This is a genomic window from Yoonia litorea, assembly GCF_900114675.1.
GTDB lineage: Bacteria > Pseudomonadota > Alphaproteobacteria > Rhodobacterales > Rhodobacteraceae > Yoonia > Yoonia litorea.
Map to the genome: position 1 here is coordinate 1 of NZ_FOZM01000006.1, position 54994 is coordinate 54994.

Consider the following 54994-nt stretch of genomic DNA (forward strand, 5'->3'; position numbering starts at 1 on the left):
GATCGGATCGCCTGGATTGCTGACTTTGCCGCGATCCGAGTAGACCGTCTCATTCGTCGTGGTGTCTGTGAATGACCAGCTCTGATAGACAAAGCCGTATTCAACATTGGTGATGGAAGCGTCGAGGTTGGACAGCCAGATCTGATATTGCCCGGCTGTCTCCGTCTCGATTGCGCCAATGGATGTATTCAGCGTCGCGGTTGTGTTCAGCAGGACGATTTCTGCTTCCAGATCGGTGATGGACGCGGTGTTCAGGGTGCCAAGCGCTTCGCTGAAGTCGACGATGATGTAGCCGACGTTGTTGAAGCTGCCGACGCCGTAAACCGTGCCTTGGGTAATCCCGCTGAGCGCCTGATACGGTTTATCGAGACTGTCGTAAGTGACCGCAAACTGGGTCTCTTCGCCAAGAATATCGCGGAAGCCGAATTGCAGACTGCCTTTGACGGTCAACAGATCAAGTTGATCAGGCACTTTCACAAGAAGCAGGATCGTCCCCTCGCCCTGAGCAATCTTGCTCAGGTTGGCATAGAGGCGCGCCGACAGTGACAGATTGTCTGCCGCAAAGTTCAGCTGACCGATGACAAGGATCTTGCCGTCCGTCGAAATCTTAATGGCGACCTGCCCGTTGAAGACCTTTTCGCTGGTGTAGATCGAGAAGACCTTGGCCGAACCGTAAATCGTCATTGGCGCGGTAAAGGCCGCAAGGAAGCCACCGAGCGATGGGTTCGCCTGAACGGCCTTGTATTGGGCGACGACCTGGCTCTCGACGCTTTCAAGCCATTGATCAACCGTGATCGTGCCAGGCAGGGCAAAGGCAGGTCCGGCAAGATCAGCCGCGTCGGTGATATCCGGCAGCGACTTGAAGAAGTCCACGCCGCCAGTGAAGTCATTGATGGCAAGGCCTGAATTCGGCTCAAGCAGAATACCACCTGGCACCGATCCCGACACAAGAACACCAAGCGGGCCTAGCTCGGAGAAGGCAAACCGGATCGTAAACCCGCTGACCCCTGCAACACCGAAGGAGGCTTCAACACCGACAAACAGAAGCCGGTCCGCCACAGGCGTAGTGAAGTCAAACGTGCTGATCTGGTTGCCATTGGCGTCAAGGCGGACAATGCCGCCTATCAATGCGCCGTCAATGGACCCGCCAAACAGCGTGCCAGAGACCGAAACACCCAGACTATCAATCCCGATGACGGGGAATTTGCCCTCAAGCAGCAGACCCACGTCAATGCGGATACCGTTCACGGCCCCTTCAAACTGCAGGCCGTCTGCGCCACTGATCCCGCGGATCGATGCAGACAGGATCAGGATGAAGTCCGTCGGATCTTCCTGAATATCAGGCCAGAGAATACCGATTTCGGTGATCTTGATCGGCAGCCAGCTTGGCCACTTGAAGGATGCACCATCCACACTGCCAACCGACAGGAAGACGCCAAAGCCCTGCTTGGTCACGAAGGTGCCGTCACCAAGGAAGGCGAACTGGCGCGCTTCGCCGCCGATGCGCAGCGATCCCACCTGCACTTCTGCCCCGATGGCCGCAAAGCTGATCAGCTCTTCGTCATCAGCAGCGGAGGTATCCAGACGCAGATCAACGCCCTTGATCGTCAGATAAGGACCGATGTTGATCACAAAGGTATCAAGCTCGAAGATAAAGCCGTCCACCTTGCCATCTGTGAAGGTCAGACCGGCCCGCAAGGCTTCTGTGTTCGGCACACCGGGTGCTTCGCCCGGCTCGGCGCTCAGACGGTCGATAACAGTGGCGTTGATTGCCTTGCCCGGGAAGAACTTCGCACCGCCGGATGCCACAAAGATCGTGCCGTCAAAGGTCACGCCGTTGCCAGAGATATAGCTGAAGTTCGACACACCGATCCGGAAGTCATCGAATTCCAGAATTGAGCCGAGGCGGATTTTGTCGCCACTTGTGCCGCTCGTCGGTGTGGCCGTGTTGCCGGATGCACCGGGTGTATAGATCAAGACGCCTTCGCCAATGCGGAAGCCGTTGTCATAAACCGTCAGGCCCGGGATCGTTTCGCCACCAGAGTTGTCTTGTGTCAGATAGCCGGAAATACCGAATGACGGGAAAGAAATCTCGACGGTGTTGATCCGTACCAATGTCTGCCCTGCCCCGGTCGGACGGTTTGCATCATAGGAGCTTTCATCGGCGTTCGGGTCGTATTGGATCGTGATCAGACGTGCATCGAGTTCAAAGGCATTCGGCACAATCGCCTGCAAACGGTCCGCGCTGATCGACCACTTGCCGGTCGGCGAAAGTTCAAAGCCTTCGCCGCTGATAACCCCCAGAATATCGACTGCAATATCGAATTTGATCAGCAGGTTGGTCAGGGTGATGCTGACGCCTGAATTGTCAGTCTGTGTGCCGGATCCGCCAGAACCGCTGGCACCTCCTCCAAAGCTGAAGGCCGCTGTGTCAGCACCAAGTGCCAGCGTCAAAACCAGCAGGCCATCCTTGAACGCCAGCTTATCCAGACCGAAGGTCGGCTTATCAATCGTGATCGGCCCGATCTTCAGCGCCGTGTCGGATGGCGACTGCGCCATTGGGGCGGCTGTCACGGTAAAGACGTTGGTAAAGACAACCTTCTGGTTTGTCAGACCCTGGAACGTCGTCGCCAGTGTTTCCGCGCCAAAGACGACCCGCTCGCTACCATCGGCCTTCTGGTTGCCCCATGTGCCGGCAATAAACTCGACGACAACCTCACCTGCAACAAAGGCCGGGTTCGCAGGTGCTATGGCCTGTGTCGTGGCAGCAGCCGTCGGGTTGGTGCCGGTTGTCGGTTTGGCCGCAACGAAGAAGCGATAGGTCGTCTTGCTGATCTGGACGACTGTGAACTTTTCACCGACACCATTCAGCGCCGGATCAAGATTGATTGCACCGCCCTGGCTCAGGATGCGGATTTCGTCACCGTCAATCCCGATCAGCTCTTTGCCCGCCTCAGCGAGGAAGGTGATGTCGATGTAGCCCTTGGCGTTGATCTGATCGACGCTGATGCCTGAGCCGTTAAACGGCGAGGCAACGTAGGCAATCGGCTGCGGGTTGCCCAGATCAAAGCTGCCGCCTGTTGGCGGTGTTGTCGCCAGAAGACGGAAGGATACAGTCTTGGCCGCACCTTGTGCACCACGGGCGTCTTCCCATGAATTGGCAAGGAACTGGACCTCTACGGTCACAGTCTGATCAAGCGTCAGCGGCTTTGAAAGAATCTCGTAGCGGAATGTCGGACGGGATGTGCCTTCGACCAACTCGCCTTCGCCTGAGACAAGCAATGTGATCGGTGTGCTTGGCGCTGTCAGTGACCGGACGGTCAGGACAAATTCCGCGCCAGCATCTGTGATCGACGACAGGTTCATGCCTGACGGGTTCGCCGCGGTGGCAGAGCGGTTGATGTCGTTGTAGATAACGTCGATGTAGTTGAGATCCGCCAGCGAAACGATCTGGTTCTGAAGCGGCGCTGCAATGTCAGCCGTCACAGGGCGGAAGCCTGTCGTGCGCAGCAACTCGACCGTCTCACCAAAGAGCGTGTAGCCGGTGACGCGCATATCCTGAAGCTGGAAGCCCAATGCGCCGCCAAAGCTGAAGCGCGCAGCACCTTCGATACCAAAGCTGTCGGCATCCGGTGGCGTCACGGTGATCGCTGCCTGTGGGATATCAACTTCGATGCTGCCACCCGGCATCCGCGTGAAGACAACATCGTCGATCGGGTTGCCAATTTCACCGCCTGCGGTGATTGCGACGATATTTGTGGTGCCGGTCCCGCCGAAGCCAAATGTCAGCGCATCGGCTGAAACCTGTTCAATCTGTCCGGCAACCGCAGCAACCTGCAAGTCTGGCAGCGCATCGTTGTTGTCCAGCCGGATATCCTGAATGGTGTGCGGCGCGATCAGCTGGCCCGACTTGTTGATCCGCACGGTGACAGTGCCTTCGATCGTCAGCCCTTCGATCCCGACAACAGTCACGGTGCCGGTGGCGTAGATCGCAAACGACCGCGTGGTGCCAGTGCCGAATTCCCATACGGCAAGCTGGGTGTTCGTGATCAACAGGCCGATATCGTCGCTGTCGTCATCCAGAACGCCACGATCACCGATAAAGATCGAGATGTTCCGACCGACAAAGCCGCTGGTTGCGCTGGCATTCGCCAACTGAAGCTGGCTGGCCGACAACTGCGCAACTGAACCTTCAATCGTGAAGTATGGATCAAAGCTCAGTTTGGCAGCAATCAAGGCAATCGTGCGGACGTTCGCCTCTGTGAATGTGATGGTGTAGGTCGCACCGGCAATTTCGACGGTTTCATTGATCGCAGTGCGCGACGTCGTGTTGATCCGGATCTGTGCGGTGGCGCCTGTCTCAAACGCTCCGGCGCGCAGACCAAGGGTCAGCTCCATCAGACCGGCAATACCGTTGGCGGTCGATGTCGGATTGGCGGTATCGCTATAGAAGATAAAGACGCCTGCGCCTTCGGTGATGTCAAAGATGACATTGCTCTCGTCAACGAATGTGCCGGTGACACCTGTAAAGGCGATGATTGTCTTCTTCGGTCCGGCGGCATTGTTCAGCGGGCTGACCTGCGTGACAGAGATAGACCCGCTGAAGCGAAGCTCTTCGCTGTCATCGTTGCCCAGATCAACACTCAGGAACAGGTCCTCGCCTGTCAGACGGACAAACTTACCGCGCGGCAGATCAAGGAAGGTGTCAGGATCACCGTCATTTGTGGTGTCAAAGCCGATGTTTGTAGCAGTGGGTCGTGTGCTGATCTCAAGGCGGATCGTTCCGCCAACCGAAATCGCGTTGCCACCTGCTGTGGTGCTCAGATCAACAGTCACCTCAAAGCTTCCGGCCAGCCCGGTTGCCGTCAGATACATCAACGCGTCACCGGTGACAGCAAAGTCACCGATCTGGACGGTCATCGTTGTGAGGGCAATCTTGGTAAAGACCTGACCATTGGCCGAAGTGGTCTTTTCGTAAAGCAGGTCGCCTTGAAGAACAAAGTCAGCGGCATCTGCTGTGGCGGGGGTCGTGCCATCCAGATTGATCCAGATCTGGGCTCCGTTGCCTGCGCCATTACCTGCACGCAGCTCAAGCAGCGTACCGGCGAAGCTTTCAACTACAAAGATTTGCAAACCGGGGTCGAGGCCCGTGACCGTGGTAAAGTCGAGACCCGTCGGCACAGGGGTCGTTGCAGGCGGAACAAGACCGCCGGAGGCCGTGTTGACCTTCAGTTCAAGATTGTTCGCGGCCAGCACAACACCATCGACACCGACAACCTCAACGCTGCTGATCGTGGCATAGAGAGCGGAGTATTTCAGGCCATTCGTCACTGCGACACGCTGCGCCGGTGTGGTGGCCGTCGCGGCGACGTCCCGCACTTCGCCAATCAACGCCAGAGTAAAGCTGAAGTTATCGACAATCACACCTGTTGCATTGCCCGCATCAGCACGTTCCACAACTTGCGGATCGGCGGGATCACCCAGATCGACATCCCAATATGGTCCGCCTGTTCCGACAAACGCCGAGATACCGCTGCCGGTCACTTTGGTCACATCGAACTTCTTGGTGCTCGTGCTGGTCGTCAGCGTGCCACCTTGGGCAAAGCTGATGTTCCCGGCCAGATACACATACTGCTCAATGCCTATCACCACAAAGCCGCTGGCCTGAATGAGGCCCGTGGTCATATCAAAGGTGATTTGCTCGGTGCCGGCTGTCAGGTTGAACGGGTTGGTGTCGAAATCGCCCTTGGTAAAGTCGATGGCCGCGGTCCCTGATCCTTTGTTGACCAGAACCTGAAGGTTGTATGCGGCGAGCGTCAGACCTTCCACGCCCACAAGCTCGACATCGCCGCTGGCGGTCAAAGCTGTGAACGACTGGCCATTGAGCTTCGCTGTCTTGTCAGTGGCCGATGTCACTTCCTTGAACAACGCCAGACCCACCAGACCGTTCGAAATCTTCAGACCGACCAGATCGTCCTGTGCAGCAAAGTCGAGGTCGAGATCGTAGCCGGTGCCGACAAAGATATTCACGTTGCTTGCACCAAGGGTCAGACCGTTGACGAAGATGCTTGTTGCGACTTGATCGGTGATCACCGTGTAGATTTCATCGCTCTGACGGAAGCTGAACTCACCAGAGATAAAGACATACTGGTCGATTCCGATCACGACAGAACCGGTGACAACAATCTCGGCCACGACGCTGTCAAAGACGATCGGATCGCTGTTGCCAACCTGAATGGTCCATCCGTCGTCACCACCGCCGAATGTGAAGTCGAGCGTTTTGTAAGCAACGTTGTTGATGGCGCCAGCCTGATTGACGACGAGATCAAGATCACCTTTCAGGATGACATCATCGACACCGATCAGTTCAGCCCCGCCGCTGGCCTTTAGCGAGGTCCACTTGCGCAGTTCGGTGACAGGCTTGGCGGCGTTGACCTCTTTGACGATAAAGAGACCCAGACTATCAACCGTCAGACCGATGCCTGTGCCCTCTGTCGTGGCCAGCGTGTCTCCGTCAGCCCATCCAACACCGGCAAATACAACCGCGTCAGAAATCCCGATGCTAAGCACCGACGTGGTAAAGGCGGCTGTCGATCCGACCTCACGGGCTGCAATGCCGTTCTGCTGCGAGATCGCGACTTTGCCGGTGATAAAGACAAATTCCGAAACAACGATTGTTGCATCGGCAAAGACCTTGAAGCCGTTGATGCTTGAATCAATCAGCGGACGCAGCGTGCCGTCGGGTGTGTCACCATCGGCGCTGATTGCGTCGAATGTATCCTGACCAGTGATCCCTGTATCACCGCTGGCCCATGCGGTCGGATCAAGGTTGATGCTATTGCCCCAATCCAGAACATCGACCGTGGCCGTCGGGACCAGCGCATTTTTCGCACTGTTGAGCTCAAGAACCAAAGCGTCCAGATCGACGGTAATCGGATCAATACCTGTCAGCGATGCGCCAGCAATCTCGGCCTTCAGCGTGCTGTAGCCGCGACCGTCCGTCAGCGGATCGGCTGCCTTCAGCGACGCAAAGACCACCTCGGCTGTCTCGACGGAAATCCCCGGCCCGTCCGGCAGACCGATAAACAGACCCGGCGTCGTGCCACTGTCAGGCGACGCCGCAGAGATCGAAAGACGTGTCAGGACCGCATTGTTCATGTCGCCCAGCGTGGTGTCGAACGTCCCATCGCTGTTGACGTCCACATCGACGGTATCCTTGGCGAAGGTAAAGCCACCGTTGACGATGACAAAGCCGAAAGCATTGAGCGCAAGCGACCCGGTCGCATTCAACCGGTCAGAGGTTGCATCAAAGACTGCGGTGATCTCGCTACCGGTTTCCCCAAAGGTGAAGCTCAACCCAGCATCTGCTGTCGGCACGAAATCAACTGGACCTTCGATGCTTGTCCAGTCGAATGGATTGGTCACGAACGCGCCCGTTCCGGCATCAACTGTGCTTGTCGCGGTCGTCTGATACAGGTTCACGGTCACGCTTGTGATCGTGAAATCAAGGCCTTCCGGCAGGCCGTTGATCGTCGCACCTGTCAGCGTGCCGAAGATCGCGGTCGCACCGGGGGTTGTCGTTGCCGCATAAGGTCCGACCGTTGCGGTTGGTCCGGTGCCAATGGTTGGCGGTGTCGTCTTCAGCAAGGCCAACGCCAGTGACCCGGAACTGACCGAAATGCCAACACCGTTGGGCTGCCCGATAAACAGGTCGGAAATCGTGAGGCCGATCAACAGCGCTGTCGCGTCTTCCTTACCTGCCAGGCTGCTATCAAGCTCTGCGGTCAAGGCGCTGACCGATACCAGATCAAAGGTGGCACTCAAGGAAACAAATCCAAAGGCATTCAGCGTCAGCGCGCCGGATACGATCAGGTCTGTACCGGCGATCAGAACCGAGACGGTCAGGTTCTGCGTCTCCGCAATATTGGCCCAATCCAGCTGCTCGCTGTTGCGTGCATCCTTGCCGTTAAACCCGATGGTCAGTCGTGTGACGGCAATCTCAAGCCCGGATGGCAAACCCACAGGCGCGATGGCGGAGGTTGTTGCATAAAGCGCCGTCCAGCTTCTGGCTGGAGTGAGCGCGTCGACACCGGCCGATGTGGCCGTCTCGCTGACCAACGCCAGATCAAGCGCAAGATTTTCGACTTTAAAGCCGGTGCCTTGATTGGCGATACCATTGACGGCGCCGTCACCGTCCCGTGTGAACGCACCACCGGTTCCCGCAAAGAGGTAAACATCGCGCAGGCTGAATGTGAGGATCGACACATCCGTCATGGCTGCCGTGTTTGCAGTGCCGCCGTCCAGAGCGGCCAGGTTCTTGACCGATCCTGCAAAGGCACCTGACAACAGCACCACAGTGTCAATCTGGATTTCCATCGCACCTGAGAACAGCACGCCAATGCTCGCGTCGATATCAGCAAGCATCGTGCCGCTGACCTGCGATACAGACGACCAGTCCAGTTTGATCTCAGGCCCGACCAGCGGTGTTGCTGCGACATTCAGTTTCACGGCCAGATCGTTGACCTCAATGACCAGCGCATCAGGGAAGTTCTGCAGCGTCACCTGCTCTACTTCGACAGCAACCGCAGTCCAGCGCAGCAACTCACGGGTCTCGACCGTCGTGGTCAGCACGTTGTCGACCGTTTGGGTGATGATCGCGAGGTCAAGGTTCGCACCAGTTGCACGGAAACCGGTGCCTGCATCCGGGTCAATCGCTGTCGCCTTATCGTCACCGTCCAGTGTGAATTGACCACCGACACCGGCAAAGAGGTTCACATCGCTGACAGAAACGGTCAGCACTTGCGCCCCTGCAATCGTGCGATTGCCGTCAGCCACGTTCTGAATGCTGGAGCTGATCGTGAACTGGCCATAAGCCAGCACTGACCCAAAGAGATCAAGCTGGATGAACCCGCCGATGGTAATGCCGACAAGAATATCGATCGCGCCGTCGCTTGTGGCATCGGTGAGATCAAGCGATGTGCCATCCAGCGCAATCAGCGTGTCGATGTTGCTGCCGGCATTGTCAGTGTCCCAGTCGAACTTTGCTTCTGTCGTGTCAGAGACAAAGTTGCCCTTCACCACAAAGTCGAAAACCTTGGCATCGAAATTCGGGATATCCAGACCCCGGACACCCAAGGCACCCACATAGACGTTGACGGCGGTGCGGGTGACGAGCGGCGTTGTTGTTGCGACAGCCGGAACAGGTTCAGAGACGGACACAATCTCGACGTTGACATCAGACCCGAAGAAGCCGGTTCCGACACCTGCCGTAATGCCTGTCACCTTGCCGTCTGCATCCTCATCAAATTGACCGCCGACACCGGCAAAGATGAAGGTGTCCGTCACCTTGAGGATAAAGATATCCGCATCTGTCACGGATGTGGTGCCGTCAGTGATAGTGCCGGATTTGATCGACCCACCAAGTGTGCCTGCAATCAGCACCCCTCCGGTGATTTCAAGGCGCAGGTTACCGCCAAACGCAATGCTGTCGCCTGACTCCAGCGCCGCAATGCTTGCTGGCAGAGGCAATGCCTCAGGCGTTGTACCGAACTTCACCGTGGCCCAGTTCAGACGTGTCTGCGAGTTTACAGCGACGTTCTGACCGGATTCAGGCAGGTTCATGTTGAAGCTGAAATCGGTGATGTCAAAGACCAGCGAGGATGGCAGCCCTTGCAAACCAACGCCGTCAGCCGTCACCGACACGGCAGTGTATGTCACGATATTTGCAATAGTCGCGTCGAGGTCTTTCAACAGCACGATATCGAGCGACGCGTTGTTCACGACAAAGCCGGTGCCATTGGTGCTGTTGACCGACAGCGCCCGGCCGGAGTCAGCGTCAAAGTTAAACGTCCCGCCCACACCGGCGAAAAGGCTGATCCCTGACAGGCTGATTGTCAGGACCTGCGCGTCTCCGATGACCAGCGTATCGTCCGTGACGTTGGTATAGTCGTTGATCTCAAGCGAGAACCGGCCAAGTCCCAGCACAAACCCTGAGATATCAACCTCAACCGCGCCGCCGATTTCAAAGACAACGGCATCCGTCAGGCCCTGCGCAGAGTCGGTGATCGCAAAGCCTGGCAATTCGGCCGACAGCAGCGTCCAGTCGATTTTGCTTGGCAGATCAACCGTAACCGCCGCATCCGTGACACTGTTGCCTGCAACCACGAAGTTGTAGGCCTTCAGCGTGATCCCGTCGATGCCCACAGGTGAGGCCTGATCCACAGTGATCCGGTAGGCCGTCCAGCTATCGCCCGTCGCACCACCCGCCGTGACCGTGCCGCCGCTGATGGTCAGCAACTCAAGCGAAACATTGGTCGCGGTAAAGCCGGTGCCACCGTCGGCAAATCCACTGGCCGTGCCAGCATCAAACGCGCCGCCGCTTCCCGCAAAGAGCGACGCGTTGGTGACGCTGAAGCTGAAGACATCAGCGCCCGTGATCTGAACATCACCGGCATCAATATCAGTGTTGAAGATCGCACCGGCCAGCGAGCCCTTCACCAAGACCTTGTCGGTATCAATGATCAGTTCCAGCGTGGCGGCAAATTCCAGCCCGTAGCCTGCATCGAAGGTTGCAATCGTAGATGGCAGGTCTGCGCCCAATTCATCGACCAGCTCTGTCCAGTCCAGCTTGACAGGATCAACGGCGGCATTGGCGTTGTTTGCGCCAAAGAACAGGTCGGTAATTTGGAATTGCAGGGCATCCGGCAAACCGATGAGGCTCACAGTCTGCACATCGAGCGCAACTGCGGAATAAGTCTGCAAAGCGGTCTTGTCGTTGACGATCACCAACTCAAGCGACGCACCAGAGGCATAAAATCCAGTGCCAGCCGCAGGGTCGATGCTGTCTTTAGTGCCGTTGGTCAGCGACCCTGATCCGGCAAATGCGCCACCAACACCGGCAAAGAACTCAACGTCGCTCAGTGTAAAGATAAGGATATCAGCGCCGGTGATCGGTGTGACTTCGTCATTCAGGTCCTTGGTCAGTGCCAGCAAGGTAAAGCGACCCGTCGCCAACACGCTGTCTGCCACGTTGAGGTCAATGCCACCGCCGATAGACAGCGACACCGCGGCATCCAGCAACTTGATGCGGGTGAGATCGCTGAAGGCCGCGTCTGTGACACCGGTCCAGTCAATGTTTGTGCCGTTGAGGATCGCAGTGCTGTTGCCGGACGCTTCAAAGTCGAAAAGCTCAATGCCCACGCCAGCAAGACTGCTCAGACCAGCGGCTGTGACTGTCGCTGCCTGAATATCAAAGGCGGACCACTTGTTCGTTGGAACCAGCGTTTCTGTGACTGTGACGATCTCGATCGCGACGCCTGTCGCGCTCAGTCCGGTTGCATTGGCAACATCTACCCCTGTGACCGCACCGTCAGCATCACGGGTAAAGTCACCACCAACGCCTGCAAAAAGGAACCCGCCCGAGACGGTGAAGGTAAAGACCGAAATCGCACGGTCATCGGTGTAGGCCGCGCCATCGTTCAGAACCCCGTCACTGATCCGGCCCGACAGCGTCCCTGCCACCAGCACGGAGCCGGATACAGCAATCTCGACACTGCCGCCAAAGGCAATGCCGTAGAGGTTGTCGAATGTCGCGATGTTGGTGGGAAGATCGGTGATCTGGCCAGCGGCGGCGCCATCGAGGGCTGTCCAGTCGATCTTGGTTCCGTCAGCAGCGGCATTGTTCATGCCGAAGGTCACATTTTTCAGGGTAAACGTCAGGTCGGATGGAAGGCCGACAGGTGTCACGGTGCCCAGTTCACCATAGACAGCCGACCAGCTTCTTGGGGCTGGTGGGCCTGTGGTCATTTCGTTGACAACGACAAACTCGATTGTCGCAAGCTGGACGGTAAAGCCTGTGGCATTCGCCTCATTGACAGAGCGGTCGCCAGTTGTGCCTTCCAGCACAAAGCCGGTTCCGGCCCAGACAGAGGCTTCGGTCAATTCGAAGATCAGGACAGAGGCACCGGTCAGCGCGATGCTGGTGTCATTCACATCTTGCGTTTTGGAAATCAGCGAGAAGTCGGCGGTCGCGATGAAGTTGGTTTCAATCGCCAGCAACAGCGAACCGGTCACCGCGATTGTTGTCTGATCGGTGATCGTGGATAAGGCAGGGGCATCTGTTGCCGCAGCCCAGCTGATCTTATCGGTGCCGGTTGTGGCGTTGTAGTCAAACGCAAACCCTGTCAGCTCAACCGTGACAGCCGAAAGCCCTTTTACCGTCACCGTATCCAGCGCCCCTTTGATACCTGTATACTGAACAGGTGCCGCAGGGTTGGTGATGTCTGTCAGAATGCCAATCGCAAAGCTGCCGCCCGCCGCAAGGAAGCCTTGCCCGTCATCAGCATTCAGAACGCCACCGGTTATCGTGGCCCCCTGCCCTGCAAAGACCGAAAGGTTCGACAGGCTCAGATACAACAGATCGCCTGTCACACCATCAATCAGGACGCCCTTGGCCGTGGTCAGTGTAATTGTGCCGGTGAGCAACAGCGCATCGTCGATGTTCAGTTCATCAATCGTGACCTGCACATCAAGACGTTCTGTTGCATCATATGCAGCGATATTGGCAACAGACGTCAAAGTGAGCGTTGAGGCTGCCCAGTCAAATGCGCCAGCGCCATTGTCAAAGTTTGCCCGCACCAGCAGATCGCTCAGATTTAGCGTCAGACCGTCGATGCCTTCAGGGCTGACGGTTGCAGCACTCAGGTAGATGGCCGCATAGCCAGCCGTCGCAGTGGAGTAGCTGGCGAATTCGAATGTCACGCCGGTCGCGACAAAGCCCTGCGCACCGTCACCGACTGTCAGCGCTGTCACATCGCCGTTGGCGTTGCGCGTTGCAGTGACTGTGCCGTTCCCGGCAAAGGCAAACGCATTGAGCACCGAAATTGTCAGCAGGCTTTCTCCGGCGGCCGGGGTCGTGATCGACAGCGCGAAGGTGGCCGCAAGCAGAACGTTGTTGTTGACCGTCAGTGTGGCCTGTGTCTCGATCTCGAAGACCGTGCCGCTGAGCGTCAGGCCCGCAGCAGCGAGCGGTGTCTGGGTCCAGTCCACACCGTCGTTATAAATGACAGCAAAATTGCCGACACTCGCGGTCGTATCAGGGATGCCGACGATCTCGCCGCTGCCGACGCTCAGCGTCAAACCTGTGAATGTGCCATTGGCAGTGCTCAGAACAGCCAGTGTCGCGCCGATGTTTTCAGCATAGAAGCCGGTGGCATTCGTTGTCGTAACGGTAGGTGTCGCTGGAACGCTGGCATCAATAACCGCGTCCACACCGCCAAAGATCTTGGCGCTTGTGATTGTGAAGGCAAAGAGGCTGCCGTTGACGGTGGCTGTTCCATCATCAACGCCAGTCACATCTGTCAGCACCAAGCGCACGGTGCCGGCAATCAGAACGTTGTTGTTGACGGTCAGTGTGGCAGAGGCCGCAACCTCGACCAGCGCGGCGGTGCCACCGATCACAAAGCCTGCAGCTTCGGAGATGATCTTGACGGCGGCGTTGTAGATCGTCGCGGTGACATCGCTGACGCCGATCAGTGATGCATTGCCAAGCGTCGCATCGAGGTTGGTCCAGGTGCCTGTCGCGTCGGCATAGATATTGAGTGTGAATGCCGCGCCGCTGATCTCGACACCGACGGACCCCGTGCCATCAGCAAAGTAGCCATTCGCTCCGGTACCGACAAAGACGCTCGCACCCTCAAGCGTGATCGCCAGAAGATCGAGCGCCGCATTGGCAACATCCGCACCACCTGTCGTCGAAACCTTGGTGGCCGTCGTTTCGGTCACAGAGATGCTGAGCGTTGCTGTCGGGACAGTGCCTTCATCAAAGAGGATCGAGATCACGTCAGCGACGGAAATCTCGAAAGTCCCGTCGCCCTGATCAATCTCGCCAGTGATGAAACCGGCATCATCAATCACAAGACGGTCGTCCGTGTTTCCGAACTGGATCGACTCTATGCTGGTGAAGGTGATGGTGTTGGCACCGAATGTAACGGAACCGGCATTGACGTCATCAAGGTTCACCACCGCCGCGACATCAGGCAGAACCAGTGTGTCGACCTCGGTCAGCGCCGCGCTCGGGTCGGAGGCGTTGATCGCTGTCACCACCGATGTCGTGACGACCACCTCGGACCCGTTGTTGAAGTTCGCACTATTGTAGACGGCTACTGTGCCGTCAGCGCGCACCACGTAGAAGTATGCGTTCGTGCCGACTGTGTCGGTCAACGTGCCATCATTCGGGGTGCTGAGGTTGCCGCTGACCGGATCACCGGCTGCTGGCAGAACGGCCGGGATACCACGGCGCTCACCCTGCCCCAGTGTTTCGTTCATCAGCGCAAAGCCCGCGTCGTGATCAAAGCCAGCGGCGTGGCCGACCTCGTGGCGGATGACGGTCAGAAGATCGACGCCTGCGATGTCACCGACAAGTGTCGCGCCGCACAGTGTTGTGAATTCCTCGTCAGACTCTGGCGTCGTATCAAGGAACCATCCCTGCCCTGCTGCGTTCACATCAAGTATGATCTGTGCGCCGGTGATATTGCCAAGCACGCCATCTGACAGATCGGCAATGGCGATCGTCAGATCGGAAAAGAGCGTGTCATCACCCAAGGCCGTGCGCCATTCGGAGATGACAAAACCAAGCATCGCTTGGGCGTCAGACTGGCGGATTTCGGTGCCGATCGCGGCGCCTAACGGACCGCTATAGACAAGAGCGTCACCTGCAGCACCAAAAACCCCGTTGGGGGTGTTTTCAGTTTCAGCGTTGTTTTGTTGGGTTTCCGAGATTTGCACAGGGGGTGCCTGGGCGTCATGGCCCTTTGCATCGGCCTGACCAACCAGTGAATTCACGGATGATGCAAAGACCGGTTCAGGGTCTGCCTCTGGTGTCTGTTGCAGGCTGACGAAGGGCTCATCGGTCGCCGCCTCATCACCTGTTTGCGATGCTGCCGGGATTGCAACTTCGGTTGCATCAACCAGCGCATCAGATGTGTCTGCCTCGCCCTCACCGTCCAGCCATTCCTCAGGCCAGACGATCTCGTCGTCGGCTGTCAGCCCGGCGTCCTCTGCCTCGGGCGCGGCTTCCGGCGCTGCCTCGATTGCGTCAAGCTGCTGGACCAGAGCGGCCACCTCGGCTGCAGGATCATAGCGTCCGCTGTCCTCGACCAACCGCGCAAGCTCGCCTGTCAGCGGGTCTGCAGACAGCAGGATACGCGGCTCCAGCGCCTCGACCTTGAAGCTTTCCTCGCGGTGCAACTCGTGCTCTGTGGGATCGGTATCAAAGCCGGACTGCAGGCGAAGCTGATCATCCGCCGAAGCATTGCTGCCTCGGGCGAAGAGATTCCGGAGCTTCGTCAGCGTTGACATTGAGTGGATCGCGGCGCGGTCCCTGCGCCCTCCAAAAGGAAACGAGTGGTGTCCCTTCAAGCTAGCGAATCGGATTCGCTGCGTAAACGGAAATCTGTTTCGAAAAAGTAAATACCAAATATGGTGTTTTGGCGCTACACCACCACTATATGCAGGGTTGCGAAACTGACGTGCGAAACACTGTTGTTTGGCCCTGAAAATCTAACACATTGATTTTTCACATTTTTTTCAATGCGTTTCGCGCGCGAAACTCTAATCCCGCACTATGACAGAATATCGGCGATTGCCTCCATCACACTGTCCATCGCGGCATCATCAAGCTCTGCCCCGCTGAAATGGATCGCGTATCCGCGTTCATCGAGATGGCGGCGCAAGACGATCCCGTTGCGCAGTTTGACGGTCTTGGTCATGCCGGTGCGATGCGGGTTTTCGGCTTTGGGTCGGCCACGCTTGGCGATTTTCTGAGGCCCCTGCTCTACCGCTGCGATGGCTGGTTCAAGCGCTTCCCACTCGGCCTCGGCGGTCAATCCGCGTGATGCTGCCAGCGCCTCGCGCAAGGCGCGCTGACCGCCCTGCCGCAATGCTTGTGCGAGCCGCAGACCGCGCCGCTCTGACAGGGCTTCGGGGAAATGCATCAGATCGCCGAGTTCCTCAAAAACCTCGGCAAAGGATTTGACCTTGGACCGCTTCGATTTCGAGCCCGACCCGAAGAGCGTGTTGACCGCCTCCTCTGTGCTGCCAAAGGCCCCCTGCTGTGCTGCGATGACCGCAATGCGGCCCCGCTCGTAATGGCTAAGGTTGCTGCGGATTTCGTTTTCTTCGACCATCGCAACGAAACTCGCCGCCGTGTCATGGGCCGGTCTGACCAGCGCTTTGACCGTCTCGAACGCGCCGGGGTTATCGGCGTTGAGTTTGCGCAGCGCCAGCAGTCGCCGGTAGCCCGACAACAGCGCATAGTGCTCGCCGTCCTTGTAGACCTCGATCGGCAGACGCTGACCGTTTGCCTTGATCGAGGTTTTCAGCTCCTCAAGTTCGTCAGGATCAATGTTGGTCCGGTCCCTGACCATCTGGTCGGTCTGCACAAATTTGGTGGGTAGCTCCACAACCACCAGCCCCGCAGCAAGTGCGTTGCGCATCCTTTCTGCATCCAGTTTATCGAGCCGCGTTTGCGCGTCGTCCACGCGGCTGACTTGCGCCGCCTCGGCCGCAATCTGGCTGATGGGTGCTGTCGCCGGATTGGGCCGCGCAGGCGTTTCGCTGCGAAACTGTGCATCGAGTGCGCTGAGATCTTCGGCAGATGGTGCTGTGAGTTTACGTCGCTTGGCCATGGTTTAAGCCTCCTCTGCGTTCTGTTCCATCTGGACATCCCGCCACCAGGTGCCCAGCAGAACCGATTTCACTTCCGCCCACGTGCGATCAAATGTTTCGCGGCCACGGATGTAGGTTTCACGGTTGAATTCACGGTAATCGGATTCGTAGATCCCGTTGAGATGTTCGCCGGCCTGTCCGACCATCGCGGTCATTTCCTGCCGATGCGCGGTCATGAAGTCGCCGAAATATGCCTGAATGACATTGGCCAGATCGGTCTGCTGGTTAGCGTCAAACCTGGTCAGGATTGCGCGGACAGCATCCCATTCGAACTTCATCTCCGGCAAGCCTGCCTGACGGCGCACCGCGTTCTCACCATCCTCAATCGAGGCAAATGTGCTGTAGAGCATGTCAAAGAACCGTCCCGTGCTGTCGAACTCCAGATAGGATGCGCCGAGCGGCACCAGCAGGATATCTGCTGCCGCCAATGCGTTGATGGTCAGATAACCAAGCGCAGGTGGCGTATCGAGCACCACAATATCGTAGTCGTCTAATATATCCTCACCGGCCAGAGCGTTGCTCAGCGCGTCCCATAGCGGCCAGCTGCGCAACTGCATCCGCCAGACCGGGACCTGAAATTCCGCCCAATAGAGGTTCAGCTGCGCACCGATCAGGTCGATATTGGGCCAGTGGGTCGACTGGATCAGATCGCGCGCTTTCATGCTGCGCGCTTCGGCAAGGGTTTCATCAAAGGGCAGGGGTGCCGCACCCGCTGCCTCGCGTTCGCGGTTCTCGACCTCAACGTTCAGAGCGTAATCCTTCGCCAGAAGCGGGAAGGCGGTTTGCCATTCGTCCTGCACGGTGCCGCCCATGATGGAGGTCATTGACCCCTGGCTGTCGAGGTCGATGACAAGCACCTTGTAGCCGTCGAGTGCGGCCGACATCGCCAGATGCGCCGCGGTCGAGGTTTTGCCAACGCCGCCTTTGAAATTCGCCACAGAGATGATCTTTGCGGGCTGACCTTTGGGGCGCCAGGGCAGGTATTCACGATCAGCGGCACCTTCCGCAGCGAAATGCGCGCGCAGGGTCATGATTTCATCCAGGGAAAACCATTTGGAACCACCTTCGCCGTAGCCTTGCGGCAGATCGGGGTTGGCTTTCAGCACGCGCCGGAAGTGCGAGGCTGCCACAGGGATCAGATAGCGGCAGACCTCCCAAGTGGAGAACCGGCGCAACCGCTTGTCGCCGTCCGGGGCGTGACCACGCTTGGCAAGGTCTTCGCGGCCTTTCGCAGCGAAAGCCGCCGCTTTCGCGAATCGTGTGGTGTCGATAGGGTCGGAGAGAGCCGCCGCAGCCTTTTCCCGGTCGATGCCCATATAAGGCGGCTGGGGCGCTTTATTCGCAGATGACATGATGAAACCTCAATGTGCGCTATTTTTGGTGATTTGCGTCTGACTTTCGCACATGAACCCGAAAATGAGAATCACTAATCGTGGTTTTCAGCATTTCGCAGCGAAATTCCAAAAGGAACGACACGAAAAGACGTTTAATATATTTAGACTCTTTATAGACTTTAGGCTTGATTATATAAACGATTACAGTTGCTTACGTGTCCTACGGTATACGTCTGCGGGATGAAGGGTATCCGGATACAGGATGATACGTGCCAGTCTGCGGTGAATAGGGGCCCGATTCGCAGGGATTGAGGCTCCTGGACTCAGGAACACAAGAAATAGAGTCTGTTTTGGGTCAAGCCCCCAAAATCACGGAGTCTCGAACCCGTAAACGGATACCTCAAGCAACGCGCGGTGCGGGTACCTTTCGTTAAGGAACCTATCTACAGGATGGGGGAGCGCCGTTCAAAGGTGCCTAAGCTTGTCTTGTTGCAAGGTGCCTTTTGCGGTAGGATGAAGGTGAAACCTCGGTAGAAGGTGAGCAGATGAACCCACAGGATCAGACCGACCGGGCGCTGACCGGTCCATTGCGGCGCGAGGCCGTCAAAAAGAATGTGGCCGCGATCCACGTTAGCGGCAAGCTGACATTGCTGCAGCGCAAACTGTCGAATGTCTTATTGCTCAACGCCTATGACACGCTGATCTACCAAAGCTCCCACGCGATTGATGCGCGGACCCTCTGTACGATGATCGGGTATAACTCCAACGATATGGAGACACTCAAGCAGTCCTTGCGCGGGCTGGTGGAGACCTCTGCCGAATGGGATATGCTGGATGAGAAAGGCCAGCAGGAATGGGGCGTGTCGAGCCTGCTGTCCTATGCCAAGCTGAAGGGCGGGGTCTGTGAATACGCTTATTCGCCAGCCTTGGCTGAAAAACTGCATGATCCCAAGGTCTTCGCCCTGATCAATCTCGATATTCAGCGCCGTTTTACCAGCGGTCATGCCTTGGCGCTTTACGAGAATTGCTACCGTTTCGTGCGCACCGGCAGCACAGGGTGGTGGCCGCTTGAGTTGTTCCGTCGCCTGATGGGGGTAGATGACAGCGCCTATTACGAGACGTTCAAACATCTGAACGCCAAGATCATCAAACCGGCGGTGGCCGAGGTCAACAAGACCTCCAACATCATTGTCACGCCTGAGACGCGCAAGATGGGGCGGGCGGTCTCGGATATTCGCTTTATCATCAAGAAGAACCCGCAGCTGTCTGTGCTGGAACTCGATGACGGGGCAGGGGTCCGCAACGAACCGATCTATGAAAAGCTTCGCGCCCAAGGTGTCAGTGACCGTCTGGCGCGCCAGTGGATCAACCAGCACGGTGCGGCCCATGTGGCTGAAAAGATGGCCTATGTGGACGGGCGTGAGGACGTGCGCAACCGTGTCAGCTATCTGACGGCGGCGCTGCGCGAGGACTACAAACCGGCCGATGGGGCAGGGCAGGGGGCTCCGACCTCTGACCGTGCCAAACAGCTGGCCCGTCTGCGCGATCTGGTGGCCTCGCGGTCGCCCACGCAACGGGATGCGGACAAAAGGCTGTTCATGGCGCGGATCGACACGCCGGCGGCGCGTCTTGATTTCGAAAACCACGGTTGGATGTCGGCGCTGAACGCCGAAGCGATCGTGGCCTTCTGGGAAGATCTGATGCCTGGCGCGTTGACAGGGCAGGGGGATACGCCCTGATTTAACCTTGCAAATCTTCCATAGTATGGAATAAATGCAAGGTATGTTGCAAAGATTACACGAAAAGCAGGTCATAGATGCGCTTACGCGGCAAGCGGGCGTTGTCTTGCTTGGGCCGCGTCAGGTCGGCAAGACAACACTGGCGCTTGATCTGGCTGAAACCCGCGATGCGGTCTATCTCGATATGGAACGCCGTGCGGATCGCCAGATTCTGCAGGAACCCGACCTTTATCTTGATGAGCAGATGGGTCGTCTTGTGATCATCGACGAAGTGCAACTGATGCCGGATCTGTTCGGCGCGCTGCGTGGCCAGATCGACCGCCGCCGCAGGGCAGGGCACCGGACAGGGCAGTTTCTGCTACTGGGGTCCGCTGCAACGACACTTTTGCAACAGACCGCCGAGAGCCTTGCCGGTCGGGTGAGCTATCAGGAACTGACGCCATTTATGGTGCCGGAGATTGACGCGGGCGACATGACATCGCTTTGGCTGCGCGGCGGCTTTCCGGACAGCTTTCTGGCGGCAAGTGATGCCGACAGCCTGCGCTGGCGCGAGGACTTCATCCGCACCTATCTGGAACGCGACATTCCGGCCTTTGGCCTGCGCATCCCGGCAGAGGCGCTTCGCAGGTTCTGGACCATGCTTGCGCACGGGCAGGGGGGTCTTTTGAACGCGGCCAAACTTGCGGGCAATCTTGGCGTCTCCGGCCAGACCGTGGCGCGGTATCTCGATTTGCTGGTGGATCTGCTTTTGGTGCGCCGCCTTCAGCCGTGGCACGCCAACGCGGGCAAGCGCCTCGTCAAATCACCCAAGGTCTATATCCGCGATGCAGGGCTGACCCATGCATTGCTTGGGATCGAAACCACAGAGAACCTTCTGGGGCATCCTGTTGTCGGTGGCAGTTGGGAAGGCTTCTGCATTGAGAACCTGATCACCGCGGCCCCGCAGGGCACAGAAGCGAGCTTTTACCGGTCATCCGCTGGCGCAGAAATTGATCTTTTGCTCAAGCTGCCTGACGGGACGCTTTGGGCCATTGAGGTCAAACGCACGACCACGCCCAAGGTGACGCGCGGTTTCCACATCGCCGCCGATGATCTGGCAGCGGACCGGCGTATCCTTGTCTATGCCGGTCCACGCGAGGTGCCGGGGCAGGGGGGTGTGCGGGCGATGCCACTGGCGGCGGCGATTGCCGCGCTCTCTGGCTGAAATTCCGCGCGCGCGATCCGCAAATCAGTTTCTTTTCCGCCCTCAAACCGCCAGTTTGTCAGTGAAAGACGACAGGAGGCAGCGATGACACTTGAGACAAGACAATGGGTGCCGGAAACCAGCGAAACGCTGGTGCAGCGGATCGCTACGGAAACGCGTCAGGCGGCATCTGCAGAGCTGCTGGCGCGGGTCGAGGCCCTTGCAGAGCGCAACCGTGATATCCACGAAAGAGAGTGTTTCAACCTCAACCCTGCAACCAATGTGATGAACCCGCGCGCCGAGGCGCTTCTGGCTTCCGGGATCGGGTCGCGGCCTTCGCTGGGGTATCCGGGCGATAAATACGAAATGGGCCTTGAGGCGATCGAAGAAATCGAAGTCATCACTGCCGCGTTGGCGGCTGAGGTCTTTGATGCGAAATTCGCTGAAATCCGTGTGCCATCCGGGGCGATTGCGAACCTTTATGGCTTTATGGCGGTCTGCAAGCCCGGTGATACGATCATCGCGCCGCCGGCATCGATTGGCGGGCATGTCACGCACCATCTGGCGGGCTGTGCCGGTCTTTACGGATTGCGCACGCTGGATGCGCCCACAAATCCTGACGGCTATACTGTCGATCTGGACCAGTTGCGCGCGCTGGCGTTACGCGAACGTCCAAAGCTGATCACAGTGGGAGGGAGCCTCAACCTTTTTGCCCATCCTGTTGCTGCTGTCCGCGCGATTGCTGATGAGGTCGGCGCAAAGGTGATGTTCGACGCCGCTCATCAGTGCGGTATCATCGCAGGCAAGGCCTGGAATAACCCGCTGGCTGACGGGGCACATTTCATGACGATGAGCACCTACAAAAGCCTCGGTGGTCCTGCGGGTGGTCTGATCGTCACCAATGATGCGGAGATCGCAAAAGCGCTGGATGCCATTGCTTTTCCGGGCATGACCGCGAATTTCGATGCGGCGAAATCGGCAGCGCTGGCCGTGACCTTGCTGGACTGGCGTGATTTTGGTCCCGATTATGCTGAACAGATGGTGGCCTTGTCGGTGGCGCTGGCAGAACAGCTCGACGCCCAAGGGGTGCCTGTCTTCAAGGGGGCAGGGGGCTTTACCACGTCACACCAGTTCGCCGTTCTGGCCGAGGCCTATGGCGGCGGGCAGGCAGCGTCGAAGGTGCTGCGAAAGGCCGGGTTTCTGGCCTGCGGCATCGGCTTACCCGTGCCGGATGTGCCAGGCGATATGAACGGGCTGCGGATCGGTACGCCAGAGCTTGTCAGATGGGGGATGACCGCAAGTGACAGTGCGCGTCTGGCCGGCCTGATCGCGCGCGGATTGGCAGGTGAGGATACTGCCGCCGAAGTCGCAGACTGGCGTCAGACCTTTGACACGCTGCATTTTGTCCACGGCTGATGCGAAAGCGGCGCCCGAATGGGCGCCGCATAACCTTGATTATGTAAAATTTATGTCGATGCTCGGTGTGATCAGAACTTGAAATTCACACCAAAGCGAAACTGCGTCACGCTGGAATCGAAAAATGCCGAACATTCGTCGGCGTTTGCTGTCGAACAGACAGGCGTGTCGCCACCGTTCAGCACCTCGGCAGACGTGGATTCCAGATCGTAGTGCATGATCTCGAACCGTGCGGTCATGTCGTCGCGGAATGCATATTCAAGCCCCATACCGACGTTCAATCCGACAAGGCTGTCCTGCGCCTGTGCGCAGATGATGCCGTCGACACTACAGTTGCGCGAGTCGATCGCTTCGTCGAGGTCAATCATCAGGAAATCCACTTCGCCAAAGGCCACACCACCGGTGAAATAGATCAGTGTTTTGCCGTTCACGACGCCAGCGCGGCCGCGCAGGCTGGTCAGTGAGGTAATCTTGTTTTCGTAAAGCTGGCCGTCCGTGCCTGCGCTGTTGAAGCGGATCAGCTGGCTGGTTTCGTTGCCGCCTTGCACGTCGAGTTCGAGGCCCAGAAGCAGGTTGTCGTCATAGGGCTGCCAGTTATAGCCGCCGTTGATGCCGTAGGTGGCGATCAGCTCTGAGATCGGCGGGGCGTCGTTGGTAAATGTATCGGTCAGGTCCGAGGCTTCGGTTTCAAAGAATGACCCGCCAAGATAGCCACCCCCGTATGGTCCGACCCAGTCGTAGGTGAAAGTGTCTTGCGCCTGTGCGGTCGTTGCCGCAGCCATAAGCCCCAATGCGGCGAGAATGCGCTTCATCATTGTCGTTGCCCCCGTGTCTTCCTTTACGTCACCCTGCGCCTCGCTCAGGTGATCTGTCAATCATTCCGTCAGTTGTGCGACTCCCAGGTTCCGATGAACCCGCCGCCAAGGCTGCCGCTGTCTCCGGTTGTCAGGAACACGCCGCCAGCCTCGGCTGCGTCCGTGTCATCGCCAGTTGCGCCGAAAATCCCGCCTGATCCGCTGCCTGTGCGGCTGCTGCCGATGAGGTCGGTTGTGACATCATCGGTTCCGTTCAGGATTGCGACTGTGCCGCCTTCAAACGTCGTGCCGCTGCGTGTCATGCCGGTGATGGTCACAGTGTCGAAAGCATCGTCAAGCGCGCCGGTGATTTCTGCATCGACTGTCCCTGCCCAGTTCACGGTGATCGTGCTGACGCCAGAGCCGTCGATGGCATTGGTATCGGTGACAGTTGAGCCCGTCACGAAGCCGACGCCGGTAAAGACGGTGGCACCGCTTGAGGGCAAGACGCTGTCAGGGGCCGCGACACCGATGATCACAGGGCCGGATCCGTCAGGTGCACTGAGGTCGAAGATACGTGCGTAAATCTGGCTGGCGGGGGTCGCACTGTTGCGTGTCAGCGTGATGGTCCCGTTGCCCCATCCTGTTGCGGTAGGATCAAGCGCATTATTAGCCGAGATGCCGACGATGGTGAATTCCTCGATATCGCCGGGGCTATGATCAAGCACGCCGTTGACCAACCGGATCACCTGAGAGGAGCTGCCTGAAGCGACCATCGCACCTGTGAGGGTGCTCTTTTCATCTGAAACTGTGTTGTCCAGCGGAATGGCGATTGCGGAAACGGGTGGCGGCTCACCACCACCACCGCCGCCGCCTCCCCCGCCGCCGCCACCACAGGCTGCGAGAGACAGGACAAGCGCGCTGGAAAGACCGATGACCCTAAGCAAAGATGAAATCACTTTCTTCGAGAGTGGAGAGCGCCACACCGACGAGCGTGATCTGGGTGCCCTCTGCGTTGAAAACAGTATCAAGCCCGCTGCTTGAAAGTGTGCCGTTGGCGGTCCCGTTCAGCGCCTCTGTCACGGCGGTCTGTGTGGCGGTGGTGAAACCGACAAGTTCGATCTCATCAATCCCGGCCTGAAAGTCGCGGCCGGAGACGATGGCGTCAAATCCGGTCGGTGTTTCGGTCACGCTGATGATCTTGCCGATGGTGTCAGACCCGTCGTTGGTGCCGAATACAAAGGTGTCTACACCGGCACCACCCATCATGGTATCATCGCCTTCTGCGCCGGTTATCCTGTTGTTTCCGAACAGAAAACCGCCATCGCCTTCGGCTTTGATCACATCGTTCCCGGCACCTGCGTTGATCGTATCATTCTGGAAACCGGTCGTGATGAAGTCGGCCCCTGCCCCGCCATTTACGGTGTTGTTGCCAGCCATCAGGACGATTGTGTCGTTGCCATTTCCACCGTTTACGGTGTCGTCGCCAAGCGCATCGGTCACGCTGTCGTCGCCTTCACCGGCATTGACGGTATCGTCGCCAGCGCCCGCATTGATTGTGTCATCGCCGCCGAAGGCGTTGATCGTGTCATCAGCAAAGCTGGTGAAGATCTCGTTTGCGTTGTCATCGAAATCGAGTGTCACCGGCGCGCCCAGCGTGACCGTGACCTGATGCACTGACCCGTCGCTGGCGGTGACGTCAAACGTGTCGGTGAAGGTTGATCCGCCGGACAGTGTCGTAACCGCCGGATTGGTGATGACGTAAGTATAGGTCCCACCGTCATCGATCAGAAGTTTGCCATAGGTGCCTTGAAGCGCCACGGCAGGGAAAGTCGGTGCGTCGTCCTCGTCCACATCCGTCAAAGCAATTGATCCGGCTGTTCTGGCAATATTGCCAGCGACCGACAATCCCGCGCCCAATGACAGGAAAGCGGGATCATCGACGCCGTTGATCGTGACGTTGATTTCTTTCTTGGTGCCGTCATCGGCGGTCAGGACGGCACGATCCAGAACAATATCGCCTGCATCAAGGGCTTGCAGTGCCGTCACGCTGCTGGCGTCGAGTGTGTATGTCCAGACGTTTGAACTGATGACGAAAAGGCCCAACGCGCCTTGCACGCTGTCGCTGCTGAAATTCGGCACCGGGTCAGAGCCTGTCGGCGTGATCACCAGCGTGCCTTGGACTGACGGATCATCCTCGGTCATCGTGGCGCGCGCGCCTGTGATGGTAAAGCCAACATCGGTGCCGACGAACGGCACATCGCCGCTGATGGCACTGAAATCTATCGTTCCACCGCTTGAACCGGCGGCAGACTGCATTGCTGCGAAATTCTCTGTGCCGCCAAGAATGTTGATCGCAGCGAGGGGTGTGCCGCCCAGCCCTGTCGCGCTGATCCCGATATCATTAATGCTGATGCCAGCGTCGTCGTTGATATCGCCGAGCGGTGTCAGTGTGACCTGCGTGTTGGCGTCACCCTCGAACAGGTTGGTAAAGACAACGCCGTCAGCGCCGCCGTTTGTGCCCAAGGTGCTTAGATCGACGCTGCCGCCGGTATCCGTTGTTGTGCCGTAGATGATGTAAAGATCGCCCGACCGGGTAAGAACACCGATATCACCGATCCCGTCGCCGGAAACATCGCCCAAGAGTGCGACATCTGCGCCAAGCTCGTCGCCATTTGACAGCCCCTCGATGGCAAAGCCGTTCGTGCCATCGAGGCTGTTCACGTCCAGCCCGTCTGTGGGCTGCGTTGAGAAAAAGACGAAGGCTGCGCCGGAATTGGTACCATTGGGGTCAGAAAGCGGGGCCGAGATGATGACATCAGCTTCGCCATCGCCGTTGACATCGCTCCCGCCGTCAACGGCGCTGCCGAAAGCATCGCCCGGCCCGAGACCTGTAAAAGTGGTCACATCTAGCGATGTGGTTGAGATATCTTCGGTCGCGCCAACAGTGCCACTGCCATAGACGATATAGGCGGCCCCTGCCCCGGTATTGAACCCATCATCGGTGTCCGGAGCGCCGATGATCAGATCAGCGAAACCGTCACCATTGAGGTCCCCTGCCCCCGCAACGGCGGTGCCTGCGCTTGCGTCTTGCTCAAAGCCGTTGATGACAAACCCGTTGGTGCCATCGAGCGTGCTGACGTCGAGAGTCGTTCCGCTGAGATCAGCGCTGCCGTAGATGACATAGACTTCGCCGGGAAAGGTCAGACCATCACCGGCATCAGGTGCGCCAATCGCAAAGTCGCCGATGCCATCGCCGTTGAAATCACCAAGCGCCGTCAGTGACATACCGTCTGCAAGCACGGGCAGACCTGTCACTGTGAAGGTTGTGGTGGTGTCCCCTGCAAAGACGACATGGACCTCGCCTGTGGCGCGTTCACCGATCAGAAGGGCGTCCTGCCCTTTGTCCAAAAGATCATTTGCACCCGCGAGGACATAGCCGAATTCATCGCCCGCATCGGTCCCCGTTAACGTAAATCCGTCAATCGAAGTCAGCGCATCAAGGTCAACCGAAGCGTCAAATCCCTCGGTCGAGCCATAGATGACAGAGACGCTGCCAGCGTCTGTGAAAGCATCGGATTGCACAATATCGGCAATGCCATCGTTGTTGAGATCAAGCCCGGTGACGGAGGTTCCCGCGTCAGAAGTGAAATAAGCGTTTGCCACGATCCCTCACGCTGCTGTTTTCGGGTTATCAGCATCCCGCATACGGACAATATCTCAGGTTTTGTCCGTTCCTGCCGAAGGTCCACACGTTCTTTGGCGTCAGAAAGTTGAGCGTGTGAGCGACGGTCGCGTTAACCTTATGATTATTTATCCGTTTCGCAAAACATTACCTGCGATTTTCGGACCTATTCGAAGGAGATTTCGCAATCCAGACCGGTCGGGAGTGCCCCTTCGGGGTTTGGCAGCGCAAGTCTGACACCAAAAGTGTCGCTGGCGGCGTCAAAAACACGGTCAATGGCGATAATCGTTGCCTCGTATTGCCCGCCAATCGGGGCAGCCGGGAAGACCGATGCGACATCACCTTTGGCAAATTGCGGATAAATTTCCGTGGGCAGGAAAACCTCGACATGGATCGGGTCCACCTGTGCAAGTTGCGCCACCGGTGCTTGTGAATAGACGAATTCGCCGGGGCTCATCATGCGGGTGATGACGATCCCGTCGATGGGGCTGCGGATTTCGTGCTGGGCGAGTTGTGCCTCAACCCTGCGCTGTTCGAGTGACGCCAGCCGCTGGTTGTTTTCGGCCTGCTGCAATTCCAGTTCGGCCTCCGAGCGGCGCGAGACCAAGGCTTCGACGACTGAATCTGCGACGAGGTTTGTCTCCAAGAGCCGCTCGGCGCGTTCCAGTTCTCTTTGAACAAGCTCAAGCCGGTTTCGCGCGATCTCGACTGGCGAGGCGCTTTCGGCCAGCTCACGTGCATAAGCGAGGGCAGCTTCTTCGACCCGTGCGTCAAGACGCGCGATCAATTGTCCAGCAGCAATATCATCGCCACGGGTCACAAAGGCTTCGCTGATCAGACCGTCAACAGCGGAGCCGACTTCCACCACCATGGAGGGGTCCATGATGCAGTCAAAACGCTCTTGGGCATGGACAGAGGTCGCAGCAAGACAGATCAGGGCAGAGGCAAGGCGCATGAGTGGTTTTCCTTATTCAGTGCGTCCGCTGAAGGCGAGAAGATCCTCCAGCGCGTCGTCGGTGCGCAAAAGATTGCGCCTTGTGGCAGAGTGTTTGCGTTCTGTGGCTTTCTGGGCCAGCCGCATCAGCGGATGCACAATCCAGCCCGGCATCCGGCCTCTGCCAAAGCTGAAGACCGTCGTCATCCAGTTAAGTTTGTCGCCGTAAAACAGGCGCATCAAGTCATCGTCCATTGCAGTGATGGCCAGCGTTGTGCCGGGATCGCCCTGCCTGGCGCAGCGCCCGAAAAGCTGTCGGTCAATACGCGCGCTGTCGTGCATTTCGGTCATGATGACCATCAGACCGCCTTTGTCGCGGACGGATGGCGCAAGCGTGATGTCGGTGCCACGTCCGGCCATGTTGGTCGCGACCGTGACAGCGCCCGGTTGGCCTGCGGCAGCGACGATCTCGGCCTCGTCACCATCCTGTCGGGCATTGAGCACCCGGTGGCTGATCCCTGCCTCGACCAGTCTGCCGGCCAGTTCTTCGCTGGCGGCAACAGAGCGGGTGCCGACCAGAACAGGCCTGCCTTTGCCGCTTTCCTTGGCAATGACCCGCATGACGGCAGACCATTTCTGATCGGCTGTGGCATAGGTGCGTTGCCCCAGATGTTTGCGTTTGCTGCGTTTGTGATTGGGCACGCGTCTGGTCTTGAGCCGGTAGACCGCGCGCAGCTCGGCGGCAATTTCCTGAGCCGTTCCGGTCATGCCGGACAGGCGCATATAGCGGCGGAAAAACCGCTGATAGCTGATGCGGATCAGGGTTTCCTGCCGCCCCGTCAGTTCAACGCCTTCTTTCAGCTCGATCATCTGGTGCAGGCCGCGTTCCCAGGACCGGTCGGACATGACGCGGCCCGTGTATTCGTCAACGATCTGCACCCGTTCGTCCTGCACGATGTAGTGCTTGTCCTTGTGGTAGAGATAAAGTGCGGACAGGGCCTGCGTTGTCAGTTCTTCACGGTGGGTATCTGTGGCCCAGACGCCGCCCCATCGGCTTGAAACACGCGCGATCTGCGCTTTGCCAAGATCAGTCAGATGGATACGCCAGTTGGCCTCATCAATTGTAAAGTCACGCGGACCCGACATGGAACGCGCGACTTCGATGGCACGGATGAAAGTCTGCTCCATCTCTGACACATCGCCGGGCTGTGTGATGATCAGCGGGGTGCGGGCCTCATCGACAAGAACGCTGTCGGCTTCGTCAACGATGGCGTAGCACAGGCCCCGCATCATCACGCGGGCGCTGCGCGGATGGGCATGGACCAAGCCGTCGATTGCCATATGCATGGGCCGGGTTTCCTGCTCAAGGATCAGCCGGTCTTTGAGATAATCGAAGGCCAGCTGCTTGTTGGTGCAATAGGTGATGTCGCAGGCATAGGCGGCACGGCGTTCCTCGGGGTCCATCCCTTCGAGGATGACGCCAACGCTCAGACCCAGCGCATTGTAAAGCGGGCGCATCCAGTCAGCGTCTCGGGCGGCCAGAAAGTCGTTCACCGTCACCACATGCACAGGCACGCCCGCCATCGCCATTGTCGCCGCAGGCAGCGTGGCAGTCAGTGTTTTCCCCTCGCCTGTGTCCATTTCGGCGATTTTGCCGTTCAGGATTGTACGGCCCCCGATCAGTTGCACATCAAAATGACGCATGCCGAGTTCACGCCCGGCCAGTTCCCTGATCAGTGCGAAGGCCTGCGCGCTGCGCTGGTCATTGAGGCCTTTTGTCTTGAGCTTGGCTGAAATGTCCCCCGCCATTTGCCGAAGTGACAGGTCTGACGTGTCTTTGAGCCGTTTTCCCGCCAGATTGACCCGTGCGGCAAAGGCGCGGTCGGTCAGGGGCATATCCGGCGCCCATGTTTCGAGCTGGGCTGTGAGACCGACGAAAAACCGGTCAAGCGGTGTGATCCGCTCGTCAGCGCGTTCAGGATAATAGCCCGAGATCAGACCGGGTCTGGCAAGCTGGCCTCTAGACATTGTAGAGCCTCAGGAACAACTGACGCAGGCTGCGGTAAAGCTGGAAACCGATTGGCATTGTGCCGTGGTCAAACCGGACCCATGCACGTTTGCCCAGCAGAAACCCGGGATCGCCGCCGATCATCTCAAGTTCGAATTCAAAGACCCTCTGCAATGTGCGCGTGCCGTTGGCGTCTGTGGGATCGACCCCGATGTGGCCGCCACCGCGAATGCCCAAGGCCGGTGAGGCAAGCTGCGTCACACCGCCGGGAATTTCGCGCACAATCCGCGCTTTGAGCTGTTCCCCCTCCCAATCAGCGATCATCACATCGACGTCCTGCGTCTGGTTGCGCACCAGATCGATGTCGTTCTGATCAACTGCGACCCGCAACGTCAGCGCATCGGTCTGATCGACCACATAGCCGATGATGTTGCCTTTCTGGATAAAGCGACCTTCAAGGTCGCTCTGGTTCGGCAAAATGGCGAGGCCGGCACGCGGTGAGGTAATGCGCATTTCGGCCAGTTGTTCTTCCAGCCGTGCCAGATCCAGTTCCGAGGCTTCAATTTCAGCGGCGATCAGTGCGGCTTCTGTCCGGTCGTTCAGGATCACGGCGCTGCGTTGGAATTCGAGGTTCGCGATTTCGGTCTGAAGCAGTTCCCTGCGTGCTTCGAGGAACGGATCGGTGACCTGCACCAGAAGGTTGTCACTGGCGACCTGCGGTTGGATCACCTGCGGCGTGCTGGCGATAAAACCGCTTGTCCCTGCCCTGATCTGCGCCTGGTTCTTGGGCCAGGTGACACCGTCAACGACGGTAGCAAAGGGTGCGGGAACAACGAAAAGCAGGATTGCAAGCAAGGCGGTGCCAAGGCCAGTGACGAAGATGGCGAAGGGACGTTTGTTGCGCAATTTCGGGCTCGTAAACAGAAAGTGGAGGTTTTTGATCAAGGGCAGCACAAGCTGCATGAAGATCGACCAGATCGCGATCAGGACACCGATGAAAAAGAACCGGCCCGCCACATAGGCGATAATCGCGAACATGATGAACATGCGGTAGAAGAACGACGAAACACCGTAGAGAACAAACCAGAACTGTTCGCCTGCATTCGAGGTGACAGGCACCGCATCGCGGCTCCGGAAGAGGTATTTTTGTACCACATACCCGATGTGGTTGTTGGATCGTGGTCCGAGGTTTGGAATTTCCAGCCAATCGGCCAGAACGTAATAGCCATCAAAGCGCAAAAGCGGGTTGCCGTTGAAAAACAGTGTCGAAATCCCGCCAATCAGCATGACGTTGTAGGCAATCGCCGTGGCAACGCCATCTTGCGCATAAAGCCAGACGAAAAGAGCGATCGCTGACAAGAAAAGCTCTGCCATGATCCCCATGCCACCAACGGCCATCCGCTGGTATTTGCTGCGAAAACCGGTCGCGGCAGAGGCATCAACATAAGGAACAGGAATGAACACAAGGAACATGATGCCGATTTCATGAACCTCGCCCCCGTTTTTCTTGACCATGTAGCCGTGGCCAAGCTCGTGAAACGCCTTCACAACGGGGTAAACCAGCCAAAGCACGGCAAGGTTGGCGGGATTGAACACGCGGTCCGAGATGTTTTCGGTGATGGCTGACCAGTTGGCCGCCGCCGTAAAGATGGCCCAGATAATCAGGGCGAGCCAGACCAGTCCGAACGTGCGGGTAAATATCCAGCGGACATATGGATAGGTGGCATCGAGAAACCTGTCGGGGTCCCAGATCGGGATGCGAATGGCTAATGGCGAGGCAAACCGCTGTTTGATTTTCTGCCGCTCGGTCTTTTCGTAGCGGCGGAAAAGCTCTGCCGTATCAGGTGGCACATCGCAGCTAATGGCATCCGCCGCATGAAGCTGTCCCAATAGGCGAATGGCCTCATCCTGTGTTGGTGCGCGCCCGCCAAGCTGTTTGTTCACCGCATCCCAAAGCGTCTGCAACGTTCTGCGGCCATTCATCAGCCCGATCATCCGGTAGGCGGCGGGCGAGACACGCTGTGACCGGCCTGTCGAAAGATCGTAAAGGATGAACCAGACCCGGTCGCGGTAATCGTGCCGGTGCAGTCTGACATGACCGCGCAGTTTGGGACGCAGGTCCTGCACCCGATACCAGGACGGTGAGAAAAGCGAGGTTGCCATTCTCTACGGCCACCACTTCCAGGCGGTCATCCGCAGCCAGAGCCACGTCCGCTTGGTCCAGATTGTGATCAGCCGTTCTTCACGGATATTGACCTTCGCCACGCCTTCCATGCCGGGGCGGAGTTCGACATCGGGGGCTGACAGCAGCTCTGCTTCGACGACAAAGAAATTCTCGCCTTCGGCGGCGGTGGAGATCGGGGTGATGCGAACAACCTCAAGCGTCACATCCGCATCAGGGAAGGCTGACAGAACAAGGTTGCCTTCTTGTCCCGGCTCAATGTCGGCAATGTCGCGTTCATCAACGCGCAGCATCACCCGAAAATCTGACAGCGGAGCGACTTCAAAAATCACATCGCCCCGTTCCAGCGGCGCACCAAGCGCCTGACTGAGATCGCCGGAGACGATAATTCCCGAAAATGGCGCGCGGATTGTCATGCGCTCAAGCTGACTGTCGAGCAATTCGATCTGCGCATCCGCCTGTGCAATCTGCGCTTCGAGAATACGGGCTTCGGTCCGCTGGCGGCTGGCAATGGCCTGACTGTATTCGCGTTCCTGCTGGCTCCGCTGGCTGGCCCATTTGAGCCGTTCAAGCCGTAGGTCGCGGTCGTCGAGCCGTGCGATGATCTGGCCTTCTTCGATAATGTCCCCTGCCCTCACTGGCGCTTCGGTCAGAAAGCCCGCCAAAGGCACGGTCACGGATCGCTGGATTTTGCCTTCGATCACCGTCTGGGCGGTGACGCGGTAATCACCTGTTGCGTAATAGCAAAAAAGCGCAAAGAGGATCACCGCCGCCGTGCCGAGCTTCAGCCCCCAGTGGCGCGGGCCAATCAGATTGCCAAGCACGCCCTTAAAGGAATCCCATGCTTTGGTGATCAGCCAGCGATCTTCACGGCGTTTGACGTCAAGCACAGGCCCTAAAAGGGCTGCCGCATATTCCGCCTTTTGCAGGATACCCGGCTCGAACGGGCCGTCAGTTGCCTTTTCGAGTGTGATTGCGCCGATGACGCGCTTGCCTTCGGCCAGCGGGATGGACGCGACCGCGGCACTGTCCTGATCCCTGGCCAGGGCTTGTTGCGCGCGCACGACACGGGCGTTTGCGGTTTCCCGTTCAGGGTAGGCCACAGTGGTTTGCTGGTCGATTGCCTCTTCCATGGCCATCTGGATCAAATTGATCAGCCCGGCCCGTTTGTGAAATGTCGCACTGTTTGACAGGGCCCGCACCTTGCAGCGGTGCCCTTTGACAAAGCCGACAGCGACACGCTCGCAACCCAGAACCGTCGCCAGTTCCGAGGCGACAGCGGTTGTCGCTTCCTGAAAGCGGCTGTGGTGCAGGCTTGTTGCCAGCAGTTCGATCACGTTCGACAGGCTTTCGCTGTCGGTCAGTTTTTTCCGGCGCAAAAGCGCCTCGATCCAGCCGCTCGCCCACTGGATCTGGTCAATGGCATTGCGCAGCTTGCTGTCATCGGTGTCGCGCAGAAGGACGCCGGCAATACCGCTAAGCCGCCCATCGACTGAAATCGGGATCGCAATGCCGGTCAGCCCGTCGCCGGCGTTCTCCATCACCAGCCTGTTGCCCTTCGCCGCGCCTTGTACTGCCGCAAGGACAGCACGGACCGGCGTGGCCCCTTTCGGCCAGACACCTGCAGGTTGCAGCTTGGCGGTGGGACCGTCTGACAGCACCAGAACGATCTGTTCAAACTCCGGGTTCAGCCGCGACAGAACCTGCAAGAGCGCGGCAACACTATCGCTGACGTCGTCACCGTGTTTGAGATGCGCAAAACTTTCGGCATCAAGAAAGACGTCGCCAACGATGCCGTCCGCACCGAACGATTCAGATTTGTTCACGTGTCACCAGCGTAGAGTTGAGTGTTCCCACTGGCACATTGCAACGCGCCTCACAGGTTGGCAAGGCGCGCGGTCTTCAAATCAGGCGAAGTCAGCCAAAGTTGCCGGTTGGCGAGGCCAACAGGCGGTCGCCGTCCGGAATTGGGGCAATCCGTGGTGTTTCGGCACCGTCGATCGCGCCGCCACGGCCCGGGTAACGGTTCTGGCCGAACTGTTCGCTATATTCGCTGGTATCGGAGGACACCACGATACCCAACTCGCCGAACGGTTCGCCGAGCTCGTAGATGGCAGGCAGACCGTCCAAGACACCCTCGAAGGCGGTATCGTCCGCGCGGGTCGGGTCGATCCCGTCGTTGGTCCCGAGCGCATAGATATACTGCACCAGACCCAGCGAGTAGTCGTTGATGACTGTGGGTTCGCCAACAGACTGGAATGGTGTGTAGTAGCTGTTGAACTCGCCAGCCCAGTCGATCAGGCGGTCACCGACATTGTTGGCAATCAGGATATCCTCACCGGCGCCGCCGAATGCAAAGTCCTCGTAAGAGATGTCATCGTCTGAGCGGTTGTTGTTTCCGGTAGTGTCATCGTCAGCGCTGATGAAGTCATCGCCATAGCCGCCATACATCTGGTCACGACCTGTGCCGCCAACGATGGCGTCATTGCCGATCCCGCCAAAGATCTTGTCGTCACCGTCACTGGTCAAACCGTTCTCGGAGACACCGGACACTGGCCCTTCGGTTGGATCGAAGTTGAGGAAGAACGGATCGTCGCCAACACGCAGCTCACCACGTGGGTTGGATGGATCGAAGAAGGACATCAGTGGCGTGCCTTCCTGAGCGGCACCGTTATAGCCCACAGCGTCACCGGTATTGATCGGCGTATCGTAGCTGATGATCTGGCCGTTCATGGCGCGCGGTGTCTCGCTATATGGCAGGGCTTCCGCACCGGAGATCGCGTCGTCGCCGACACCACCATGCAGGTAATCATCGCCCAGGCCACCAAAGATGATGTCGTTGGCCTCTGATGCGTTCCAGTCGCGGTCGCTTGGATCATTCGGGTTGGTGCTGAACGGTGTCAGGTTGACCCGCTTGACCAGCAGGTTGTCGAAGTAGAGCACGGCGCGCACCGCGTCGAACTCATCAGTGGTCAGCAGGACATCGACTGCATCAAGCGCTGCGACACCGTTGAGCGGTTCGCCGAATTCGGTGCTGTTGCGGCTTGTCATGATGCGGCCATCGTCACCGATCACACCGTCACTGCCCGTGCCGCCAGAAATCCAGTCGTGGCCAGTCCCGCCGATCAGATCATCTGACTGGCCATCACCATAGAGCACATCGTTGCCGCGCTGGCCGTAGATCGTGTCGTCACCGGCCTCACCGCGGATTTCATCTGCGCCGCCGCGATCCTTCAGGCTGGCGAAGGCATCAATATCAATACCGCCTTCGGTGTAATCCAGCAGTTCAACCGCGCGCGGGATGATCCGCAACGTGCCGCTGTAGGTGTCATAGTTGAAGGTGAGGTATGCGCCGCTGTCGGTATCGTTGGTGCCGACCAGACGGTAGATGTTGGCATTGTCACCGGCGATTGTATCGGCATCGCGGGCATGGCCTTCGTCGCTTTCGTCACCGGCGTCGTTGCGGGCGATCGCTGTGCCGGATCCGCCGAAGATCACGTCATCGCCATCCGGACGGTTGCTGACGTCACCGGAGAGACCCTCAAAGAGGCTGCTGGAACCACCGACAATATCATCCTGACCAAGGTTACCGAAGATTAGGTCATTTCCGCCGTTGCCTTCGATGTAGTCGTCACCGTCGGTGCCCACGCCTGCCCAATCATCCGCAGATGGGACAAGGGTTTGCAGGTTTGTCAGAAGGTCGCGGCTTTCAGACAGTATCCGTTCGTCGGCGAAGTCGGTTGTGCCGTCACCCTGGATCGTGTCGTTGCCCATCTGGCCGAAGATCATGTCATCGTCCGCACCACCGGCGATATAGTCGTCGCCGTAACCCAGCGGATCGGCTGTTTCACTGTGGTTGTAGATGACGATCACACGCTGCGCGGTGCCATCTGGGTTGCGCATGATGCTGTCAGTGATCAAGGCTTCCCCATCGTTCACACCCGGTGTCACGCCGTAGATCAGGCCGTCTTCAAGTGCGCGCATCCGTGGATCATCGAGCGAGAACGTCCGGTAGATCGTGCCGCTGTCGCCAAGCACCACATCATCGCCAGCACCGGCGTCAATCCGGTCGTCCCCGTCATTGGCAAGGTTGCCAGCGGCATCTTGCGCGACGTTGTGACCGCCGATGATATCGTCATCACCCGCGCCGCCGAAGATCGTGTCGTTACCAGTCTGGCCAAGCACAACGTCATCACCGCTGCCTGCTGTGATCGTGTCGTCGCCACCCAGATCAGCGTTTGTCACGAAGATGGAGCTGTAATCAAACACGCGACCCGGTCCAAGCGGCAGGTCCTCCACACGGATCAGACCGCTGATCGTCGCATAATCACCGAACACAAGATCATTGCCTGCGCCGGCGTTGATGATGTCTCCGCCAGTGCCGCCAATGATGATATCGCGGCCGGTGCCGGTGGTGATTTCATCGCCATCGCCGTTGAGCGGATCGGTCGAGGAAATCTCGACTGGAATTTCGACACCCTTAGAGATGGCAAAGCGCATCAGGGCGTGATCGCCGACAACCACATCATCGCCGTCTGTGCCTGCGCCGTCATTTGTCACAATCGTATCGGCACCAGCACCACCCATGACGATGTCACGGCCAAGACCCGTGGTGATCGTGTCGTCATCATCGCCAAGCTCAGGTGCAACAGGTGTGATCTGTTCAAGCGTGATCTGGATCAGTTGTCCGTCTGTCGGATAGACATCGCGACCCGTAATCAGCGCGCCGCCACCCATGACGATGTTGTCGCCATGGCTTGCGTTGATGATGTCGCCACCGGCCCCGCCGATGATGATGTCATCGCCCGCACCCGTCGTGATGATGTCAAAGGCACCAAGCTCGGGTGTGGTCGTCTCGACCAGCAGGATATGCGGATCAGAGCGGCTCGCCTCGGTATTGGTCAGGATGCGACCATTGTCGCCGATGATGATCGCGTCACCGTCGCCTTTGGTGATTTCGTCAGTGCCAAGACCGCCAATTACGACACCGAAGCCGTCGCCAATGTTGATCAGGTCGCCTGCACCGATGGTTGGTGCGATTGTTGCGATAGACGTCAGCGTGATCAGAGCCTGATCAGGATCAATCAGACCGGAGTCAGCGCCGGTCACGATAACGGCGTCACCGGCCACGATGCTGTCGCCATCTCCAACAGTGATTTCATCTGCACCCGCGCCGCCGATCACAATGTCTCCGCCATCGCCTGCAGCGATGATATCGGCGTCACCGACGCGCGGCTGATAGCTCATAATCAGGTCGGTGACATTGCTGCCGTTGGACTGTGCATCGCGGAAGCTGACAATACCGCCGTCACCGAAGATGATATCGCGGCCAGCCTCGCCAGATGTCGCGATGACTTCATCAGCGCCTGTGCCACCGATGATCACATCCTCGCCTGTGCCATGAGTGATGATGTCTGTGCCGCCAAAGCCCTGCGCAATCGAGCGGACAACATCAAGTGTCAGTGGCAAGCCGCCATCCTGACCTGGGCCGGTATCTTTGCCGGTGATCACACCAAGATCACCAATGACGACGTTGTCGCCATCACCGGCTTGGATCGTGTCCTGCGTGGTGCTGTTGCCGCCGATGATCATATCGGCGCCCGCACCTGCATCAATCACGTCATCACCGTCATAGCCGGACCGGACAGCGCCGATTTCATCAAGGTCTGTCGGATCATTGTCGATGGTGATGTAGTCGATGTAACCGGCGTCACCGATGACAATGTCATCTCCGCCGCGGGTGACAATGATATCGCCCTGCTCGCCACCGATAACGATATCGTTGGATGGAGTGCCGGTGATCGTATCCGCACCGCCAAGGCCGTAGGCACGCGTTTCGATCCGGTTGACCAGACCTTTCAGTGCGTCGTCCAGCGTCACATTGTGGAAGTCGATGAAGGCGTAGTCACCAATCAGGATACCGCTGTCGGTGGTGTCGGTGATCGTGTCACCAGCCTCACCACCAAGGATGATGTCTTCGCCGGACAGACCGTAAAGCTCATCCACGTCACCGTTGGCATAGACAATGGTGCTGATACGGATCAGCTGGCCGGTCGAGAGCGCGGCTGTCGGATGATAGGTCTGGCCGTAGCCCACGTTCATGTCGGCAACACCAGAACCCACCGCAGAGATAATACGCTCGCCGCCGATTTCGCTGATGAAGGCCACGAAACCTCGATCGCCGAAGATGATATCGTCTGCCGTGCCGCCGGTGATGATGTCACGGTCCTGACCACCAAAGATAATCAGATCAATGCTGGTTGTGGACGCATCAACCGTGTCGAAGTCGCCAAACTTGAACAGATCTTCGTAAGGCCCTTGTGCGTTGAGGATCAGCAGACCGTCGTTGCTATCAAGGTCAACTGTCACCGTATCGTCGCCAAGTCCGGTGTTCAGCGTCGTCCACGTCACGAAGTCACCGGCATCATCGCGCTTGCTGGTGCCGTCGATCAGGATTGTGTCGTCGCCAAAGCCGGTCCAGATGGTGATCCCGTCAAAGAAATCACCGCCGTCGGCGCCAAAGGTGATGGCAGCAGGTGCCAGACCCACAATGTAGATTTCATTGTCGGCGGCGATCTCGCGATCACCTTCACGCAGGTCGATGGCATCCAGCGCAGCGGCCCGGTCATCTGTGATGACGACAGGTGCGTCGGCGGTGCCATCACCGGCAATCGCGGCCTCGTCAGAGATCATCAGCACATGGCGGCCAGCGCCTGCCACGATGTCGAGCACACCGTTGATGTCATTGAGATGACCCTCAAGGAACAGCGGCGCATCGCCAAGCCCGTAAGCGGCGGTCGAGCCGACGAAGATACGTTCATTGCCGTCACCCAGTTCAATGAGTGTGTTTGCGGATGTGCCGGTGACGTTCAGCACGTCATCGCCGGCCCCGGCATAGATATTCAGGATGCTGACGCCCTGATAGGCAATGCCGTCCTGTGCGGAGTTGATGACCGCCAGATCGGAGGAGGACACATTCACAAGATTGGTTGAGGCTGCGACCGAAATGCGCTCTCCGGACCGGCTGGTGATTGTCAGATTGCCTTCCGCGTCGGCGGTTGCGCTGATCATCGGCCCTTGCGCTGCGTTGATTTGCGCGGCGAGCTTGGCGGCGATTGTCGCGGCCGTATCGGTTGCAAGGGCAAAGACGACGAACACAGTGTCGGCTGTGCCTGACTTGAGCGACGCTGTCGCAAGATCTGTGGTGATGACAGCAAAGCCTTCGCCAGCGGTGACGCTATCGATGGCATAGGTGATGTTGCGCACCTCACCTGTCAGACCGCGCGTATCTACCCGCGCTGTTGCCTCTCTGAGCTGACCCTGCAGGGTCACGAAGATCGTGTCGCCCTGACGGATCACTGCAAAGTTGTCAGTGTATGGCAGGAACGGGAAGGCATTGTTCGGGTTCAGAACCGGCTCAAGTGCAGCGGCCAGTTCGGTCGTCGTGGCATTCCATGCAATCGGGTCCGTCTGGACGGTTGTGCCATCAGCAAGATCGAAGATCAGAACGAATGTGCCGCCTGTCGCATTGATATCAACCTTGTAGACGTTGTTCAGATCAATGCTCGTGGCACCTTTGCGCAATTCGGACACCAGAACCTCGACGCTGGTCTGCGCATCGCCCAAGAGTCCTGTTGTGTCACCGACGATCAGGTCAGTGATATCGAGACCCACATCTTTGCCTGCAAACTCGACACGGAAGACGGTCGTGCTGCCTTCGCGGGTGACAGTGACAGTCGCATCCGTTCCAAGCAGTGCGTCAATCGCGGCCTTGGCGCTTTCAGCGGCGGTCTGGGTGCCATCAAGAACGCTAATCGCGGCAGAGACGTTCACACCATCGGTGAGTGTGAACGTGCCGCCGACAGCGCGGACGCTGATCAGCTGGATTTCAGAGACCAGCGGCATATCCATGCCGGTGATGCGGTCTTCGCTGACGTTGATGATATTGTCGTTGGTGTCACCAGCGTCATTGACGTTGAGGGTATCACCGGCATCGCCGCCCATATCGATGGTGATCAGACCAGTGATCTGGTCAACAAGCGACTGGTCAGAGCCGATATCGATCCGGTCATCACCTTCGCCTGTTGTCAGGAACAGATGGCCGTTTGTGGTCTTGACCGTGATTTCATCATCGCCGCCAGCGGTATCGATCAGGGTCGTGCCGCTGTGTGTCGTTTCGATTGTCAGACGGTCAGTGTTCTTGCCAAGGCGCAGATCAAGCACTTCGATATCAAAGTAGGTCAGACCGCCAGCAAAGACTTCGCCACCGATTGGTGTGTCACCTGCCATACCCAGACCGGTCAGACGGGTGTCGGTCAGGACGGCTTCTTCAACCGCAGGGCTTTCATTGTTGTAGATGATCAGCGTGTCGATCTGCGTCTCTTCGTTGACACGCAGGTTCAGGTTGACCGGTGCGTAGCTGTAGGTCGCACCGACAACGGCCGAGAAGTCTTCGGGCAAGATGCCCTCGACTGTGATGCTGCTACCGGAAACAACCGGCTTGAGCGCGTTGGCCAGAAGCGCTGCGAGGCCGTTTGTGACCTCGGCAATATCACCATCGGCCACGGTCACGGACTTGGCCGCGCCACCGTTGAGTGACAGGTCCCATGTCTCGCCGACACTGGTGTTCAGGATTTGCAGTGCGGCAAGCGTCCAGGATGCGTTGGTGTATTGGTTCTGGACAGGAACACCGCTGATGGTCGTTGTCAGATCAGGTGCGCCAGTGATCGAGACAGAGATATCAAAGCCGTTTCCGGCGTCAGAGAGCTCCGCAATGCTCAGGCGGGTCTCGCCAAGCAGGTTCACGGTCGCCACCGCATCAAACAGACCGCCGAGGCGGATCTGCTCGGCCAGATCGCGCAGGATCGGTCCGAAATAAAGGTCTTCGTCGCTTGGTGTGACGGTGAATGTCTGGCTGTCACTGCCGCCAGGTGTCTTTGTCAGCGTGACGCTGATGGACATGCCGCTGACCAGCTTGCCGTCAAGCTGCAGATAGGCCCGCAGCCAGTCCAGCGCGGCCAGATCGGCCTGACCAGGCGTGCCGAAGAAGAGCGCATCGCCATTCAGTACAGCATCGGTGCCGTTCACGTTGAGGCTGACATCAAGGCCATTCTCATCAACGAAGCTCAGGATGTCCTGGCTGACGCTGGTAATGTCGATCCTGCCACTGAGATCTTCGCCATTGATGGTGGCAATATCGTAGATCGCTGCCACTTCGTTGATGCGTGGCTCAAAGCCCGGACGCGCGCCGTAGTCGCGGTTCGTATGGCTGGTTTCAAAATCGGTGATCCGTATGACGCCATCACCTTCATTGGTGATGTTGTCGATGGTGCCGGCTGGCAGCGGCAGGTTGATCTCACCCGGCAGCAGGATCGGGGTCTGCAGCGAGGTATCTGTGTTGGACTGGCCACCGAAGAATGTCACCGGACCGCGGATCGAGTTTACGCGCTTGTTGAATTCGCCAAAGACAAGTGCATCGCCGCCGTCGAGAATTTCATCATCAATCGCGAGAACTGTGATGGTCTGCGGTGTCATCCAGTTGGTTTCATCAAAGACCACATACTGGCGCAGACCAATTTCGCCGCTTGAGCGGGTGTTGATCGACCCTGATGCGGTCGCAACGGCTGTTGCAGGGTCAATCGCGGTGATCGAGATTGTACGACCATCCACGATGATATCGTAGTCGCGTGCCCCTGTGGCTGTCTTGAGGTCTTCGGCGGCAATCATGCGCTCTGCGAAGCTGGCTGCAATGTTGGACAGGCTGTCACCGGCCATAACGGTGTGGGTGTAAAGCGTTCCGTTATAGGTCAGCGACCAGATCTCACCGGCTGTCGGGATACCTGTCATCTCGATTTCCAGCACATCACGGAAGCTGAAGTCCTGCACGGTCCGAATATCGAAGGCGCCGCGTGTATCAGGACTGATGCTTGCTTCGATGAAGAAGCCTTTTGCGGTGCCGCTGTAGGAAATGTCGATAGTGTTGGCGTCATCCTCACTGGTGAGGGCGGCGTAGTCTGCCAGTTCATCAAGCTTGCTGCGCAGGCTGTTGATGATCGTGGCAATGCTTTCGCCGACCTGCACTACATGGGTCACTGTCTGGCTGCTGCTGCGCAGGGCGTCGCTGTTGAAGACGGTGATCGACCAGATTTCACCTGCTGTGGCCGTGCCACCGACAGTCAGCGACGCAAGAGGTGCTGCAATCTGGACCTGCACACGCTCGTTCTCGCCAAAGTTGGCGTCAGCATCGAATGCAAGCTGTGAGTTGTAGGTCCGTGTCTCAAGCGGTGTGACCTCGACGGTCACGGTTGTGCCAGTCGCAGGTGCGCCGGTCAGGAAGATGTCGAACGTATCGGTGATCTGCACGTCGCCATCAGCGCGCTCGGCCACATCAGTTGAACCGCCGGATTCAACAATCTCTACGGTTGGGGCGTCGTCGTCATAGACGATGAAATCAAAGACGTTTGGCGTCAGGTTTTCGCCGTTTGCGCCGACAGTGTAGTCATAGTCGGTGAATTCGAGGCCGTTGCCGACTGTGATCTCTGCGCCGACACGGATCGCGTAGACTTCGCCTTCTTCGATGATCCCGGTGATTTCCGGCACGGCGATCAGGGCACGCTGCCAGTGTGTCGTGCTGAAGACGGTGTTGTTGCCAAAGATCGTGGCGCCGCGCAGAACATCATCCGATGTGGAGCTGTCAAAACGTGCAATCTCGACGGCAGCCGCAGGGACAGACGACGTGCCAGGCGTGCGGTAGAGCATGATACCGGTGTAAAGGATGACCGGCGGCAGTTCGCTGTCCTGATCAAGGATGACCGTTGTCGTTTCCAGATCAGGGTCCGCAATCTCTGACAGACCGAAGAAGCTGAAGCCGCCAGCATTGAAATCAAAGGCGACCAGGATGCGGCCTGTCGCGGTGTCGGCAAATGCACGGACACCTTCGATCTTGTTGATTTCGGCAGCGAAGGCGGCACCGACACCGTTTGGTCCGGCATAACCGTCAAGAATGTCGCCTGCATTCGCGGTATAGCTGACTTCGCGGCCGTTGAGCAGGATGCGCCAGGTAAATCCGGCCTCGATATCCACATCACCTTCGGTGCCAAGATCCAGCCATGCCAGCGCATAAAGCGGCGAGGCCGAGATGTCGGTGCTGTCAAAGCCTTCGATCAGGCCAAGCACGACCTCTTGCAGGGTATCGTCGAGTTTGGCGGTGTAGATCACATCGCCTTCCTCGGTCGAGATGCGCCATGTCTCACCGACGTTGACGCCATCGCCACCGTCTTCAAGCAGGTACGTGATGACCTCTGGCGCGCGGTCGCCTGTGACAGTCAAAGGTGCGCCGGTGTTGTCGGACGCGTCGACCTCGAAGGCCGCGCCCTCGATCTGGACCTGCAGATCGCCAGCGGCTGGTGTCACAAGGAAGCCATGGTCGGCGCGGATCGTCTCAAGCGAGGTCCGCAAGGTGAAGCCGTCGCTGTCTGTCAGGCGCAGGACATCACCAACGGCAAGTGCGGTGACAGACTGTTGTGTGTCGGCATTGATAGCATCAGCAAGCAGTGTCGCGATATCGCTGGCTGTGATGGTCTGGGCCTCGATGCCATTGACGATGGTAAAGATACCGAAGATGCCAAGGTCGATTGTGATCGGCGGTACGGCTTCCGTCGCAGTCGGCACACCAAAGCGGTATTCGCGGCCATTTACGGTGACGGACCAGTATTCGATGAAGGTATCGTCGTAAGCCGTAGTGCCACGCAAGATTTCCACATCGACACTTGTGTAAAGCACGTCAGCGGTGCGCTCTTGCGCGATGTCGCGGTTGATATTGGCGGCGATGCCGAGTGCCACGTCGTCGTTCGTGATGCCGAGGAAGGCATCGCGGCTGTCATCGGCAATCGACGGCGTGATGCGGGCAAAGTGCACACCCTCTGGCGCGTTGTCGTCGTTTGCAGCCACCGTCACGGTCTGTGCTTCGTTCCAGTTGCCACTGTCGAAGCTGAGCGTCGTATCAGACAGGCTCACATTGCCATCAAAGTCGAGATTGATTGTCACCGGACCGGTTGGCGCACGGCTCAGAACCACGTTGAACGCGTCACCTGCTGCGACGAGGCTCTCACCGACGACATTGTCATTGGCAACATCGACAACTGACGAATCATCGACAGGGAAGAGCAGAACTTCGGCAACATCATTGTCGATCACGTTGACCGCAACATTGGCTGTGACGATCGCATCATACGGATCTTCGTCCGCCTGATCTGTCCCTTCGGTCACATTATGGCGCAGCAGCACGACACGTTTGCCCTCGGCCAGCGTGTCGTCGATGGCAATGACCGTGACCTCTTGCGGGATATACCAGTTGTCTGCCGTGAATGTCAGGATCGCGCCTGTCGCGCTGCCGTTGATGGCGACGCCCGCCGCACCAGCCGCACGGTTGCCCTCGGTATCAACTGTCGGAGTGATGCTGACTGTCACGTCCTCATCAGGGGCGCGTGTCAGAGCGATCCGGTATGTGTTCAGCACCAGCGACTGATCCATCAGCGGGCTCTCGAAGACGCGCAGCGCATCGAGATCGTTGAAGAAGATCAACTGCGGCTCATCATTGTCATCCACGGATGCCACGACGTCCTGTGCGAAAATCTCGTTGAAGTAAGGATCATCCGAGCTGACGGTTGTCTGGATCAGACCGCTGTGACCGTTCAGGCTGTTGGACACCACAGTGATGGCACCGCCCGTTGTTACACCGTCCAGATCGGAGCCGCCGACATTGAATGTATCAGAGCCGGTGCCGCCGACGATATCCAGCGCCACACCCTCTGATGTGCCCTGAATGAAGAAAGTATCGTTACCCTGCAGCGCATCGACAACGATCTTTTCCAGGCCGGTGTAGCTGATGTAGAGACCGGCCCCGAAGACACCGCCATCCGTAATCACGTAGTCATCACCGAATTCACCGCCGATGACTGTCAGGATGTCGAAGCCGTCACCACCGTCGATCACGACAGGCGCGTTGACATTGTATTCGATAAAGTCAGCACCCTGCCCACCATTGATGTTGGTGAATGGCGCGTTGCTGTCGCTTGGATCAACCTTCACGAAGGACCGAACGGTGAAGTTGTCGTCATCCTCGTTACCGAAGAGGAAGAGCTGCGCCTGGTTGGAATAGACAGTGAAGCTGTCTTCGCCAATGCCGCCGTTCAGCGTCGCGTTGACGCTGATGCCACGTGACAGGAAGCCCAGCGTTACCTGAACCGTGCGGTAGTAGTCGATACCGCTCAGCCCGTTGAACGGGTTCTCTGAATCGCGTGGCGAGTTAAAGAGCTGACCTACCTGGAAGATGTCGTTGCCAGCGTCACCAAAGACCAGAACGCCAGCCAGTGTGTCATCCAGAACGAAGGTATCATCACCGTCACGGCCGTTCACACGCACATCACCGTCAATGGCGCGGTCATATTGGACGCGTTCGATTTCGCCCGTCGGATCACCGTTGAGGTCAAGCGCGACGGCCGCCACGATGCCTGCGTTCAGTTCAGCATTGGCGCGGAACAGGAACAGATCGTCTTCGTTCGTGCCTTTGATCTCGATGTTGTCGATACCGGAGCTAGCCGTGCCGCTATCTGCGACGATCACGGTCGATGTGCCAGATCCGGCCAGACCGATTTCATAGAAGTCGCTACCGCCTTCGCCATCAAGGATCAGTTCGAACGGATTGGACGGGTCGCCGCTGTCCAGACCGTTGAGGAAGGTCTGGCGACCATCGGCGTCATAGTTGACGCGCACAATATCGTTGCCCTGCCCCAATTCGATCCGCGTATCGCCGCCAATCGCGGTGATATTGATCACGTCACTGGCGATTGCCAGCGTTGATGGGACGTTCTCATCGCCTGTGCGCAGCAGTGTCGTGCCGCTGTGGGTGTCGATGATGTGGATGCCGTTTGCACCGTTGCTGGTTTCGAGTGTCAGTGCCTCGAAGGTGAAGTAGTCGATCCCGACCATGATGCCGAAGCCGGTGATCTGCGTGGCGCTCAGCGTATTGTTGGCATCAGCGATGTTGTCGCCGCTGTCGTTGACATAAAGCGTATCAGTGCCGCCATCACCGCTGATGCTCAGCAGGCCGTAGAGAATGCCATTGACCGTGTCGGCGTTGCCAACCTGATCGGAAATGACGGCTGCGTCATCGCCTTCGCCCAGTGAAACCGTCAGCGGGCCATTGATTGTGTAGATGTCGATCGCGTCAGCGCCACCGTTGAAATTGATGGTGGTGGCATCCTGCAAACCGGTGCTGTCGAGCGTGACGTCTGTCGCCGTGTTCCCCAGATCAAGGCGGACCTGCTCGATGGCGAAGTAGGTGATACCGGCCACACTCAGATCAAAACCGCTGATCTCCATCCGGCCTTCCGGTGTGGCACGATCCTGCAAGCCGATGGTGTTCACGCCAGTATCGCCGACGGAGTCGGCGCTGTCGTCGATGTTCAGCGTATCAAAGCCACGGTCGATGCTTGTGCCAACCACGCGGTCGAAACCGTCAACATCAATCAGAGCGTCAATATTATTGAGCGTTCCGCCAGTGTAGACGACACCGCGTTCAATGCCTGCGTTGGAACCGATGTTGATCGTATCGAAGCCAGCGCCTGTGTTGATGTGTACCGGCACATCGTTGCCGCGCACTGCGACGACATCCGCGCCGTTGGCCGTGTTGACCTCGATCACCTCGATGCCGGTGTAATTGACCGTCAGCGTTGCCGCGCCCACGTTGTTCAGCGGATCAACGGCATCAACAAGGATTTCAGACGTGATCTGGGTCTCAGTGACAGTCACAAGGTCGGCCAGATCGCCGCCAGCATAAAGCAGACGGTCTGTGCCACCTGTGTCAGCGATCGTCACAGTGAAGTTCGATCCGGTCGGCGCATTGATCAGGTAGAATTCGGTGCTGGTGCCTGCACCGTTGTCCAGTGTGACAGCGCCATCAAAGGCAGTGACGTTCAGCAGGGTGTTCCCCACACGGACCTTTCCGTCGATATCGTTGACGACAAAGGTCGCATCACCGCTGCCGCCATTGATCGTGATGGTCTCGTAAAGGCCATTCAGCGCCTCAACCGTCGTCTGTCCTGCGCCGATGCCTGATGTGGACCACACGTCACCTGTGGCAAAGATCGCGTCATCATCATCAATCGCAGCCGTCTCGTATCCGGCCAGCCCGTCGTCAGTCAGCAGGTTGCCAACCAGCAGGTAGTTCTCGAAGAGGCCAAAGTCCTCGTCAGCAAATGTCTCGATCAGGCGGTCGTTGTCCGTCGCGATGCCATCGGTTTCGAAGAACTGGTCAAAGCCTTCGCCGCCGGTGACCGTATCGCTGCCGGCACCACCATCAATCACATCGTTAAAGCGCGATCCGACGATTGTGTCGTTGCCACCTTCGCCCTTCAGGGTGAGGGCCATCAGATCGCCGGTCAGCGCGCTGGCATTGATCTGATCAGCGCCTTCGCCAGCCAGGATCGTCAGCGCATCGCCATCAGCGCGGCGTGTGTCCTCGCGGGTGATGCTGACTGCACCGCTGGAAATCCCCTGGAAGGTCACGCTCAGCAGCGTTTCTGCGCCGGTTGCATTTCCAGCGGCGTTCACACCGTCGCTAAAGGTAAAGATGTCGGCCGCATTCGTGCCGATGATGATTACCTCATCAGCGGCTGTATCTGTTGGGCCGTCAGGGTTGTTTGTGACGTCGGTCGTGTCTGGTGTTTCGACTTCGCGGTCATCATCGATAAAGAGCGTGTCAGTCGCGCTTGCACCAAACGGGTTGACCGTGACCTTGTCGGCACCGCCCAATGTGTGGATCTGGACGATCTTCACGTCGGTGATGTTCGCTGTGGTATTGCCGCCCAGAACGGTAAAGATGCTGCCGCTTTCAGAGACAGTCAGCGTATCGGCACCACCCGTGCCGTAGAAGATGACGGTATCGTTGTCAGCCTTCGTGCCGCCGTCGAAGGTCTGGACACCGGCATATGTCATCGCGCTCCAGATCCGGTCGGTGCCGGTGCCACCGTTGACCGTGTTGGCACCGCCCCGTGCATCGATTTCATCATTGCCGCCGTCACCGTTGATCGTGTCGCCAGCGCTACCGCCCAGCAGGGCGTCGTTGCCTGCACCGCCGTTGATGATCGCCGCACCGTCGCCTTTGTGGTCAACAACGTCATTGCCGCCGAAGGCGTTGATCGTGATCGCATTGGCTGAGGTCGAGAAGATATAGTCGTTGCCCTCGGAACCGTTGACCACCGATCCCGCTGCCGCGTTGCCACCAATGGAGATCTGGTCGCCAGCACCAGAACCGGTCCGCGAGGCTGCCGTGTCATTGACGGTCAACAGGCCGCTGCCCTGATAGTCCAGCGTGTCGATGCCTTCGCCACCACGGAATGTCACAGGAATAGTCACGGTTGGATCGACGTAAAGGTAATCATTCCCCTGCCCGCCGTCGAAGACGAACGAGGTCACGTCATCGAAGATTTGCTCACGGCCACCGGCAACAACGCGCAGTTTCTGGCCTTGTGTGGTTCCATCACCCAGAGCGTAGATCTGGTAACTTTCATCGTTGAAGCCTGTGCCGTCGCCCTCGAATGTGCCCAGATCCCTGCTGGAGCCTCGTGTGCCGACGTTGGCATAAAGCGCGCCACTGCCGAATAGCCGCAGATCACCTGTTTCGTTACCGGCAAGGAAGATCGGACGCGGCAGTTCGATGTAGCCCACGTTGAAGCTCATGCTGACGCGGAAGGTAATCTTGAACAGACCGAAGTTGATCCGGACGCTTGCATCCGCCGAGATCGTGACCGGCACGCGGCCTGCCCCTTCGGCAAAGAAGGAGAAGTTCACAGAAACCGTGCCCCAGCTGATGCCGAAGGCTCTGAGAGAGACGCTCGCGCCACCGCTGACAAAGAGACGCGTTCCGACAACCGTGTCGCCTTCCAAGATCGGCTCATAGCCAACATCAATCGAGAAGTTGCCTGTCAGGCCGAAGCTGCTGGAGCCCAGAACAAGCTGACCTCTGAGCGAGAGGTTGAAGTAACCGTTGTTATCGAACCAGCCCGAGACGCTCATTGTGGCGATCCCGAAGAAGTCCATCGAAGCCGAGAAATCAACGCGCCATTCGTTACCGCTGACGATGATACTGAAGGCGGCATCGAAGGTCAGGACCTTCAGGAACGTGACTTCGCCAGTCAGAACCAGCGAGAAGCTCTTTTCAGCAATCGCGCGACCATTGAGTGTGACAGTGTTGCTGGTGGTGTTGATCATCAGCAGGCCACCGGCCTCGATGTCGATGGCACCCGCAATGTTGGCATCAAGCGTCACATTCAGCAGAAGTGCAAAGCCCTGCACTGTGTTGCCGCTGTAAATCAGCGTCAGACCGCCCTGCGCTGCCACATTCAGGCCACCAAGGCCGAATGACAGGTCGAATTCCACGGTAAAGCGCGAGGCGGACACTTCGATAAAGACGCGGCCAGAGGCTGTCGCAAACCCGAGGAAGTCCGCGCTGCCCTGAATCTCAAACATGAAACCTGGTGAGAGAACGGTCTGCGCCCCTGTGCCAGGAATGAAGAGCGACTTATCAATCGTGAAGGTCGAGAGGGCAAAGGTCCCCTGCCCTGCGACCCTGATCGCGTTGGCCAGATTGAAGTCGACGGCGATGTTGGCATAGATCGCCAGACCACCTTCACCGAGGATCAGACCGCCTTGCAGGTCAAAGCTCGCCAAACCGACAAGCGTGGCTCTGACATTGAATGACGCGGTAAGCTCGACTTCAGGGTTGGCCTGAATGGACAGGTAGAAGTCGCCTTCCAGAATGATCACATCAAAGATGATCAGCTCACCGCTGATGATCAGCGTCAGACCGTTCTGAAGCGCCACATCACCCAGCTTGATGCCGGTATTGCCAGGCAGATCGGTGATGGGATCAGGGCCGTAGCGCTGTGTCACACCATCAGGCAGGGTCTCGCCCAGATCATATCTGAGGACGTCTTCGTCGTTCAGAACCGTGTCATCAAGGATGTATCCAGTGGCGAAGCTGTTGACTTCAAGGACAAGCGTCGCGCGCATGCTCAGGCTTGGAATGCTGGTTCCGGCGATCTCACCCGGTGTTCCGGCAACGCGCAGCAGTGTCAGACGACCGACAATGCCTTCAGAGCCGCTGACTGTCAGGAGGCGCAGATCAACCGTGCCTTGGACGGCGCCGATGTAATCAATGTTGGCTGAGGCAAAACCGGTGATCCGTGTTTCGTCAGCGGACGTCGAGAACTCGAAGAAGCCGTTCAGTGTCACCGCATTGAACAGGGTGATCGAACCGGAGATCCGCAGGACGAAGTAGATGCCAGGTTTGGCGTTACGTGCCGGTTCGTCCTGACCCAATGCTGGCTTCGCGCCATAGATCGTCAGTGTTGACGGCGCATCGGCAGCCAGGAACGGCAGGAACGAGGTCGGCACTTCGAATTCCTGATCGACCTGCGTGGTGTTGAAGATCACCCGCACCGAGGCATCAAGCTTGAAGATATTCTCTGGCAGATTGCCGATGGCATTGGCGTCGGCTGAAAGCTCAAGGGTAAAGCTGCCCGCGACACCGCGGTCATCGACGCCGTTACCGCCTTCATCAATGAAGTCGATGATGAAGAGGCCCTCGGCACGGCCTGAGATCAAAGCACCGCTTGCGCTTTCAGTATCGCCGATAGAGGCATTGGCAATCGCAAAGACTTCGAAACGCTCATCGGAAATCTTGAGGTAGAAGCCGCCTTCAAGCGTCGCAAGGATTGGGTCGGTCAGATCGTCGCCAGGGGCAACCAGCTTCAGAGAGCCCAGAATTTCAAAGACGGCAGAATTGCGTGTCAGCGTGTATTCGCGGTCTTCCGCGCTGAGTGTGGCGTTGCCATTTGCGATATCGACGAAATATTGCTTGGACCCGTCGGTGACGCGCCACTGCGATGTGCCTTTGCCGTCGTTCTTTTTGACCAGTTCGATCGTCGCGTCGCCACCCAAGGTGACACCGGCGTTTTCAAATGCGGTGCTGACCGTGCCGCTGACGGCAATCGGTGTGAAGAAGCTGACACCGGTGTTCAGTCCCAATGTGCCTGTCGCTGTGCCGATCTGGTCACCTGGGATACCTTCGAGCTTGAGCGTCTCGACCTTGTCTTCGCCGGTCAGGTTGACCTGCAATGTGGCGCTGCCTGACAGGTAGACGCCGAATTGCTCAAGGAAGCCGAAGTTGGTCTGGACAGTGGCCACACCCCAGAACTGCGGTGTTGCGGAGACACCGCTCGTTTCAAGGATAAAGCGTGCAGCCGCCGATCCGATGTTACCAAGCTTGTAGACGTCAACCGTACCACCTGCATTGACGCTGAAGCGGAAGACCGTTGACCCGTCTGCCTTGACGAAATCACCGAACTCGAAGGAAATCTCGCCGCGGATTTCAAGCAGCGGTTCGCTGATGCCAGGCACTTCAAGCGTGATCGAACCGGCGATGTCGATAAAGAAGACGCGGCTGGTCTGGGCCTCACCATCGCGTGGCGCGGCTCCATCCTGCAATGCTTCGATCAGGCGGAACTTCTCGCTGCTGGCAATTGACAGGTTGCCATCAGTATCGGCCCAGGCGTTCGCAGCAAAATCGACCGATACGGTGCCAGTCGTGAAGGCGCCTGCAAGGAAGAAGCGGAAGACACTGTCGCCAAGGTCCATGACCTCGATCGCGGTGTTGATCTGGGCTGTGCCAGCACCCGTGCCAGAGAATGTGAATTCGTCGCCATCCAGGGTGGTCAGGTCAATCGTGCCGCCCAATGGCTCAAGTTTAACGTCGATGTAGGACGCGGTTTCGGTGGTATCGATGCTCAGGCTGACATTCGCCGGAGCCTCACTCGCCGTACCGTTATAATCCCATGCGCCAGCCGCAAAATTCAGCGTGCCAGCATCGCCTGCCGCGATAGCACCGGAGGTGACATCAGCCGCAGCAAATACCAAGGAGAATTCCCCCGGGGGTCCGCGGGCACTGATGCTGTCGAATGTGATCGACGTGCCATCTGTTTTGACAAAGGTGAAATCGCTGGCTGTGACAGACGCGATATCGAGTGTCTGCGTATCGCCGAGCGAGAAGTTGACCACGACATTGGCCCCGTCAGCGATTGCATTGGCTGTGACCTCGTTGGTCGCCCCAATCGCGGTGATCGTGCCACCGTCGGTGCCGATCCAGTCGAAGCTGCCGCCAATGAACTCAACCGTCACATTGTTCGCAACAACGGACCCTGCGAATTCACCGACGAACCAGATGCGGAATACCTCGACACCATTGGCCTCGGACCGCAGATGCACGGCTGCCTGCGTTTCATCGACCGCAATCGACGTGCCGTCGAGCGTGCTCAGAACAACCTCTGGCGCGAGGTCAATCACGCTGTCGATATCGACGCCGCTGGCATAGCTCGGCGGTGTGAAGGCCACATCGACGAAGCCGCGGTTATTGATGGTCACGACATCCTGCACGCTGCCATTGACAGGATCAGTCAAGCTTCCCTGAAGCTGGAGTGTCGCAAAGCTCTGGGTTGCGGCATCGTTAATGAAGTTTTCTGTGACAACGCCCGCAGCATCTGTCGTGCCGGAAGCAAAGCTGCCAGCAACGAAGTTGACATCAACAGTGCCGCTGGTGAAGGCGCCGGTGATGAAATAGCGGACCAGATTGCCGTCACCCAGCACCATGAACTCGCCGTTGAGCGCAGCCGTGCCAAGACCGGACCCGGCCAGCGTAATCTCGTTGCCAGCCACATCGGCGCCATCCAGATCAAGGATCAGGTCGTTGTTCGCATTTGGCTCATAAGCCACGTCGAGGTAGCTGATATTCAGTGTGCTGCTGTCGAAACCGACTGGACCGCTACCGGTCGAAACAGTGCCGGTGTTTGTGGCAAAGCTGCCGGCGATCAGTTCAATGGTGGTTCCGGCTGTGAACTCACCGATTGTCCAGAAGCGGAAGATGTAGTCACCGCTTGTTGCCTCTGGGTTCAGCCAGATCGGGGCTTGCGTGTCGTCAAAGACAATATCGCCACCAACGAACATGAACTCGGCTGCCAGATCAGTCACCGAACCAAGGCTCAATGTGCCGGTGGCAAAACGCTCAAGTGCCAGATCGACATAGCCGCGGTTGTTGAGGTCCAGCACAGGCACCGCGTCACTGTCGGATGGATCGACAATGTTGGCCTGTGGTCCGACAGCCGCAAACGCCAGGCTGAGCGCACGGTTGTTGTCGAGCGCATCCTGCGCGATTGTCACTGTCACATCGCCGGTGGTGGTCGGTGCGTCAAAGAAGACACGCAGGACATCACCGTCCAGCATCATCAGCGCTGAGGCGTTGGCACCCTTGACTTTGATTTCTGACAAAAGCGGCAGTGCCGTCGGAAGCGTCTCACCACCCGCGGCAGTCAACTGCAGGTCAAAGTAGGACTGCGCGTCATCAAGCTGTCCGGCCTTGGTGATCACTTCAGACGCCGTTGCATCACTCACCACAACCAGGGCGAGCGTCGCATTGACAGCAACAGGGTTGGTGATCGGATCAACCGCATTAACCACCAGCGCAAGCTTGTCGACCGTCGCGCCATCCGCCAGCGCTTCTGTCAGCGTGTAGCGGTAAACCAGTTCCGACCCGCTATCCGAGATCAGCTCAGCAGTGCGGTTTTCTGCAATGGTGATTGCAACACCGTCATAAGTCAGCGTGATCTGCGCGTTCGTCAGACTGTCAGGATCGAATGTGCCGGTGATGTTGCTCACGCGGACATCAATGTATTCCTGACCAGAGATGTCGTCAGTGCGGCCTGTGGTGTCATCAGTAACAGTCCAGCCACCATCAAGTGCCACGATCTGCACATCGTTCACATCTGCAAAGCTGCCTGTGGTCCAGTAGCGATATGTGAGCCCACCAAGGCTGACCGGCGCTTGCGCATCGTCAACCGTGATTGTGCCAACGCCATCGCCAACCAGCGTGAATTCCGCTTCGGCATCCGTGATCGACAGGACATTGATCGTGCCGCTTGTTGGGGCCGTGAAGGTCACGTCGATGTAGCCGCGCTCGCTGAGGGCAACGACGTCAATCGATGTGCCAGGGTTGATCAGCTCAGCAGTCGCGCCTTCGACGAAAACATCGACCGTTGCTTGCGCGGCTGGTGTGTTGCCGTCCGCATCAGCCCATGCATTCGCCGTATAGGAAAGGCGATAGACACCCGCTGCCAGATCAGCCGAGGTGATGTTGTAACGGAACTCCGTGATCCCTTCGGCTGCAAGCTCGGCATCGGTCAGATCGGCGTAATTCTTCTGATAGGTCTCGGAGAACGTGACATATGTCGCAACACCATCAACGATCTGAAGCGATACTGCCTCTGGCGCGCCCAGAGTGATCGACGGACCACCACCAATACGGCTCAGTGTGATCTCGCCACCATCGATGGTGCTGTAATCAAGCGCCGCACCGCCCGGTGCGATGTAGCTGACATAGATCGCGTCAATCGTGTTGAGCGCGTTGACATCAACGGTATAGCCGGTGCCATCCAGTGTCGGTGTCAACGGACCCGATACCTCGATGCGCGGTGCGGCAACGGTGAATGTCACATCATCATTGCTGAGGTTGCTCAGGCCATTGTTGCTAAAGGCATCCGCATTGAAGCTGACCGTATAGTCACCGACACCAAAGGCATCAGCGGCAAAGGTAAAGCGGACAGTGTCACCGTCGATGACCAGCACATCTTCGATTGTCAGTGCAGTGCCGTCCTTGCGCACGGTGATCAGCGGCGTCAGGTTGGCGACGATCTGATTCAGCGCCGCCTGCGTGATGCCTGCGCCCAGTTCGGGGATGAGGTCGATATCAAGGAATGGTGCGCGCACCGCAGCAACTGTCCCTACGCGTGTGATCGGATCGCCTGGATTGCTGACTTTGCCGCGATCCGAGTAGACCGTCTCATTCGTCGTGGTGTCTGTGAATGACCAGCTCTGATAGACAAAGC

Annotated in this window: 14 protein-coding genes; 3 read left to right on the forward strand and 11 right to left on the reverse strand. The window is 58.1% G+C overall.

What is annotated here, in order from left to right; all coding sequences use genetic code 11:
- From BM316_RS16455 to BM316_RS16465, 3 genes are all read right to left on the reverse strand, one after another.
- Window positions 1-15357, reverse strand: a 15357-nt coding sequence (locus BM316_RS16455) for an LEPR-XLL domain-containing protein (protein ID WP_131802604.1), incomplete at its 3' end; no start/stop codon positions are given.
- Between the two features lie 263 nt (window positions 15358-15620).
- Window positions 15621-16685 carry a ParB/RepB/Spo0J family partition protein gene (locus tag BM316_RS16460; protein ID WP_090210827.1) on the reverse strand — a complete coding sequence of 355 codons (1065 nt, stop codon included), beginning with the start codon at window positions 16683-16685 and terminating at the stop codon, window positions 15621-15623.
- 3 nt (window positions 16686-16688) lie between these two features.
- Window positions 16689-18077, reverse strand: coding sequence for an AAA family ATPase (locus tag BM316_RS16465; RefSeq protein WP_090210828.1), 1389 nt, complete (start codon window positions 18075-18077; stop codon window positions 16689-16691).
- 527 nt (window positions 18078-18604) lie between these two features.
- Between BM316_RS16465 and BM316_RS16470 the strand changes: the two genes are divergently transcribed.
- From BM316_RS16470 to glyA, 3 genes are all read left to right on the forward strand, one after another.
- Entirely contained in the window at window positions 18605-19798 is a 1194-nt protein-coding gene (locus tag BM316_RS16470) for a replication initiation protein (protein ID WP_090210830.1), read from the forward strand.
- A 43-nt stretch (window positions 19799-19841) separates the two neighbouring features.
- Window positions 19842-21002: an ATP-binding protein gene (locus BM316_RS16475; protein ID WP_090210832.1), complete on the forward strand. Its 1161-nt coding sequence runs from the start codon at window positions 19842-19844 to the stop codon at window positions 21000-21002.
- Between the two features lie 84 nt (window positions 21003-21086).
- Complete coding sequence (gene glyA, locus BM316_RS16480) at window positions 21087-22397, forward strand: serine hydroxymethyltransferase (RefSeq protein ID WP_090210834.1); 1311 nt, start codon at window positions 21087-21089, stop codon at window positions 22395-22397.
- Between the two features lie 71 nt (window positions 22398-22468).
- On the opposite strand, the gene BM316_RS16485 is transcribed toward glyA, so the two are convergent.
- The 8 genes from BM316_RS16485 to BM316_RS16775 all read right to left on the reverse strand — a co-directional run bounded on the left by BM316_RS16485 (window position 22469) and on the right by BM316_RS16775 (window position 54875).
- Window positions 22469-23272, reverse strand: coding sequence for an outer membrane protein (locus BM316_RS16485; RefSeq protein WP_090210836.1), 804 nt, complete (start codon window positions 23270-23272; stop codon window positions 22469-22471).
- Window positions 23273-23280: 8 nt separating this feature from the next.
- On the reverse strand, window positions 23281-24150 hold the full coding sequence (locus BM316_RS16490) for a hypothetical protein (protein WP_131802605.1): 870 nt from the start codon (window positions 24148-24150) through the stop codon (window positions 23281-23283).
- Complete coding sequence (locus BM316_RS16495) at window positions 24131-26857, reverse strand: VCBS domain-containing protein (protein ID WP_090210840.1); 2727 nt, start codon at window positions 26855-26857, stop codon at window positions 24131-24133. Before BM316_RS16495 ends, BM316_RS16490 begins: the two co-directional genes overlap by 20 nt.
- Window positions 26858-27042: 185 nt before the next feature.
- Window positions 27043-27831: an efflux RND transporter periplasmic adaptor subunit gene (locus BM316_RS16500; protein WP_090210842.1), complete on the reverse strand. Its 789-nt coding sequence runs from the start codon at window positions 27829-27831 to the stop codon at window positions 27043-27045.
- 12 nt (window positions 27832-27843) lie between these two features.
- Window positions 27844-29838, reverse strand: a complete 1995-nt coding sequence (locus tag BM316_RS16505) for a preprotein translocase subunit SecA (protein WP_090210845.1) — start codon at window positions 29836-29838, stop codon at window positions 27844-27846.
- Window positions 29831-31981, reverse strand: a complete 2151-nt coding sequence (locus BM316_RS16510; RefSeq protein ID WP_090210847.1) for a zinc metalloprotease — start codon at window positions 31979-31981, stop codon at window positions 29831-29833. Before BM316_RS16510 ends, BM316_RS16505 begins: the two co-directional genes overlap by 8 nt.
- 3 nt (window positions 31982-31984) lie before the next feature.
- Window positions 31985-33826 (reverse strand): efflux RND transporter periplasmic adaptor subunit, encoded by a 1842-nt coding sequence (locus tag BM316_RS16515; protein ID WP_090210849.1) that lies wholly within the window; start codon window positions 33824-33826, stop codon window positions 31985-31987.
- 91 nt (window positions 33827-33917) lie between these two features.
- Entirely contained in the window at window positions 33918-54875 is a 20958-nt protein-coding gene (locus tag BM316_RS16775) for a calcium-binding protein (RefSeq protein ID WP_207493738.1), read from the reverse strand.
- Window positions 54876-54994 lie beyond the last annotated feature (119 nt).

Coding starts and splice junctions, on each gene's coding strand:
- BM316_RS16460 (WP_090210827.1), bottom strand. CDS start 16,685: ATGGCCAAGCGACGTAAACTCACAGCACCATCTGCCGAAGATCTCAGC.
- BM316_RS16465 (WP_090210828.1), bottom strand. CDS start 18,077: ATGTCATCTGCGAATAAAGCGCCCCAGCCGCCTTATATGGGCATCGAC.
- BM316_RS16470 (WP_090210830.1), top strand. CDS start 18,605: ATGAACCCACAGGATCAGACCGACCGGGCGCTGACCGGTCCATTGCGG.
- BM316_RS16475 (WP_090210832.1), top strand. CDS start 19,842: ATGTTGCAAAGATTACACGAAAAGCAGGTCATAGATGCGCTTACGCGG.
- glyA (WP_090210834.1), top strand. CDS start 21,087: ATGACACTTGAGACAAGACAATGGGTGCCGGAAACCAGCGAAACGCTG.
- BM316_RS16500 (WP_090210842.1), bottom strand. CDS start 27,831: ATGCGCCTTGCCTCTGCCCTGATCTGTCTTGCTGCGACCTCTGTCCAT.
- BM316_RS16505 (WP_090210845.1), bottom strand. CDS start 29,838: ATGTCTAGAGGCCAGCTTGCCAGACCCGGTCTGATCTCGGGCTATTAT.
- BM316_RS16510 (WP_090210847.1), bottom strand. CDS start 31,981: ATGGCAACCTCGCTTTTCTCACCGTCCTGGTATCGGGTGCAGGACCTG.